We start from the raw sequence: 54,853 nt of genomic DNA on the forward strand, positions 1-54,853 counted from the left end.
ACGATGACGGTGAACCCGTCCATCAGCCCGGCAATCTCTTCGGCCGCGCCATAGACATAGGAGAGGTCGGCATGGCCATCGCCGCGGCGCGAGGGCGTGCCCACCGCGATGAACACCGCATCGGCGCCCTTGATCGCTTCGCGGGCATCGGTCGTGAAGAACAACCGCTCTTCCTTGACATTGCTCGCCACCAGAGCGTCGAGGCCGGGCTCATAGATCGGCATGACGCCCGCCTTCAGCTTCTCGATCTTGCCGGCATCCTTGTCCACACAGGTCACCGTATGCCCGAAATCAGCAAAACAGGCCCCAGACACAAGCCCTACATAGCCCGTACCAATAATCGCAACACGCATGGGATTCCCTCAACACTCTTGAAGCGAGGCAGATGCTGGCGGGGTGCATTTTTTGAGCGGCGGAATCAAGAGGAGATTGCCGTGGGGAAAGACCGGATTGACGGAGCAGGACAAAAGCGCCAAGATCAAAACGTGAACGATCGGAGGGGCCGATGAGTCTTGTTTTCTATACCAATCCCATGTCCCGCGGGCGGATCATCCGCTGGATGCTGGAGGAAACCGGCGCGCCCTATGAAACCCGCTTCCTCCGCTATGGCGACGAGATGAACAGCGCCGCCTATGCCGCCGTTAATCCGATGCGTAAAGTGCCCGCCATTGTCCACAACGGCCAGGCTGTCACCGAATGCGGCGCCATCTGCCTCTATCTGGCAGACGCCTTTCCGGAGGCCGGCCTCGCCCCGCCGCTGGCAGGCCGGGCCAGCTATTACCGCTGGATGATGTTCGCCGCCGGCCCCTGGGAACAGGCCAATGTCAATGCCGCCCTCGGCGTTCAGGTAACGCCGGAGCAATCCCGCATGGCCGGCTATGGCACGTTTGAGCGCGCGCTTGATGTGCTGCTGAGCCTCGTTCCGGAAACCGGCTACATGCTGGGCGGCAAATTCTCCGCGCTCGATGTCTATGCCGGCTCGCATATCGGCTGGGCCACCCAGTTCGGCTCCATCCCGGCTACACCCAGGATTGCCGCCTATCTCGACCGCATCCAGTCGCGCCCGGCAGCCCGGCGCGCCGCAGAACTCGACGACGCCGCCATCCCCGAATACGGCCCGTCAGCCTGACAAATTTCAACGCTCGCTGACGCGGTAGATATCCGCCGGACCATCAGAACCAGCCGGCGTGAGCCAGGGCGGAACGTCCCCCCGCAATATCCCGGCGATGAGGCCCTCCGGCGCGTGCCCGGCAAAAAACTGAATGTCGGCATCGGCGCGGCAGACGAGCAGATAATCCACACGGGCATCGAGCAGGCCGGCATGGGCGTCTTCGGGCGCGGCGGTGAAAATGGTCAGGGCCGTATCGATCCCTGCCGTGTTGCGGTGATAGTGGCCATAGAGAACGCTGTGGCGGGTCTCGAGCAACAGCCCCGGCGCGTCGGACGCAGGCGCCAGGATGCGGCCAGGCGGCAGGGTGTTCAGCCGCGCATAGGTGCCCTCCGGATCACACGCGGTGGCGGCTTCTGCGGCCAGTTCTGCAAGGGGCGGCGCATCGGATGGGCCTAGCAGTTTTCCGGCCACGCCCCAGACCACGGGCAGCGACACCAGCAGCACGCCCAGATAAGCCAGACGCGGCCAGCCGGGGCCTGCCTCACCGGCCTGCACCCGCGCTGCGAGCACCGCCAGCGGCAGCACGGCGAACAATTGGCCGAAGACATAGAAACGGGTCTGGTAAAACGCAAACAGCAGCGAAACCGTCAGCAGAAGGACAAAAAGCAGCCTGGCGCGCCGGTCCCTGCCCTGCCCGACCATCCAGAGCGCGGCGCAGAGCCCTGCGATCTGGGTGCCCATGCGGAACAGCACTTCATCCAGGTGCCCCACCAGAAGGGCCAGCGTCGGGCGCGCCTCATCGACGCGCGCCAGCCAGAGTTCCCGCGCCTGCGCCGACAGGGCGTTCAGGGGATTGCCGAGGCATTCCGGGCCGGCCACCCCCACCAGCACGGCGCAGAGCGCCGCCACCCCGGCAAGGGCCATCAGCCGGGTTCTGAACGTTTTTTCCGAAGCAAGCCGCGCGGCCAGCGCAAATGCGGCCCCGCCGCCGAGACCTGCAAGCAATGTAACGGAAGAATGCGCATCGCAGCGGGCAATCCCGTAATCGAGGGGCGGCACGGTGGCCAGGAATGTGGCCGCCATAACGGCGGCAAAGCTTGCGCCAAATACAACGGCGCCGCGCTGGGCGGGCGCGCCGGCCACCGCCCAGTCCAGCGCCACGAAGGCCGCCAGGGCGGCAACAAAGAGATGTACCTCCACCCCGACTGCGGCAGCGAGGGCAAGACATGCCCCGGAAAGTGCCATCGGCGCCGCAGGCCGCTCCCGCGCCACCAGCGCTGCGGCAGAAATCATCATCAGGCCAAGCTGGACGTTATGATGATCGATGGCGCCCGGCAGGAAACGGAAATGGCGGAAAAGAACAGCAAAGCCCAGCAGGCAGGTGAACAACAGCACGCCGCGCCCGCCAAGCGAACGGGCCCCGAGCACAAGCCCGGATGTAACCATCAGTACACTTGCAAATGGCCAGATCGTGATGGCCACGCTCAGCGCGCCATCGGTTCCCAGAAGCGGCGTCAGAATCAAGGCGATGGCCGCAATCGGCAGATCCACCAGCCGCGACCAGTGCATCAGCGTGCCCCCGTCCGGTCCGAGCCGGCGCTGAGAAAGATCAAACCAGGCTTGCCCTTCAAGCAGATCGCGCACCTCAACCAGGCGCATGACGTCATCGCCGTCCGGGCCGATCCGGCCGAAGCCTCCCGTCAGCAGGCTTACAATCGTCAGGCTCGCGCAGACGGCCAGGAACAGGACCAGGCCCGCCCGGCGTTTAATGGTTGCGGTTTCAAGGGGGCTGGCAGGGCGTGCTGGCGCCGTCATCGGGAAACTGCCCTTCCTGCAAGGCTAACTTAACCTGTGCCGGTCTATAGCTTGAAAACACTCACTAAAGACTGAACGCGATGACCCCGGACACCAGCCGCTACAGCCTCGCCGTACTGCTGCCCTGCTACAATGAGGGTTTGTCGATCGCATCGGTGGTCATCAGCTTCCGCAAGGTGCTGCCCGGCGCGCGCATCTATGTCTATGACAACAACTCCACAGACAACACCGCGCAGGAAGCCGCGCTGGCCGGCGCCACGGTCATCACTTGCCGGCGTCAGGGCAAGGGCAATGTGGTGCGCCAGATGTTCGCCGACATCGAGGCCGACATCTACGTCATGGCAGATGGCGACGGCACATATGATGCGGCTGCTGCGCCCCGCATGATCGACGCACTGATCGCGGACCGTGCCGACATGGTCGTGGGAACCCGCCGAAACATCACGGAAGACGCCGGGCGCAAGGGCCACGCTTTCGGCAACCATCTGTTCAACCGCGTCTATCAGGCCATATTCGGGCGCGAGTTCACGGACATCTTCTCCGGCTACCGTGTATTCACGCGCCGTTTCGCCAAGAGCTTCCCGGCCAATTCGGCGGGCTTTGAAATCGAAACGGAAATGTCCGTACACGCATCTACCTTGCGTCTTCCGGTCACCGAAATCGAATTTGACTATGGCCGCCGCGTTGAGGGATCGGCCAGCAAGCTGTCCACCTTTCGCGATGGCCTGCGCATCCTGTCGATGATGGCGATGCTGATGAAGGAGACGAAACCTTTCGCCTTCTTCGGGTGGATCGCCGCGGCGCTGTTTGCCGCCTGCACGATCCTGATGGTGCCGATCACGCTGGAGTTCTTTGCGACCGGGCTCGTCAATCGCGTGCCAACGGTGATGCTCGCCATGACGCTGATGGTCGGGGCAATGCTGTCGCTCTCCTGCGGCATCATCCTTGATTCTGTCTCACGCGCGCGGATCGAGCAGAAACGCATCTTCTACCTGTCACAGGCGCCCGCCCGCGGCGAGCGCACCTTTCCCGGCGCCCAGCCTATCGACGACCGCGAAATGCCCGCGCCATTCCGGAGCACCGGCTTCTGATGCGCCGCGAAACAACCAACCGTATACGGTATGTGCTTGAGGACATCCTCCCGGCTGCCTTGCGGGATTCCGGCCTGTTTCGCGCCGCCGCCTCCATGGCCTGGGGCCGTCACGTGACCGAACTCGCCCGCTTCCGCGAACGCGCCGCCTTCCTCACGGATGAGGAATACGAAGCGCTCTATCGCAAACACCCGCGCGTCCATGAAGAGACCGATAATTCGGATGCCTGCATCGCCGCCATCACGGCGGACATTGCCGGCGAAAGCGCTGTGGATGTCGGCTGCGGCACGGGCGCGCTGCTGCGCCGTGTGCAGCAGGCGCGGCCCGGCCTGAAGGGGCTGGCGGGCGTGGATTTCGTGATCGACCCTGCGCTGAAGGACGAGGGCATAGAGTATTTCGCCGCCAAGGTCGAAGCCCTCCCCTTCCTCAACAAGGCCTTTGATACAGTCATCTGCACGCATGTGATCGAGCATATCGTCGACTATCGCGCCGCTATCGCCGAGTTGCGGCGGGTGGCGCGCCGCCGCCTCATCATCGTGGTGCCACGCGAGCGCGAGTATCGCTACACCTTCAACCCGCACGTCAACTTCTTTCCGTACACACACAGCTTTCTGCGCGCCATGATGCCGGTTCCCGAGGGCTACCATATCCGCCAGATTGGCCGGGACATCTATTACCGCGAGGATATTGCGCCGTGAAAGCGCTGCCCCTGCATGTCCTGGGCCTGCTGGTGTTGACGCCGCTCCTGATTGGCGTGGGTCAGGTGATGTTCAAGATAACCGGCCAGAAGCTGGCTGCCTATCCGCCGGTTCCGGTGCAGGCGGCAATCCTCAGCCCGGCTTTTCTGGGCGCGCTGACGCTCTACGGGGCCGGAACGCTGATCTGGGTCTATGTGCTGAAGACCGTGCCCCTGTCTTATGCCTATTCCTTCATGGCACTGACCTTCGTGATCGTGCCCGTGCTGGCGCACTTCTGGTTCGGCGAACCACTGAACGCCAGATATTTCATCGGTATGGGGCTGGTGGTTGCCGGCCTGGCAACGCTCTGGTCCTGACACCAGCCACATATGATGAAAAGCCCGCTCGATCCGAGCGGGCTTTTGTCATCTGGCCGGAAAGCGGCGCTCAGATTTCCTGATTATACGCGCCGACTTCGGGATGTTTGCCGAGGCGCGGCTTCACTTCCTTGTGGAAGAGGTCTTTCATGTCCGCCTCGCTGGCCATGGATTCCACCACAACCACCAGCTCCGGCTTGTTGGATGAGGCGCGCACCAGTACCCAGGAGCCATCCTCCAGCGTCACGCGGGCGCCGTTGACGGTGTTCACCTCGACAACCTTCCGCCCAAGGATTTCCTTGCCATCGAGAGATTTGTATTCCTCGACCATACGGTCGACGACCCCATACTTCACCTCGTCGCCGCAATGAGCGGCCATCGTCAGCGAGGTGTAGGCCACGCCCAGCTCTGATTTGAGATCGGCCATCGTGCGGCCGGGATTGCGGTCCAGCATCTCCAGCACCGCCTTGGCGGCAATCAGGCCGTCATCATAGCCAAGCCCGATCGGCGGGCGGAAGAAGAAGTGGCCGGACTTTTCAAAGCCCGCCAGCGCGCCCAGCTCTGTGGTGCGGCGTTTGATGTAGGAATGGCCGGTCTTGTAATAGTCCACAGTCGCGCCATTCGCCTTCAGCACAGGATCGGTCTTGTAGAGACCGGTGGATTTCACATCGACCACGAATTTCGCGTTCGGGTAATGCTTGGAAAGATCGCGCGCCAGCATCAGGCCGATCTTGTCGGCAAAGATCTCTTCGCCGGTATTGTCCACCACGCCGCACCGGTCGCCATCGCCGTCAAAGCCGAGAACGACATCCGCGCCATGTTCCTTGGCTGCCAGCGACATCTCGTGCAGCATTTCATGATCTTCCGGGTTCGGATTATATTTCGGGAAGGTCATGTCGAGATTGCAGTCCATCTCGATCACCTCCGCGCCAATCCCGCGCAGCACGTCGCCCGCAAAGGCGCCGGCCGTGCCATTGCCGCAGGCGGCCACCACCTTCAGCTTCCGCTTCAGCTTCGTGTCACCGATGATCGCCTGAATGTATTTCTCGCGGATGCCGTCGATGCGGCGATGCGTGCCGCCCGCGCGCACCTCGAACTTGCCGCCCATGACGATCTCTTTCAGGCGGCCCATCTCTTCGGGCCCGAAGGTCAGCGGGCGGTTGGCGCCCATCTTCACACCGGTCCAGCCATTCTCGTTATGCGAAGCCGTGACCATGGCGCAGCACGCCGCATCCAGCTCGAACTGGCTCCAGTAAACCATCGGCGAAAGCGCCAGCCCCACATCCAGCACCTCGCAGCCCCCGGCCACCATGCCGAGTGTCAGCGCATTCTTGATCGGCTGGCTGATCGAGCGGAAATCATGCCCGGTCACCACCGTGGGCTTCACGCCCAGCTCATGGAACAGGGTGGCCATACCGAGGCCAAGCGCCTGCACGCCTGTGAGGTTCAGCTCCGGCGCCTTGGCATGACCAATGCCGTTAAACCACCAGCGCGCGTCATACTCCCGGAAGCCCGTCGGTTTCACCAGCGGCAGAATCTCGAATTCCAGCGTGTTGGGGGCAATATCGGCAAGCGGTTTGGGCAACATGATGTCTCTCCGTAAAAATGGTTCTGGCGCGGCGCGCGGCGCCCGCAAATGTCTCGCCTTCTTCCATGCAAAATTCGCGCCCTGGGGGCAAAGGAGAAATGCGCCTTTAATCTGACAAAAGTTCAGGAGTAATATATTGAAGATGAAATATTTTACTCCAGATCCTGCCCACACCCCAGGAGAAAACCCATGAAAATCTGTACTGCGATTGGCCTTTTCGGCGCCCTGTCCGCCACTCTGGGGTCCCCGTGATCCCCCTCGGCACGCCCTTTGGCTGGGAAACCCAATTCGGCACTTTCCGGGCACGCTGACTGTCGAGAACAAGCAGACCGTGCTGAGCATCGGCGCCCGCTACCGTTTCGGCAGCTGATAGGGCATCCCCGCGTCAGCTTCCGGAGGAAGTCTTCAGGAAGCTCACGATCCATTGCGCCAGAAAGCGGCGGTCGCACGCCCCCTCCAGCGACGCGATCGCCGCATCTGCCGTCTCTTCACTCAGCGACACGCCCCGCCGCGCGCTGTAGAGCGCTGCGGAAAACTCAGGATCGAATTCCGGATGGCACTGAAAGCTCAGCCCCGGAAAGCCCTGATAGCTGAGCCCGGCAAATTCGGTGAACGCCGAACAGGCGACAATCTCGGCAGCCTCTGGCTTTACGACCACCTGATCCTGATGGCTGACGGCAATGCTCATGGCGGGCTGCGCCTCGCCTGCCCAACCAGGTGTTCCGGCCACGGTATAAGTATGCCGTCCCACGCCCCAGCCCTTGGCAGATTTCTCGACCTTTCCGCCCAGCGCCTCGGCCATGATCTGATGGCCGAAACAGATGCCCACCTGCGGCAGCTTCGCCTGCGCGCCCGCCCGGATGAAATCCATCAGCGGGCTGATCCACGGCTCATCATCATAAACGCCCGCCGGCGAACCGGTATAGACCACCGCCTCCAGCCCCGCCGGGTCCGGCAGGCCCTGCCCGCGCGCCACAGAGACTGTCTCGCAGGAGAAACCGGCACCGGCCGCCTCAAACATCCGCCGGAACATCTCGGGATAATCCGGAAACCGGTCACGGATCGCCGCAGGCGCCAGGCCCGTTTCCACAATCGTCAGCTTCATTCTGCCGGTTCCGTCACTGCCTCTGTCTCAATCCGTTCGGGCTCCACCAGGAACCCGCCAGACTGGCGGGCCCAAAGCTCCGCATAGAGACCACCCGCGGCGACCAGCTCATCATGCATCCCCTGCTCCACGATCTTCCCCTGATCCAGCACGATCAGCCGGTCCATCTGCGCAATGGTCGACAGCCTGTGGGCAATCGCCAGCACGGTCTTGCCTTCCATCAGGCGGAAGAGATTGTCCTGGATCGCCGCTTCCACTTCGGAATCGAGCGCAGAGGTTGCCTCATCCAGAATGAGGATCGGCGCGTCCTTGAGGAAGATGCGTGCAATCGCGATCCGCTGGCGCTGGCCGCCGGACAGCTTCACGCCGCGCTCGCCCACATGCGCATCAAAGCCGATCCGGCCTTTGGAGTCTTCCAGCGTTTCGATGAAGGCCATCGCTTCTGCCTTCTCGGCGGCGATGCGGATGTCCTCATCGCTCGCCTCGGGACGGCCATAGGAGATGTTCTCGCGGATCGAGCGGTGCAGCAGCGAAGTATCCTGCGTCACCATGCCGATCTGTGCCCGGAGGGAATCCTGCGTAACCCCGGCAATGTCCTGCCCATCGATCAGAATGCGCCCGCTTTCGGCATCATAGAAGCGCAGCAGCAGGCTGGTCAGCGTCGTCTTGCCCGCGCCGGATCGGCCCACCAGGCCGATCTTCTCGCCCGGCCGGATGGCGAGGCTCAAGTCCTCGATCACGCCCGCGCCCTTGCCATAATGGAAGGTAACGCCTTCAAAGGTCACTTCGCCCTTCACACGCGGCAGCGCCGCCGCGCCCGGCCGGTCTTCCACCGCCACAGGTTTCTGCAGCATCGCCATGCCATCATAGACGACGCCGATATTCTCGAAGAGGCTGGCCACTTCCCACATGATCCATTGCGACATGGACTTGATGCGCAGCGTCAGGCCCACAGCCGCGGCCACCGCGCCCGCGCCCACCAGATTGCCCATCCACAGATAGATGCCGCCAGCGGCCACCAGGAACACCAGCAGCGAATTGTTGACATAGACGATGACGTTGAAGCCCGTCACCATCCGCATCTGGCGGTAAACCGTCTGCAGGAACCCGTCCATAGACCCCTTGGCATAGTCTTCCTCACGGCCCGAATGGGCAAACAGCTTCACCGTCTGAATATTCGTGTAGGAATCAACGATCCGGCCCGTCATGATCGAGCGCGCATCGGCCTGCGCTTCGGCGATCTTGCCAAGGCGGGGCACGAACCAGCGCAGGATGAAGCCATAAACCACCGCCCACAGAATGAACGGCGCCATCAGCCAGGGATCGGCCGCCGACACCAGAACCAGCGCCGAAATAAAGTACACAGCCACGAAGACGAAGACATCCAGCACCTTCATCACCACTTCGCGCACGGACAATGCCGTCTGCATCACCTTGGTGGCGACGCGGCCGGCAAACTCGTTGCCGAAAAAGCCCATGGACTGGCCCAGCATCTGGCGGTGCATCCGCCAGCGCGCGCTCATCGGTACGTTGCCCATCAGGCCCTGATAGACGATGAGCCCATGGATCAGCGTCGCCAGCGGCAGGCCGATCAGCAGCACGGCGCCCATGACGGCCAGCGTGCCGCCTTCGCGCTGCAGGAAGCCCTCCCGGTCGGCGGCGGCCAGCCAGTCGACAATCCCGCCCAGAAAGCCAAACAGCGCCACCTCCCCCACCGCGATCAGCGCAGTGAAGAGAGACATCAGGATCAGCCCGGGTGCCGCCGGGCGGATATAATGCCAGAGAAACGGCCAAAGCCCCTTGGGCGGGGGCCCCTGCTGGGTCTCCGGAAACGGATCAATACGGCGTTCAAAGAAGCGAAACATGGCCCGCCCATTTGGAGAGGCAGGCGGGAAAGAACAAGAGTGGCAACGCCGCCCTCGAAGCAAGTTTAATGAGCACAAATTGGATACACTTTGGCACGGAGAACTCTCGAATTTTTAGGTCCAAGAGGAACACTTATATGGCACTGGAAAACAGGAAGGAGACTTAAACCAAAAGTTGCTTATTTTCATTCGCCTGTTATTTGGAGCCGAAGAACAACGTTAAAAGCGCAGATATGAGCGAAGAGCTAGACATTCAATTTGGCACACCTCGAACTCCCGAAAAGGTAGATGATTGGGAGAGGGATCGCCGCCCGAAATCCTTATCAGAACTTAACGCAAATTTGGCGGCAACACTTTGCGACCTAGATAAACTGGCTCAGACGAGCCTGATGCGATGCGCTTTGAGTGCCAAAAGCTATATTTGGGCTATGGATGAGGCTGGAAAAATTGTTGTTGCCGTAGAGGAACTCGCAATAGAAGAGCCTGAGGGAGTTTACTCAGGCTATCCCCGCAGACGAGGCCTTCGGCATCCTTCCGAGGAAAAGAAGCTCGGGCACCCGACACTGTTAAATGAAGGCAGCGCTAGAATTGCTGGCGAGCTAGCATTTGATGAGGTAGAAAATAACGTCGTTACTTGGGTCATAAATGCTAATTCGGGGCGATATTGCAGACAGAAACCTCCCGAAAAACAGCAACTCGATAATGTTGCCGCTCGGTTTAGGGAACTAGGGGTCTCTCTAATCGTTGACTACGAATAGCGTATCTATATGAGGATTATGTGCCCTTAATTGTTGCGCAAGCTTATTGACTAACATTAAGGTAGCAACAAACACCATTGGGAGTTGTCCGTGTCTAAAGACATTGCAATGCTGGTTTCTCGATTGGGCACTTTTCGCCCGAGCGACCGCGCGACTCTTAACCGTTCTTTCGGTGATCCCGCTTCCCGGGATGTTGCCATTGATGCGGTAAAACAATTTGTTTTGCGTTGGGAAAACGCAAATTGGCTTGAGGTGTATTCTATTGAGCGCATCGGCAAATGGATCGCCAAATATCGGCCTGAAATGGTAGACACTTTTAAAGAGTGGTCAGCAAGTGACCCGAGCGACGCGAAAATAGCCCTTGCTAGCGGCATGGAGCAAGGCTGCGTTGAAGCATCCGTGCATTAACATCGTTTCTGATTAGAAACTGTACGGATCGTCTCGATCCTCTTTCTTGGGTTCAACCTAAGGGGCTGCCGGAACATCCCCCGCAGCCTTCGCCGCAATCCAGGCCTTCACCTGCATCTCCAGCGCGTCCATCGGCACAGCGCCCTGCCCCAGCACCACATCATGGAAGGCGCGGATGTCGAAACGCTCGCCCAGCGCCGCTTCCGCCTCGGCCCGCAGCGCGCGGATTTTCAGCTCGCCGATCTTGTAGGCTGTCGCCTGCCCCGGCCAGCCGATGTAGCGCGTCACCTCGGTCTGGATGTTGAGCGGGGCCAGCGCGGTATTTTCCTTGAAGCAGGTCTCCGCCTCTTCCCGGCTCCAGCCATACCAGTGCAGCCCGGTGTCCGAGACCAGCCGGCACGCCCGCCACATCTCCATGGAGAGGGCGCCGAACTGTTCATACGGCGTCTCCATCAGGCCGGCCTCGCTGGCCAGATATTCGGCATAAAGCCCCCAGCCCTCCCCGAAGGCGGTGGCATAATAGTTCTGCCGGAACCAGGGCTGCGCCTGCATCTCCTGCGCCAGCGCAATCTGCAGATGGTGCCCCGGCACGGCTTCATGCGCCGAAAGCGCCGGCAATTCGTAAAGCGGGCGCTGGTCAAGGGCATAGGTATTGACCAGATAGGCCCCCAGCCGCCCCTCGCCCGGATCCCCCGACATATACCGCCCGGACGTGTATCCCGGCGCGATCGAGGCGGGCACCGGCTCGACGGTATAGCCCAGGCGCGGCAGCAGATTGAAATAGTCCGGCAGCATCGCGTCGAGCCGCGCGGCGATATGCTTGGCCGCATGCATCAGCTCTGCCGCGCTCTGCGCATAGAATTGCGGATCGGTGCGCAGGAAGACCAGGAAATCGGCAAAGCTGCCCTCAAAGCCGGTATCGGCAATGATCGCCTCCATCGCCGCCCGGATGCGGGCCACTTCTTCCAGGCCGATGGCGTGGATCTCCTCGGGCGAATAGCCCGCCCCCGCCGTATGGGCCTCCACCAGCGCGGCATAGACCTCGCGCCCGCCGTCCAGCCCGGCAATCCCGGCGCCCTGCCGCGCGGCCGGGGCATAGGTCTCATCTATATAGGCCAGTGTCTCGCGATAGGCGCCGATGGCGCGCGCCGCCGCTGCCAGCCCCTCGGCCTGAAGCCGGGATCTGGACTCTGCATCCACCGAATCACTCATCTCCGCTAGTGGCCGGTAAAGCTCACTGGCGGCCACATCGCCGGTAATCTGCGCTTCGATCTGCGCCCGCGCGGTGTTCAGCGGGTCGGCATGGGCGGTCCAGCCTGTCTCGATCCCGCGCGTCATGTTGGCCCGGTTCTGCGCAAAATAGCGGGGCACATCATTCAGCCGCGCAATCCAGGCTTCGGCCTCGGCCACCGTGCGCACCCGCAGGCGCATCGCGGCAAATACCGGCTCTGCCTGAAAGCCCCAGTCCCCGGTGAAGGGGATGCGGGCCGAATCATAGGTCACTTCGCGGATTTCATCGGCCAGCAGCCGCGTCAGGATCGCCTGATCCAGCGTCCGGCCGGTCTCTGCTGCCTCGATTTCAGCCAGCAGGGCGCTTGCCTTGGCCGCCCGCGCCGCCAGCGCTTCAGGCGAAACATCCCGCCACCGGCTCACCAGCGCGGCGTCTGCATCGGCGGCCTGATCGGGGTCTCCCTGGCGTGTATGCGCTTCATATGCGGTCACCAGCGCGTCCAGCGGGTCTGCGGGCGCCGCAAGGGCAACCGGGGCGAGAGACAGGAGCAAAAGCGCCAGAACAGCCGGTTTCAATTTGTCGCTCCCACGAGTGCCTGCGTTGACACGACCCTAGAGGCTCGTAGAAGCGGATACCAGCTTCCCATTGCACGCGAGGAACACCCCCATGTCCGGACCGCAGCGCGCCGCCACGCGCCCCCTGTCCCCGCACCTGCAGATCTGGCGCTACCACGTCACGATGCTTGCTTCGATCACCCACCGGATCACGGGGGCAGCCCTGTATTTCGGCACCTTCCTGATCGCCGCCTGGCTTGTGGCGCTCGCCATCAGCCCGGATGCCTTCGCCGCTATGCAGGGGATCATCACCTCCATCCCCGGCAAGATCATCCTGTTCCTCTGGGCGGTCGCGGTGATGTTCCACCTCTTCAACGGCATCCGCCATCTGGTCTGGGATGGTCCCGGCATCGGCTTCTCGCCGAAGGTCGCCAGCACCGTGTCCACCATCATCTACTTCCTGGCCATCCTCGGCGCCGTTGCGCTGATGTTTGCCGCCGGCGCGTTCTGAGGAGGCCCCCATGTCACAAGGCCAGTTCCTGACCCCCACCAAGGCCGCCCGCGGTCTCGGCTCTGCCAAATCCGGCACGGCGCACCATATCCGCCTGCGCGTTGCCGCGCTCGCCCTGCTGATCCTGGTGCCCCTCGCCCTCTATGCCATCATCAGCATCTCCAGCGCCGGCTATGACGGCGCCCGGGCCTGGGTCGCCCAGCCCCTGCACGCCACCCTCCTCATCCTCACCGCCGGCGCCGTGTCCTACCACATGCGCCTCGGCATGCAGGTGATCATCGAAGACTACATCGCCAAAACCGGCATGCGCACTACTCTCCTTATCCTGAACACCTTTGCCGCGATCGCGATGTTCGTCGCCGTGGCCATGGCCGTGGTTCAGATCTGGATTGCTGGTTGAGATACGCGAAGAAGAGACAGATAAAATGAGCAGCTATAACTGGATTGATCATACCTATGACGTGGTCGTGGTCGGCGCCGGCGGCTCCGGTCTCCGCGCTGCGCTTGGCGCGGCGCAGGCCGGCCTGCGCACTGCCTGCATCACCAAGGTCTTCCCCACCCGCTCCCACACGGTTGCCGCCCAGGGCGGTATCGCCGCCTCGCTCGGCAACATGTCCGAGGACAGCTGGCAGTGGCACATGTACGACACCGTCAAGGGCTCCGACTGGCTCGGCGACCAGGACGCGATCGAATACCTCGTCCGCAACGCCCCCGCCGCCGTTTACGAGCTGGAGCATTGGGGCATGCCCTTCTCGCGCACCGAGGAAGGCAAGATCTACCAGCGCGCCTTCGGCGGCATGACCCGCAATTTCGGCGAAGGCCCCGTCCAGCGCACCTGCGCAGCGGCTGACCGGACCGGCCACGCCATGCTGCACACCCTCTATGGCCAGTGCGTGCGCGAAGAGACCGAATTCTTCATCGAGTATTTCGCGCTTGATCTCATCATGGATGAAGATGGCGTCTGCCGCGGTGTCACCGCCTGGAAACTGGATGATGGCACGCTCCACCGCTTCCGCGCCCAGAAAACCATCCTGGCGACTGGCGGTTATGGCCGCGCTTATTTTTCCTGCACCTCGGCCCACACCTGCACCGGCGATGGCAATGCCATGGTCCTGCGCGCAGGCCTCCCGCTGCAGGATATGGAGTTCGTCCAGTTCCACCCCACCGGCATCTACGGCTCAGGCTGTCTGATCACAGAAGGCGCGCGCGGCGAAGGCGGCTACGTCACCAACTCCGAAGGCGAACGCTTCATGGAGCGCTATGCCCCGTCCGCCAAAGACCTCGCCTCCCGCGATGTGGTCTCCCGCGCCATGACGATGGAAATCCGCGAAGGGCGCGGCGTTGGTCCGGAGAAGGATCATATCTATCTCCACCTGAACCACCTCTCGCCCGAAACCCTGCATGAGCGTCTGCCCGGCATTTCGGAAACCGCGAAGATCTTCGCCGGTGTGGACGTCACGAAAGAGCCGATCCCGGTCCTCCCGACCGTCCATTATAATATGGGCGGCATCCCCACCAACTTCCACGGCGAAGTCCTCACCAAGAAGGGCGGCGATCCCGATGCCGCCGTTCCCGGCCTGATGGCTGTGGGCGAAGCGGCCTGCGTGTCCGTACACGGCGCAAACCGTCTCGGCTCCAACTCGCTGATCGACCTTGTGGTCTTCGGCCGCGCCGCTGGCCTGCGCTGCGGCGCCACCACCGAGGCCGGCGCCCGCCAGCCGGAACTGCCCAAATCGGCCACCGACGCCCACCTCGCCCGCCTCGACAAGATGCGCAACGCCGCCGGTGACCAGCCGGTCGCCAAGCTCCGCCTCGAGATGCAGCGCGCGATGCAGTCCAACTGCGCCGTGTTTCGCACCGGCTCGGTGCTGAAGGAAGGCGTCGATGCCATCGAAGACGTTTACAAGAAACTGCCGGGCATCGACGTGAAGGATCGCGGCATGATCTGGAACACCGATCTCGTCGAAGCGCTCGAATTTGAAAACCTGATCTGCCAGGCCGCCGTCACGGTGAACTCGGCAGCCAACCGCGAAGAAAGCCGCGGCGCCCACGCCCGCGAGGACTTCTCGAGCCGCGATGACGAGAAATGGATGAAACACACCCTCGCCTGGTGCGACGAGGCCGGCAAGGTCACGCTCGATTACCGCCCGGTGCATGATTACACGCTCTCCAACGAGATCGAGTACATCAAGCCGAAAGCGCGGGTATACTGATAAACTGCAACAGCAATCCGGCGCGGTACGCAGATGAGCCAGTACAAGACTGTCTGGGTTCGCGCCGGAAAGCAGAAGAAGGAAGAGAAGAAACTCCTCGGACGGGGCAAGAAACTGGTCGACGATCCGCATCAGGCGGATCTCGCAGAACTCGCCACCCTGATCGAGACCGCCTGCAACTCACTGCACGAAGAAGGCTACGACATCATTTCCATACTGCCGTCCGTCAGCGGCCATTCGGAAAAGGGTGTCATGAGTCAGGGCGGATACGGTTTCGGATTTAGCATAACAGATGGCGCGGTGATCACAGCGCGCCGCAGGGCAACAGAGTGAGGGAGGTCAAATTGACAATTCGTTGCTCGCTCACACAAAAGTCTGGATCGCCCGTCAAGTCGCACCTCTACCCGCAATCCTTTTATCCCAAAGATGACTCAGACGAACCGATGATCGTAGTAGGGACCAACAAGGGAGAGCGTCTAAGGCGCTCCAGGACGGGACTTTACGACCATAACCTCGTTACGGCTGAGGGCGAGGCGGTGCTGGCTAAGATCGATCAAGCTGCATTCAACGTGTTGAAACCTTTTGAGCCAGTCGCAAAGCTGGTGGAACGGTCTACAGACTTTATCGGGACAAAGTATAACCCGTCCGCCTGCCTACTTTCAAAAGATGATGCCGACACTTGCCTTACATTTGTAGCTTCTTTGCTTTGGCGGTTTCACGCATCCGGCATGCGAGAGGCGAGCGCGACCAATCTAGGTCAAAAGGCGGAAGAGTTTCGTCTCGCGACACTGCATCAGGACAGCACGAAAATTGGCGGATTTTCGGTTTTGATCAACAAACTAAAGGACGACGACTTTGCCGGTGTACTTACGCCTCGCTCATTTCGTGAGGGTGACCTCCGGTTTTATGAGCTGGTGGCTGGTGGCTTTCGCTTTTGGGCTAAAGCCGATAAGCGACCCATCAAAAGCAACCTTCAAGTAGCAATGACTGAAATCGGCAAGCCACCCGTGATCATGATTCGATCATTTACGGACAGTCGCTCCTTTTCCAACTTTGCACGTAAAGCAATACCGGCCATGAAGCATAAAAGATTGCCTTGGAAGCCGGAAACTCGTTTGAAATATAGGATCTGATCATGGTACAGCTGACCCTTCCCCAGAATTCCAAGGTCAAGAAAGGCAAGACCTGGCCGAAGCCCCAGGGCGCGACCAATCTGCGGCCTTTCCGGATCTATCGCTACAGCCCCGAAGAAGGCGGCAATCCGCGCTGGGACACCTATTGGGTGGATATGGACCGCGCCGGCACGATGATCCTCGACGTGCTGATCTACATCAAGAACAACATCGACCCGACCCTCGCCTTCCGCCGCTCCTGCCGCGAAGGCGTGTGCGGCTCCTGCGCGATGAACATCGCCGGGCGCAACACCATCGCCTGCACCAAGGGCTTTGATGAGCTTCCTTCCGGCGAGATCGTCATCGCCCCGCTGCCCAGCCAGCCGGTGGTGAAAGATCTGATCCCGGATCTGACGAATTTCTACGCTCAGCACGCCTATGTGCAGCCCTTCCTGCAGACGGCCACGCCCACCCCGGAGAAGGAATGGCGCCAGTCTGCCGAAGACCGCGCCAAGCTTGATGGTCTCTATGAGTGTATCCTCTGCGCTTCCTGCTCCACCTCCTGCCCGTCCTATTGGTGGAATGGCGACAAGTATCTTGGCCCCGCAGCCCTGCTGCAGGCCTATCGCTGGCTGATCGACAGCCGCGACGAAGCCACCGGCGAGCGCCTCGACGCGCTGGAAGATCCCTTCAAGCTCTATCGCTGCCACACGATCATGAACTGCGCGCAGGTTTGCCCCAAGGGCCTCAACCCCGCCCAGGCCATCGCCAAAATAAAGCATATGATGGTGGAGCGCGTCGCTTAAAGCGGTCGCCTATCCCTCAAAAATTGAGGCTCCGCAGGCCCCTGAACCCAATGGTTTCAGGGGCTTGTCATTTTTTGCAGGCTTTCTTGTCCACCCCCTCGGCGAGTGGGCGTATGCTTGAGGGATGTTCAGCCTCGCCCGCCTCAGAAAGGAACCTGCGCTCGCGCGATATTTCGCGTTCGTGCATCCCTTCTTCTGGCCGGTGCTGATCTGGCAGCTTGCCCGCGCCGTGGACGAAGTCCGCGCCGCCGGGCGCTGCGGCGCGATGCTCCGCGTGATGTGGTGGGGCGGGGTACGCATCGAATATCTCGGCGACGCCGCGCCCAACCCCTCCGCCTACAGACCAGTCGCGCCCACACGCCCGCACTGGAGCGATCCCTGCTGGTCAAGCGCCGTTCCCGCAATCATCAATGCTGATGAGCCGCACCGCCTTTTCTTCCCCCGCATTTGCGGGGGAAGTGGCAGGGCGCAAAGCGCCCTGACGAAGGGGGCCTACGCCCTCTCCACGCACCCCGACACCTCCTAGCGCCCCCCAGCTCCGAACCCAGCCCAAATCCCCCGGCCAGCCCCGCTGCGTCCGGCCCTTCGTGCTGCGTGGAACCTATCCCCGCCCCTTGCGCCGGTTACATGCGGCATGCGCCAGCTGCAAATTCTCCGGCCGGTCCGATCCGCCCCGCGCCTTCGCCAGGATGTGATCGAAACTCGGCCGCTGTTTCTTCCAGAGCGTGGCATGGGCCACCTCAAACCGGTGGCGTGGCATCGGCCGGCCACAAAGAGCGCACAGCCCGCCCTGGCTTTCCCATAGCGTGTTGAACAGCGCCGTCTCCGGCGGGGCGAAAGGCTGGCTCACAGCCCGGCAGGCACGGCCCAGCCGCGCCGCGCGCAGGCGGCCAGCACAGTGTTGCGCAAGAGGCAGGCAATCGTCATTGGCCCCACCCCGCCCGGCACCGGCGTGATGAACCCGGCCACCTCGGCGCAGCTTTCATAATGCGCGTCGCCCACCAGCTTGGTCTTGCCTTCGCCCTTTTCCGGCGCGGGCACGCGGTTGATGCCCACATCGATCACCGCCGCGCCGGGCTTCACCCAGTCGCCGCGCACCATCTCCGGCCGGCCCACCGCCGGCACCAGAATGTCCGCGCCCCGGCACACTCCGGCAAGGTTTGCTGTGCGGCTGTGGGCAATCGTGACGGTGCAATTCTCCGCCAGGAACAGCAGCGCGGCGGGCTTGCCCACCAGGATCGAGCGGCCGATCACAACCACATTCTTCCCCGAAAGGTCCTCACCCAGCGCGCGCTTGGCGAGGATCACCGATCCCACCGGCGTGCACGGCCGCAGGCCCGGCTTGCCCAGGCTGAGCCGCCCGGCAGACACTTCCGTCAGCCCGTCCACATCCTTGTCCGGATCGATCTTTTCGATGGCGGCGTCGGCGTCCAAACCCTTGGGTAGCGGCAGTTGCAGCAGAATGCCGTCCACGTCCGGGTCCGCGTTCAGGCGTTCGATCAGGCTTTCCACTTCGCCCTGCGTCGCATCGGCCGGCAAACGGTGATGGAGGGAGACCATGCCGGCGGCCTGCGTCATCTTCACCTTGTTGCGGACATAGACTTCGCTGGCGGGGTCTTCCCCGACAAGCACCACGGCAAGACAGGGCGCCCCGGGAAGCGTGGAAACGGCTGCGGCCACGGCAGACCGCACATCTGCTGCCACGCCCGTGCCGTCAATCTTTACTGCTGCCATCGCTGCCACCTGCCAGTTCGCTGATCCGGGCCGCGAGCGCTTCTGGCCCTTCGATGTCGAGGCCTTTAAGGCGGTTTTTTCCGCCCGTCACCACTTTGACGGCAGACTTCGGCACGCCGAGCGCTTTTGCCACAAGCGCTTCGACCGCCGCATTCGCTGCGCCTTCCGCCGGAAGGGCGCGGACGCGCAGCTTCAGGAAAGGCCGCCCGGCCTCGTCCGCCGCCCAGCCCTCCAGCCGGTCAGCCGAGGCCTTGGGCTGGACACGTACGGTCAGCCTGTGACGCATCTGGGAGAAATCCGGACAGTTCCGGACAAATCAGAACGGCACCAGGCCATAGGCGTACCGGGCGATCACCTGGCGCAGGAAGAAGATGATCAGCAGCACGATCAGCGGCGTCAGATCCAGCCCCTGCATCGGCGGCAGGAGGTTGCGGATCGGGCGGTAAACCGGCTCGGTCATCCGCTCCAGCCCCGACCAGATGGAGCGGACTGTGGGATTGCTGAGGCTGATGACGTTGAAGGTGATCAGCCAGGACAGGATCGCCTGAATGATGATGATCCAGGTGATGATGTTGAGGATCACCAGAATGACGTCGAGAATGGCGGCCATCGGACCCGTCTCCGTGAGAATGCAGTGCGTCGCCCGAGACTTAGGGGCCCCCGCCCCTCGAAGCAAGCGCAGGGATGCCGCGTGCCTATCCGCCGGGGGTTCCGCAGCAGCATCTATCTGGTAAGCAGTTCAAGATAACTGGGGGTTTCATGCAGCCATCTGATTTCATCCGCAAATGGGAAAAGTCCGAACTGAAGGAAAGTGCCGCGGCGCAATCCCATTTCGTGGACCTCTGCCATCTGCTGGACGTGCCCACCCCCACAGATGCCGACGCGGTGGGCGATACCTATTGCTTCGAGAAGGGCGCCACCAAATCCACCGGTGGCAATGGCTTTGCCGATGTGTGGAAGAAGGGCTGTTTCGGCTGGGAGTATAAGGGGCCCAAGGCCAATCTGGACGCCGCCCATGCCCAGCTTCAGCGCTATGCGGTGGCGCTGGAAAACCCGCCCCTGCTGATCGTTTCCGACACCAAGCGGATCATCATCCGCACCAACTGGACCAATTCGGTCAGCGAGACGCATACCGTTGAGCTGACCGACCTGCTGGACGCGGGCAAGCGCGACCTCTTGCGCCACTGTTTCCTCAGCCCCGAGGCGCTGAAACCGAAGAAGACGCGGGACGACCTGACGCGCGACGCCGCCGACCGGTTCACGGCGCTGGCCCACCGCCTGCGGGCGCGGGGGCATGGGCCGGAAGAGGTGGCGCATTTCGTCAACCGGCTCGTCTTCTGCATGTTTGCCGAGGATGTGGACCTTCTGCCCAACAAGCTGTTCCAGAAGGCGATGGAGCGCTCCCTGCGCGAGCCGGAACGGGCGCAGAAATACCTCTCAGACCTCTTCGCCGCGATGCAGACCGGGGGCGAGTTCGGCCTGGATGACATTCCCTGGTTCAATGGCGGCCTCTTTGATTCCGCCGACGCCCTGCCCCTGGAGCGGGAGGATGTGGAAGCCGCCGTGGCAGCGGCCAATCTCAACTGGGCCGATATTGACCCCTCCATCCTCGGCACGCTGTTCGAGCGGGGGCTCGACCCGTCCAAACGCTCCCAGCTTGGCGCGCATTATACCGACCGGGACAAGATCCTGATGATCGTCCGCCCCGTGATCATCGATCCGCTGGAGGCTGAGTGGGCGCAGGTGAAGGCGAAGATTGCCGAGGAGATGGAAAAGTCCCGCGCGGCAAAATCCCCCGGCGCGCAGACGCAGGCCTATAACCGGGCGGCGAAGGCGCACAGCGATTTCATCGAGATGCTGGCGAATTTCCGCGTGCTGGACCCGGCCTGCGGATCGGGCAACTTTCTCTATCTGTCGCTCAAGGCGCTGAAGGATATTGAACACAAAGCGAATGTGGAGGCTGAGGCGCTGGGCCTGCCGCGCGGCTTTCCGCGCGTGGGGCCCGAAGCGGTGAAGGGCATTGAAATCAATCCGTATGCCGCCGAGCTGGCGCGGGTCTCGATCTGGATCGGCGAAATCCAGTGGATGCGCGCCAATGGCTTTGAAGCCAGCCGCGACCCGATCCTGAAATCGCTGAATAATATTGAGTGCCGGGACGCGGTGCTGAACCCGGACGGCACGCGCGCGGAATGGCCCGAGGCGGACGTTGTGGTGGGTAACCCGCCGTTTCTTGGCGACAAGAAAATGAATGCAGAGCTTGGGGTGGACTATGTATTCAGTCTGAGGAAGGCTTGGGACATGGTGCCCGGCGGTGCTGACCTTGTTACCTATTGGTTCGCAAAAGCGTGGGAAATGATTGCGGCAGGAGAGGTAAGACGCGCTGGTTTTGTCGCGACAAATTCCGTTCGCGGCGGAGCAAGCCGACAAGTCCTGAAGCCGATCGTTGAGCACGGTCGAATTTTTGAAGCATGGAGCGACGAAGATTGGACAGTGGAAGGCGCTGCAGTCAGGGTCTCAATCGTGTGCTTTGATAACGAAGAAGAGTTGCTTTCACGATTAAACGGTCAAACGGCATCTGTTGTCTATTCTGATCTAACTGCCAGTGACAGCGGTACAGATTTGACCAAAGCAACGGCGCTTGTGCAAAATGCGGGTATAGCCGTTCAAGGACCGACAAAGGGAGGAAGCTTTGAAGTTTCCGGAGAGATCGCTCGCCAATGGCTGACAGCGCCCCTCAATCCCAATGGGAAGACAAACTCATATGTCCTTAAGCGTTGGTACAATGGGCAGGCAATAACTGATCGGTGGAAAGATCTATGGATAATAGATTTCGGACTTCAGCCTTTCTCAGAGGCGTGTTTATTTGAACAGCCGTTTCAGCACCTTCAAAGAGTAGTGCTTCCATCACGCCAGAAAACGCTAAGGCAACGTCGCAGAGAGTATTGGTGGCAGTTTAACGAACCCGCGCCTGGACTTCGCGAGAAAACAAAGCATCTCAAAAGAGTGCTTGTGACTCCAGAAGTCTCAAAGCACAGAATATTTCAGTTCATCGATTCAAGCTCTCTGCCTGACAAAAACCTAATCGCAATTACACGAGATGACGAAACAACTTTTGGAATTTTGCAAAGCTCCGTCCACGAAATTTGGTCACTTAGGATGGGAACTTCCTTAGAAGATCGGCCTAGGTATACTAGCTCGACGACCTTTCGCACCTTCCCCTTCCCCGAAGGTCTCACGCCCAATATTCCGGCGGCGGACTATGCGGATGATCCGCGCGCGCAGGCGATTGCGGCGGCGGCCGAGCGGCTGAACACCCTGCGCGAGAACTGGCTGAACCCGGCGGACCTTGTGACGCGCGTGCCCGAAGTGGTGCCCGGATACCCTGACCGTATCCTGCCCGTGGACGAGCGGGCCGCAGACCTCCTCAAGAAGCGCACGCTGACCAACCTCTATAATGAGCGCCCGGCCTGGCTGGATCATGCCCACCGCGATCTCGACCGGGCGGTGGCCGCCGCCTATGGCTGGGCGGCCGATTTCGAGGCGGGCCTCCTCACTGATGAGGAAATTCTCAAACGCCTGTTTGAGTTGAACCAGGCGCGGGCAGGCGCGCAGGGATAAGCCGGGCAGCGCACTTTCCCGGATGACAGGGACGAACGGCCAGCCTAGTTTGGTATATCTTTTGACCGGATATATCTGATGACCGCTTCCGAAACGCCGCTGCATCCGCTGACCGCTTTCCAGAGGGCCATGCTGATGCTGGGCACGATTGCCGTGGGCGCGGGCATGAGCATCAATTTCGTGGTGGTGACGCCGCTAACCCGCAAGGCGGGCCTGACAGAGATGGAAGTGGCGGCGGTGATGACCCTCTCCACCGTCCTCTTCGCAGTGACGATCCCGCTCTGGGGCCGGATTGCCGATCTTGCCGGGCGCAAGCGGGTGATGATCTTCTCCCTGTTTGCCACCGCGCTGACCAATATGGCCTTCCTCTTCGCGCTGGAGGCAGGGCTGGCCGGGATGATCACCGGCACCACGCTTTTCCTGACGCTGACATTCGTGCGGGCCTGGTTTGGCGTGCTGGCGCCCGGCCTTCAGCCTGCCGCAATGGCCGCAATGACGGACGCCACCACAACGGCAAACCGCGCGGCGGGCCTGGGCATGATCGGTGCGGCGATGGCCATCGGCTCCATCGTCGGTCCGGCCGGGGCTGCCGTGCTTGCGCCTTTCGGGGCGCTGGCCCCGCTCTGGGGCACGATCGTGTTCTGCGTGATCATTGGCATACTGATCAGCTTCACCCTGCCGAAGACGGTAAAGCGGCCCCGCAATGCGCCCCGCCCGCAGCCCCTGTCGCTGACCGACCGGCGGATGCGCCCGCATCTCATCTTCCTGCTGACCTATTTCGTGGCCATCGGCATCATGCAGCAGACCCTCGCCTGGTTCATCGAGGACCGCTACCGGCTGACTGAAACCATGGGCGAGGCCGCCGGGCAGGCCGCCGTGCTGTATACCGGCATCACCTTTGCCTGCTACGCGGTTGCCTCGCTGATCGTGCAGTTCGGCTATATCAACCGGGTGAGGCCCGACCCGCGCAAGGTGTTGCCGCTGGGGCTGGCGATGGTCTCTGCCGGCTATTTCGGGGCAGATGCCTTCCGGGAGCTTTATGTGGTCTATGCCTGTTTCCTGCTGGTGGGAACGGGCGCGGCGCTGGCCATTCCCTCCGCCAACGCGCTGGGCAGCCTCTCGGTCAGCCGTGAGGAACAGGGCGCCGCCGCCGCGCTGCTGGCGATTGCCCCGCCGGGCGGGTTCATCTTCGGGCCGATGATCGGCGCCTGGCTTTACGGCATTCACTATGCCCTGCCCCTGCTGGCGGCGGGAGGGCTGGTGGGCGCGCTGGCGATCTATGCGGCGCTGGTCACGGCGCGAAAGCCCCTCTCGCCAGGCTGATACCTGCCGCCGGGACAAGCGCGGCGGAAAAGGGTTTGGCAACCACCGGGCAGCGACATAGCCTGTGCCAGAAGAAGGCGGGGGAAAACCACAACATGGCAGATACCGAAACGCCGCTGCATCCGCTGACGGCCTTCCAGAGGGGCATGCTGATGCTGGCGACCATTGCCATGGGCGCGGGCATGAGCATCAATTTCGTGGTGGTGGCCCCGCTGACACGCAAGGCGGGCCTGGGTGAAGTGGAGGTGGCAGCCATCCTCACCCTCTCCACCCTCCTCTATGCCGTGATGATCCCGCGCTGGGGCCGCATTGCAGACAGGGTGGGCCGCAAGCGGGTGATGGTGTTCTCCCTCATCGCCATGGGCGTCACCAACATGGCCTTCCTGTTCACGCTGGAAGCGGGCCTCGCCGGCGTGATCACCGGCACATCCCTGATGCTGACGCTGATCTTCGTGCGCCTCTGGTTTGGCCTGCTGACGCCGGGCCTGCAGCCAGCCTCCATGGCGGCGATGACGGACGCGACCACGCCCCTGAACCGCGCGGCGGGCCTCGGCATGCTGGGCGCGGGCATGAGCATCGGCTCGATCCTCGGGCCTGCGGGCGCCGCCGCGCTGGCCCCCTTCGGCGCGCTTGCCCCGCTCTGGGGCACAATCGTGTTCTGTATCCTGATCGGTATCGTTCTGGGCTTCTCCCTGCCCCGCACGGTGAAGCGGCCCCGGAATGCGGCTCGCCCCAAACCGCTGTCGATGATGGATGCGCGCGTGCGCCCGCACCTTCTGTTCCTGCTATCCTATTTCATCGGTGTCGGGATGGTTCAACAGACGCTCGGCTGGTTCATCGAGGACCGCTATGCCCTCGCCGGAGACGATCCGGCGGCGGTGGGACAGACAGCGGTGCTTTATACCGGGATCGTGTTTTCCTGCATGGCGGTGGCCACGATTGGGGTTCAGTTCGGCTATATCTCACGGCGCAGGCCCGATCCGCGCAAGGTGCTGTGGGTTGGCCTTGCCCTGGTGGCGGTGGGCTATATCGCAGCGGATGTGTTCCACGCCTTCCCTGTTCTCTGTGCGGCGTTTCTGCTGATCGGGGCAGGCTCGGCCCTCGCCATCCCGTCGGCCAATGCGCTGGGCAGCCTGTCGGTCAGCCGGGAGGAACAGGGCGCGGCCGCCGCGCTGATGTCCGCCGCGCCGCCGGCAGGGTTCATCTTCGGGCCGCTGATCGGCGCGGGGCTTTATCAGCTCAACCACGCCCTGCCGCTGATTGCGTCTGCCGTGCTGGTCGGCTCACTGGCGGTTTATGCGATGCTGGTCACGGCGCGCCGCCCGCTGGCGCAGGATTAGCGCGCGAACGGCGCCGCGCAGGCACTGCCCCGCGCCGGAGAACCAAAGACCGCCGGAGACAGCTTCAGCGCGTCGCTATCCAGCTCCACCTTGCCCGAGAAGCTGGCGTCTGACGGAATGTGATTGCCACCATCGGGCGTGAGCGTCAGCGTGCCGTCTTCGAAGGTGTAGGTGCCCCAGTAATCCTTGTAGACCTCAAAGGGGGTCCAGGTGAGCGCGAAGGTGCCGTCCGGATGGAAGATCAGTTCCCTGACGGGCTCTGCGCCTGCCTGCGCGCAGGCTTCTTCGGACTGCGCCCACTTGCCCACCAGCGGCTGGGCCTCTGCCAGATAGACGAGGATGCGGCCCGAAAGACGCGCCTGCCCCACCTTGCCTTCCACCTGCACGGCGGCGCCGGGGGCGGCGTCCGCGTTGATCTTCACGGTGCGCCCATCCGCCTCCAGCGTGGCGGGGCCGGCAATGGCCACCCCTTCCAGACAGGTTGCTGGAACAGGCTCCATCACGCCGGGCTGCGGCGTGAACCAGGGTCTCAGCACAAGGCTGGCGCCGGGCGGCAGGGCGGGCGGTTCCATCCAGAAGAGGAAGCCGCCAAAGCTGGCTGGGGGCTCGCACGAAACCGTCTCGGCTGCGGGCAGCTTTCCGGTGACGGCATCGGGCAACGGCCCACGCTCCTCCGGCGGGTTAGCGCAGGCGGCCAGAAACAGAACGGTGAGACAGAGACCAGATTTCTTCATGGAACCCCTCGTGGAACGACCAACGCGCAATCAGGTGTAAGGGTTCCTTCGGGTGATTTGCCCGAGGCTGTCTATAACGGCGTGAGGATTTGCGGCGGGATATTTGAGAAATGCGCCCGGATCAGCCTCGCAGGCCGGTCCGGGCTGATGGAACGATCACATCGCGCTGATGCCGCCATCGACTTTCAGTTCCGCGCCGGTAACCAGCTTGGACTCGTCAGAAGCCAGATAGAGCACGGCATAGGCGATGTCGTCAGGCTCCCCCACCTTGCCGAGCGGCACCTGGCGGGCGAGCTTTTCAAGCCCCTTCTCCTCGCCGAACATCTCCTTGATGCCATCCAGGATCGGCGTGTTGATGAATACGGGGTGCACGGAGTTGCAGCGGATCTGGCCGCCGGTCTTGGCCAGGTGCAGCGCGATGGATTTGGAGATGTGGCGCACCGCCGCCTTGGCCGTGTTGTAGGACACGTAATTGGCGCTGGCGATGATGCCGGCGATGGACGAGATGTTGACGATGGAGCCAAGCCCGTGGGCGCGCATCAGCGGGATGGAGTATTTGCAGCCCAGGAAAATGGAATCCACGTCCACCGCCTGCACCTTCTTGAAGCGCTCATAGGTCTCGTCCTCGACCGAGCCGAGCCCGCCGATGCCGGCATTGTTGACGAGGATGTTGAGGCCGCCCATCGCGTCATGCGCTTTCTGGGCGATGTCTTTCCACTGTTCCTCGCTGGTCACGTCATGCTGGAAGGCAAAGGCCGTGCCCGCGCCATGGGCTTCGTTGATCGAGGCGGCAACCCTGGCGGCGCCCTCGCCGTTGATGTCGGTCACCGTCACCTTGGCGCCCTCGCGGGCGAACATGCGCGCGGTTGCCTCGCCGAGGCCCTGCGCCCCGCCGGTGATGAGTGCCATTTTTCCTGCAACGCGGCCCATGGAAATTCCTCCTGATTTTTGCTGGTTCCAGCCCTAGCAGCCCGCTTCCCCGCTCGCCAAGCCCGGCCTTTGCCAGATCGGTGAAATTTCAAACGATCCGTTCAGCGGGGGCTTACCTTACCCATGATAAGCAGGCCCAATGCCACGGCGCCTCATTTCCCTTCTGCTGACCGCGCTCGCCATCGCCTTTGCGTTCGGCGCGATGACGGCGGTACGCTGGCCCTCCATCGTGATGGTGATGGGCTGGATCGTGACCGATGATGTCGCCGGCGGCCTCAATGCCGTCGACTGGCGCAAGCTGGGGATCGCCCATGGCGGGGCGTATCTCTTGGCCGCTGTCTGCTATTATGCCGCTGCCGCCACGATTGCCGCGCGCAAGCCGGGCGCCGTGCTCTGGTACATCATGGGCATGGCCGCCTCTATCCCGACGATCTTTCTGGTGCATTTCGATCCCGAATGGTGGCTGAACCCCAGCGCGGGCGAAGGCGCGATGGCGGGTCTGGCGGCTGCGGCTGCGCTGCTGCTGATCGCGGTGTGGGAGCTGCGCTATCGTTCGCCGGAAGAACTTGCCGAGGAGCGTGAGATGCTGGAAGCAGCGCCTGCGCCGGTGGTTTATCAGGCCGCGCCAGTGGTGGCCGCGCCCCCGCGCAAACGCCCGCCGGTGTTCGTCGCCGATGTGGTCGTGCAGCGCCAGCGGGCGATGTTCATCGCCCAGGCCCGCCGCAAGAAACTCCGCCGCGCCGAAGCCATCGCCCGGCGCCGGGGCCAGCTCGACCTTGACGAGGAAGACGAGGGCTAGACGCCGGCGGCGCCGGGATGCCCGTTGCAGTTCCGCCCGCTTCGCCCTACCCTCGCCGGTAATGATATGCCGGTGGGGAGGCAAGACATGCTGACAATTCGCCGTATTGCGGGCCTCGGGCTGGCGGCTGTTTCCGGCTGGCTGCTGTGGCAGGGGCTGGAGGGGGTGCTGATGATGACCTCGCGCGGCAGCCCACTGGCCCAGGCGATTGACCTCCTCAATGGCTGGCGCTTCGTGGCCGCGGGCATCGCCATCCTCGGCGGCCTGCTGGCGGCGGCAAATGTGCGCTTCGGCGCGGTGGTCGCGCTGATCGGCACCGTGCTGTTTACCGCCCTTGCGGCCGCCTTTGTGCTGGCCGGGGCAGATGCCAGCATCTGGCTGGATGAAGTTCTTGGCGCGGCCGCAATGATCGTGCTGACGGGCATTCTTCTGTTTATACGCAGAAGCTAGGTCCAGTTTTCGGCCTTTGCAGATTGATTTCGGGACGAGAATGCATAGGTTGGCGCCAGATTCGGACCAGCCTTCTCAAAGGAATATTTTCCCATGGCAGAGACCTATGACGTCGTCATCATCGGTGGCGGACCTGGCGGCTACAATTGCGCCATCCGCGCCGGCCAGCTTGGCCTCAAGGTCGCCTGCATCGAGATGCGCGGCACCCTTGGCGGCACCTGCCTGAATGTCGGCTGCATTCCGTCCAAGGCGCTGCTGCACGCCTCCCACCTTTTCAGCGCGGCGCAGAACGAGTTTGCCAGCCTCGGCATCAAGACCGGCAAGGTCGAACTCGACCTGACGCAGATGATGGCGCAGAAATCCGACGCTGTGGACGGCCTGACCAAAGGCATCGAATTCCTGTTCAAGAAAAACAAGGTCGATTACGTCAAGGGCAAGGGCAAGATCCTCAGCAAAGGCAAGGTCGAGGTGACCGATGCCGATGGCAAGAAACAGGTTCTCGAAACAAAGAACATCGTCATCGCGACCGGCTCTGAGCCCGCCACCCTGCCCGGCATCGAGATCGACGAAGAGCGCGTTGTTTCCAACACCGGCGCGCTGAGCCTCAAGGCCGTGCCGAAGAAACTCGTGCTGATCGGCGCGGGCGTGATTGGCCTCGAAATGGGCTCTGTCTGGGCGCGGCTCGGCTCGGAAGTGACCGTGGTGGAGTATCTCGACCGCATCCTGCCGCCCGCTGACGCCGAAGTCGCCAAGGAAGCCGAGCGCACCTTCAAGAAGCAGGGCCTCTCCTTCAAGCTGGGCACCAAGGTGACCGGCATCGAGAAGACCAAGACCAAGCTGAAAGTGGCCGTGGAGCCCGCCAAGGGCGGCGCAGGCGAAACGCTGGACGCTGACATCGTGATCGTTGCCATCGGCCGCAAGCCGTACACGGAAGGCCTCGGCCTTGAGAATGTCGGCGGCAAGACCGACAAGCGCGGCGTGATCGAAGTGACCGATCATTTCAAGGTGGCCGATGGCGTGTGGGCAGTGGGCGACTGTATCCCCGGCCCGATGCTGGCCCACAAGGCCGAGGATGATGGCACCGCCGTGGCCGAGTTGATCGCGGGCAAGGCCGGCCATGTGAACTATGATCTCGTGCCGAGCGTCGTCTATACGAGCCCGGAAATCGCCTGGGTCGGCAAGAATGAGGAAGAACTCAAAGCCGCCGGCATCGACTACAAGAAGGGCAAGTTCCCCTTCATGGCAAACTCCCGTGCCCGGACAAACCATGAGACCGTTGGTTTTGTGAAGATTCTTGCCGAAAAAGGCACCGACCGCATCCTCGGCGCGCACATGATTGGTGTGGGCGTGGGCGAGATGATTGCCGAGATTTGCGTGGCAATGGAGTTCGGCGCAGCCTCTGAAGACATTGCCCGCACCAGCCACGCCCACCCGACGCTGTCGGAAGCTGTCCGCCAGGCGGCAATGGGCGTCGAAGGCTGGACGATGCAGATGTAACCTGCCCTTGCCCCGGCGGCAGGGGCGCGTCCCGGCCGCCGGAGCAGCGCATGGCAGATGTGCGCAGCTGTGTTTTACCGCGCTTGCCGCTGGACGCAGCGTGTCCAGCCTCTTACTTTGGCGGCCATGTATACTCACTTCGGAGCCGGATGGATGATCAGGCCGCTGGAAACAGCGGACATCCCCGAATGCCGTGACATCTTCACGGATTGCCTGACGGATATGCCTTGGCGGGAGCGCCACCGGGGGCAGCATCTGGCGTTGCGCCGGGCGCTGGAAACCCAGCCAGCCTGGGTAGCCGAGGAGCCCAATGCGGGTGTGATCGGCTTTCTGACACTGCAGGTGCCGACAGATTATGTGGACCATTTGTTCGTGGACCGCGACTGGCGCTTTTGCGGGGTGGCCCGCGGCCTCCTGGAAGTGGCACGGATCGAGGCGACCGGCGCGCTGAGCCTGGACGTGGATTCTGAAAACATGACCGCCCGCCGCGCCTATGAGGCGCTTGGCTGGCAGGTTGTGGCGAGCACCGGCGGAGCCGGACGGGCGCGCCAGATGCGCCTTGTCGGCCCCTGAGGGGATGACACCCACCACCCCGGATACGGTCTATGCCGCGCCTGCCGAATGGGTAGCGCGGGGGGCAGGCGCGCAGGGCAACCTGTTCCTCACCGGCCGCGCAGGCACCGGCAAGACCACCCTCCTGCGCAAATTCCTGGCCGAAGCAGGCGACAAGGCTGTCGTATTGGCGCCCACAGGCGTCGCCGCGATGAATGCCGGCGGGCAGACGATCCATTCCTTCTTCAAGCTGCCCCCCCGCCTTGTGGAGCCGCAGGATGTACGGCGCCTGCCGAATGCCCGCGTGGTGCGCGCGGTGGACACGGTGGTGATCGACGAAATCTCGATGGTGCGGGCCGATATGTTGGACGCCATCGACCGCAGCCTGAAGCTCAATCGCGGATCGAAACGGCCCTTTGGCGGGGCACGGATGATCCTGTCAGGCGACCTGCATCAGTTGCCCCCGGTTGTTTCCGCCGATGAAGGACCGATCCTGGCAGACCGGTTTGGCGGCTCATATTTCTTCAACGCCCCCGCCTTTCGTGAGGCAGAGTTTTCACTGCTGGCGCTGAAACATGTGTTCCGGCAGGCCGAGCCGCGCTTTCTGGCGCTGCTGGGCGCGTTGCGGACGGGGCGCGTGACGCCGGCCGATGAGGCGGTGCTGCAGCGGCTCGTCTCCGGACGCAGCGCCGCCGAAGCGTCTGATACGCATGTTGTTCTGACCCCGAACAATGCCAATGCCTTCCGCATCAATCAGAGCCGCCTGGCGAGCCTGAAGGGCGAACGCAAGGTGTTCCCCGCCACCGTACAGGGCCAGTTTGACGAGAAGAGCTATCCCACCGAACTCGATCTGGAACTGCGCGTGGGCGCGCGGGTGATGATGATCCGCAACGATCCCGAAGGGCGCTGGGTGAACGGCACGCTGGCCTATGTGGCAGGGTTTGGCTCGCGCTCCGTCATCGTGGAGATCGACGGGCGGGCCTATGAGATCGACCCTGTGGCGTGGGAGAAATACCGCTACGATTTCGAGATGGACACCAAGAAGGTGAAGCGGGAAGTTGTCGGCACGTTCAAGCAGATGCCGCTGCGGCTCGCCTATGCCGTGACCATCCACAAGGCGCAGGGCCTCACCCTGGACAAGGTGTTCATCGACTTTGATTCCGGAATGTTCGCCCACGGACAGGCCTATGTGGCCTTCTCCCGCGCGCGCACGCTGGAAGGGCTGGAAATTTCCCGGCCGCTGCGCCCGTGTGACCTGGTGCTGGACCGGGAAGCCTTTGCCTTCGGCGAACTCGACAAGATCGACGAGACCCCCGCCTATCTCCTGGCAAAGTTCCGCAAGGATGAAGGCGCGCTGCTGTAAGCCCGGCCCGCCTCAGGCGAGGCGGCGGATCTCTTCGGAAAGCTGGCGTTCCTGATCGGTGACGATCTTTTCCAGAACGCGCACCCGGTCTTTCAGCTTATCGACATCGGCGCGCATGGCAGCGAGTTCGGACTGGCTTGCCATATCTGCCGGCGCATGGGCGCGGGCCTTGATCCAGGTGTTCAGGATACCGGCGCCGACGCTGATCGCGACGATGGCAACAACCATGCTAAACGGGTCCATAGGGCGCCTCCTCTATGCGCAGATTGGGTAGGTATAACGTGGGACGGACGCCCCGGCCAGTCTCGGCGCCGGGATCAATCCGGGGATCAGCCCAGGCCATCAATGTCCCGGCGCAGGCGCCAGTCCCGATCGGTGATGATCTGCTCCAGCGTGCGGACGCGGGCGTTGAGCCGCTCAATGTCTCCCTCGCGCGGGTCGGGACGGGTCTGCGCCGCGCGCCGGGCGCCGGAGCGAAACGCCAGCCAGAAAACCAGCGCGCCGATGAAGAAGTAAAAAGCAGCAGCCATGAGCACTCCCTCCTTATTGATATTCAATATGTGGGGAGGATGACCCGCCGTTCAAGAAAAATTGATCGCGGCGAGCCGGTTTTTTTGATCAGGAATTTTTGCCGCGCTTCAGCGCCCGGTAGAGCCGAAGCCGCCTGCCCCGCGCGCGGTCTCGCCGAGCTGATCCACCTGCGACCAGGCAAGGCGCGTGACCGGGGCCAGCACGAGTTGGGCAATGCGTTCGCCGCGCTGGATGGTGAAGGGCTCGGCGCCGAGATTGATCAGGATCACCTTGATCTCGCCGCGATAGTCGGAGTCGATCGTGCCGGGCGTGTTGAGGCAGGTGAGGCCATGCTTGGCAGCCAAGCCCGAGCGCGGGCGGACCTGGATCTCATAGCCTTCGGGGATCGCCACCGAGAGCCCTGTGGGCACCATGGCGCGCTGGCCGGGGGCGAGCACCACCGGCTCACGGTCCGGCACGGCGGCGCGCACATCCATCCCGGCAGAGCCCGCCGTCTCGTAAGCAGGAAGATCAAGCCCGGCAAAATGGGGCAGCGGCAAAACTTGAACGGTCACATCAGTCATGGCCCGAGGCGTGGGGAGACTCTGGCGAGGAGTCAAGATCACCGCCACCACACGAAATTAGATACAGCTATTAAAAATCGCGCAGCTAGCGACAATGCCAAATATGATTCCTGGTCCGATCAGTGTTGGACAGGTTAGAAGACAAATGGCGACGGCTTTCAAAGGAAAACGGGCGAAGCAACCAGCCAGGCTAAGCAGCCAAATCACGCCCAAGGGCCCTGCTACGATCACAACAAATTCAGTCGGCAGACGCGTAAGTCCAAGCCACCATTGCAATTGTAGTCCGCCAGAAATCAGGCCGCTAAGCAAAGCAACGAGTAGCCACACAGCCCTTAAGTTTGTGATTGATCGGTCACTCATAAAAAAGAAAGTACCAGTTCTTCGGGCCAGGGGGAAGGGTCTACTCCTTCGCCAGACTCAGGCCGTCTCTATCCCTACCCAAGGCCTCAGAGACCTTTTGAGCAAGGCGCGCGCTGACCTCTTCCTTGGCCATGCGGGGCCAGCGGTCGATGCCGTCTTTTGTGATCAGGGCGATCTCGTTTTCGAGGCCGCCCATGACATCGCCGGAGACATCATTGGCCACGATCCAGTCGCAGCCCTTGCGGGCGAGCTTTTCCCGGGCATGGTCCTCAACCTCATGCGTCTCGGCAGCAAAGCCGATGACGAGGGCGGGGCGTTTCTTCTTCTTGTGGCTGATCGTGCGCAGGATGTCCGGGTTTTCGGCAAGCTCGATGGTGGGGGTCTTGCCCTCCCCTTTGAGCTTCAGCTTCTTGTCTGCCGCTTTGACCGGGCGCCAGTCCGCCACGGCGGCGACGGAGACGAAGATGTCCGCCGGCAGAGCATCCTCGCAGGCTTTCAGCATCTCGCGGGCTGTTTCGACCTTGACGAGGGTGACGCCCTCAGGCGCGGGAAGCGAGACCGGGCCAGAGACAAGCGTGACGCGGGCGCCTTCAGCGGCGAGCGCGGCGGCGATGGCATAGCCCTGCTTGCCGGAGGAATGGTTGGAAATGTAGCGCACGGGGTCCAGCGGCTCCCGCGTCGGGCCGGCAGTGACGAGGGCATGGCGGCCCGCGAGACGTTTTGACCGGGGGCGGAGCATCGCTTCGATTTCTGCAACAATGCGGGGAACATCCGGCAGGCGGCCAGGGCCGAACTCGCCGCAGGCCATCGGGCCGACATCGGGCTCCATCACGGTGACGCCATCGGCGCGCAACTGGGCGATGTTGCGCTGGGTGGCGCCATGCTGCCACATGCGCACATTCATGGCGGGCACCATCAGCACGGGCTTGTCAGTCGCCAGCAGCGCGGTGGAGGCAAGGTCGTTTGCGTGGCCGTGAACAGCCTTGGCCATCAGATCGGCTGTCGCCGGGCAGACGACGAGCAGGTCTGCCGAGCGGGAAAGCTCGATATGGCCCATTTCGGTTTCGTCGGTGAGGCTGAAGAGTTCGGTGTAGACCTTTTCACCGGAGAGGGCGGCCACGGAAAGCGGCGTGACAAACTCTGTGCCCGCCTTCGTCAGGATCACGCGCGCACCAATGCCGCGCCGCCCAAGCTCGCGGATCAGCTCAAGGCTTTTATAGGCGGCAATGCCGCCGCCGATGACGAGAAGGATGCGTTTGGCGCTCATATGTCCGCTATATCGGGTGTGGCCTGCACTATTCCTAGCGCAAAAACCTTGCCGGGCCCCCATCAAATCCCTGCGAATGCGCGGCCCGTCTCAACTTTCCGGCAAGGTTTGGCCCCGGCTCAGGGGACGCGGATGATGCGGGCCTGGCTCGATCCGGAGAAGCCGCTGCGGTCCGCCACCTTGATGACGGCGCTCTGCTGAGCCGAGGCCCCTTCCCGGCGTCGGATCACCACCGTGGTGGCCATCGGCTCTCCGGGGCGAGCGACATGGATGACTTCACGCGCGGGGCCGGCCTCGGCGCAGGGGCCGGTAATGATGATCACGCCCCCTTTGGTCATCTCTGACAAGTCCAGTTGGACTGCCTTGCTGCAATTGCCGCCGGCGAGCGGCTGGGAAAGCGCTGGCAGAGCCAGGGCGCAGGCAGCGGCGAGAAGAATTGCGAGCTTCATGGGTCCGGCTCCCTTCTGGTGGCGGAACCGGAAAGGTAACCGAAGTCTTAACAGCGCGAAGCGGTTACCCCTGAGGCGGGAACCTCATGAGGGCCGTGGCGCCGCAGCCGCGAGAAATTCGCCTGACCTCAAGCCTGCCGCGGTTTCATCTGGGCGAGGAAAGCCAGCGCCTCGGCAGAATGCCCTTCCCCAGTCGCCTTCTTCGGCAGGTTTTCGCAGAACTCCACAAAGGGAAGTTTCGATTCGATGCCAAACTGTTCTTCGAGCACAGCCGCTTCGGGATGGTCGAGGCTGCCGATGGTGACATATTGGGAGGCGCCTTCCCAATCATAGAGGAAACCCAGAGGGGTGCCGCAGTCCGGGCAGAAGGCGCGGGCGGCGAGATTGGAACTCCAGAACACCGGCGGCGGCGCGCCGATCCAGCGGAACTGGTCTTTCGGTGCTCCGACCAAGGCGGCGAAGAGGCCGCCCGTGGCGCGCTGGCACATGCGACAATGGCAGACATGCCCTCCCCTCAGCACATCCATCTCGTAACGGTGTTTTCCGCACTGACAGCCGCCGGTGTAAGCCATGGCCTGATCCTCCTCGGGCAGAAGAATGCGCGACGGATACCCCGCAGACAAGAGGCGTTAGCTGACCCGCTGGATGACCCAGGCGACAATACCCGAGAGGCCGAGGATCAGCCCGAACCAGCCCCACCAGGGGGCAAAGCGCTCGCGCGGGGGCGGGGCGGCGGGCTCCGCGTCAAGGCTTCTCTCGAACCGGTCCATCACCTCGGGCAGGCGTTTGAGGCGGTTTGTCACCTCACGGACATTTTCCGAAATGAGGCGGGCAGCGCCTTCCGGTCCGAAATTCCGGCGCATCCAGGCCTCGATCACGGGCTCGGACGCATTCCAGATATTGTGGGAAGGATCAATCGTGCGCGCGACGCCTTCGACCTGAACCATGGTTTTCTGCAGGAGAACCAGTTCTGGGCGAAGGGCCATGCCGAATGTGTGGGTATAGTCGAACAACTGGAGCAGCACGCGGCCCATCGAGACCTCCTCGGCGGGGCGGCCGAAGAGCGGCTCTCCGATCGAGCGCAGGGCCTGGGCAAAGTCGCCGACAGACTGGTTTGGCGGCACATAGCCGGCCTCGAAATGCACCTCTGCGATGCGTACATAATCCCGCTTCAGGAAGCCCCATAGAATCTCGGCAAGGAACCGGCGCTCGATCGTCCCGATACGGCCGATGATGCCGAAATCGACAAGCGCAATCTTCCCATCGGGCGTGAGGATCGCGTTGCCTTCATGCATGTCGGCATGGAAGACGCCGTAATTGATGGCACTGGCGAGGAAGCCCTGGGTGATGTCATTGGCGAGTTTTCTGCGGTCAATGCCGGGCTGATCGAGCACGCCGGGCGTCGTCAGCGGGGTGCCCTCAATCCATTCAGCGGTCATCACACGCTTGCCGGTCCGCTCCCAGTCCACCTTCGGCACACGGAAGAAACCGGTCTTGCTGTAGACCTCCCGCATCTCGTCGGCGCCGCCCGCTTCCAGGCGCAAATCGGTCTCGCGCAGCATGGCGCTGGCGATGGTCTCGGTGAAGGCAACCGGCTTGAGGCGGCGGCTTTCGCTGGAGACGCCCTCAAGGGTGCGCGCGGCGCGGCGCATGGCAGAAAGCTCCAGCATAAGCTGGCGCTCTATCCCTGGACGGAGGATTTTTACCGCGCGGTCTCCATCCGGCATTGGCATCCGGTGGACCTGCGCCAGCGAGGCGGCCGCGACAGGCTCTGAAAGATTAGGGAAAAGGCGCAGGGCTTCTTCGGCGCCAAATTCGGCGGCCAGCGCCGCGCGAGCCTGTTTCATGGAGAATGGTGGCAGCTTGTCCTTCAGACGGGCGAGATCTCCGGCCACTTCGGAGCCGAACACATCCGGCCGTGTGGCAAGGAACTGGCCGAGTTTGATATAGGCCGGACCCAGACGTTCCAGCGCATAGGCAAGGCGCTCGCCCGGCCGCCCCTTGGCGCCGCCGCCGATGATACGCAGGAAGCCACCGGCAATGCGCGCAGGCAGCGGCAGGCGGGACTGATACTCACCGGGAAGCACCACATCATGGCGCGCCAGCGATGTGCCCGCACGGATCAGCCGGCGATAATCGGAAAACATGCCCATCAGAGAGCGCCCTGCCCTTTGGAACCAATCGCGCGGCGTGTGCGTTGTTGGCTTGCCTGCATCTTCAGGAGACGGAGAAAAAGCATGTCTGCATCCCCCTCATCCAACAAGTTTCTGTATTTTATTGTCGGCCTTCTGGTGGCCGGCGCCATTGGCTTCGGCATCTACTATTTCACCGAAGGCCCCGGCGGCGAAGACAAGCTGGAAATCTCCATCGGAGAGGATGGGATCGATATTGACGGCAACTGATACTGCCTGACCAGACGCCGGCCGCATCAGACCGCCCAGCCAAAATGCAGGGCGGCGATGCCGCCGGAATAATTCGTGACGGACACCTGGCCAAACCCTGCGCCTTCGATCTCTGACCTGAATGTCTGCTGATCTGGGAATTTGCGGATAGATTCGATCAGATACTGATAGCTGTCGCGGTCTCCCGCCACGAGTTCGCCCAGGCGCGGGATGACGGCAAAACTGTAACGATCATACGCTTCCTGAAGGATCGGCGCGGTCATGTGGCTGAATTCCAGAACCGCGAGGCGCCCGCCCGTTTTCAGTACACGGCGGAATTCCCGCAATCCTGCCACCCTGTCTGCAAAATTGCGGATGCCGAAAGAGACAGTGACGGCATCGAAGGTCTTGTCCGGATAAGGCAGGTTCTGGCCATCCGCGCAGACCCAGCTTAGCCGATCGCCCCAATGGGCATTGTCAGCGCGCGCCTTGCCCGCTTCGAGCATCGCATCATTGATATCGGAAACGATGGCGGTAGCCGGCCTTGTATCGCCGCGCCGCTTGCCGGCCTTGTCGGCCAGGGCGAGGAAGGCGCGGGCAAGCTCGCCGGTGCCGCCGGCAACATCCAGATGACGCTCGCCGGGCTGCGGGTTGAGGCGGTTCATCGCGTCATGCTTCCAGAGGCGGTGGACCCCGGCGCTCATCAGATCGTTCATCAGGTCATAGCGGGACGCGACCGAGCGGAAGACCCCCTTCACGCGGGCGACCTTCTCGGTTTCCGTCACATCTTCGAAGCCGAAGGAGACGATGCGTTCTTTGCTGTCCTGGCCGGTCATGGGAACCTATCTTACCTGCGAATGCCTTAGCGTATATGCGATAAAGATGCCTGAATTACCTGAAGTCGAGACAGTTCGCCGCGGATTGGCCCCCGTCATGGAGGGCCGGCGTATCCTGAAGCTGGAGCAGAGGCGGGCAGACCTGCGTTTTCCCCTGCCCGAACGCTTCGTCGAAAGGGTGGCCGGGGCGCGGATCGACCGGCTCGCCCGGCAGGCGAAGTTTCTGGCGGCGCACCTCTCCAATGGCGAGGTGCTGGTGATGCATCTGGGCATGACGGGGCGGTTTACCATTGGCGGCCAGATGCCGGGCGAGTTCCACCACGCCGCCGGCGGGATCAGCGCGCATGACCATGTTGTCTTCCATATGGAGGGGGGCGAGACGGTTACCTATAACGACCCGCGCCGGTTTGGCTTCATGGAACTCTGGCCAGCCGCAACTTTCCCGGCATACCCACGGTTAATGGCGATGGGCCCCGAGCCGCTCTCCAACCGCTTTTCCCCCGCCTATCTGGACGAGGCGCTGCGCGGCAAGGCCGCGCCGATCAAGGCCGCGCTGCTGGACCAGAAGGTGATTGCGGGCCTGGGCAATATCTATGTCTGCGAGGCCCTGTTCCGGGCGGGCATCTCACCCAAGCGCCTGTCGAAGACCATTCCCGGCCAGCGGGCCGCGCGGCTGGCCCCGGCGATCAATGCGGTGATTGCCGAGGCGATCGAGGCGGGGGGATCGTCGATTTCCGACTTTGCCGCCACCGATGGCGCGCTCGGCTATTTCCAGCACCGGTTTGATGTCTATGACCGCGAGGGCCAGCCGTGCAAAACCTGCGGCAGCGAGATCAAACGGATCGTTCAGTCGGGGCGGTCCACCTTCTATTGCCCGAGCTGTCAGCGGTAGGGCGCCAGCCCCATCTTCTTCAGCGGCGCGCCAAAGCCGCCTGCAACCAGCCCGGCCAGCACAGAGGGCGCAGGCCAAAGACGCAGCAGCGGCGCGGCCAGGCGGTCGCGCAGCCAGGGCGTCACCATGCCATCTGACTGATAGACCGGGGTGAACGCCCAGGTCATCAGTTGGTAGAGCCGGACATGGCCAGCGCGGATTTTCAGGAACCGGCGCAGAGCGGCGGCGATACGCGCCTCTCCGTGCAGCGCATGAGCGAGACCATAAGCGTCCAGCAGCGCCATGTTGGCCCCCTGCCCCAGCTGCGGGCTGGCGGCGTGCCAGGCGTCGCCGATATGTACGAGCCGGCCTTCCACCGGCGCGCGGTGGGTGCGGTGGCGATAGCGGGCGAAGGTGAGCTGCTCATGATCCGTAATCTGATGGAGCAGCGCCTCGGTTTCCGGCCATAAATGGCAGGCGGCGTCTTTCCAATGGCTGAGCGGGGCGGCGCGGAAAGCGTCATATTGATCGGCGCGGATCGACCAGAAATAGGTTAGGCTCTCAGGGGCATCGGGGGAGCCCCGGCCAGAGGGCATCACGCCGGCCATCTTGCGGGCGGCTTCATAACGCTGCTCCAGCGCGGCCCGGTCAAAAGGGCCGCCCTCTGGCCAGGGCAGGGTTGCCCAGAGGGCGCCATAGGCGAGTTCCTTCCGGGGCGCAGCAGAAAGCGGGGAACGCACCCCCAGCGCGTCAATCACCAGATCATATGGCCCGTGCCGGCCTCCGGCCGCGTCCGTGAGCGTCCCCTCCGCCCGGCCGGCAGACAGGATGCGCGTTCCCGGCACAAGACGCGCGCCCGCAGCATGGGCCGCTTCCTGCAGGAGGCTGAACAGCACAGCGCGCTGGATGCCAAGGCCGCAAAGCCCCACGCGCAGAGCGGGGTAGCGCACATCCAGCACGGCCCGGCCTGTATCCACCGAAATGCCATGCAGGCGCGCAATCGGGCTGCCCAGAGCCTCAGCCCTCTCCCGAAGGCCCAGGGCGCCCAGCACGGCAAGCCCGGTCTCCTGCAGCATCAGGCCCGAGCCGACCGGCCCGGCCGCCTCGAACTGATCAAACAGGGTAACCCTGTGCCCTTCCCGCGCCAGTAAGGCCGCCGCCGCCAAACCGCCAATCCCGGCGCCCGCAATACCTATGCTGAACTGCTGCGCCATCATCAGGCCAGACGCCCCCTCTGCCAGACTTGAGCTTCTGTTGACGCCGCGCACGGCGCATTGGCAAGAGGCGGCAAGGCCCTAACGGGGCAAGCGCGTATCCCTGGCATAGAATTCCATGAGTATCGGCTGGCCTTCATTTGCCCCCGTCAGCAGCAGCACATTGCGCTTGCGGTCAATCTGCATACGGAATTGGGAGAGATAGTCTATGCCAAGCAGCATCAAGGGTTCCTGCTGCAACCCCAGATCCTCGAAAAGCGCGGGATCTGCAACGATCACGTCCATCTTGCGGAAGGTATAATACCCCACCGAAATCTGGCGTGCGGTGGCCACATGCGCCAGGAGTTTTCCGCCAGTGGCGCCTTGCAGAAGCTGGGTCTTCTCTTCATTGCGCGGAACGCCAGCAGCGCGCGCAAAGGCCGAATTCATGAGGCTGACGGGGGATCCGGTATCGACCAGTGCCTTGCCCTTGACGCCGTTGATCCTGATCTCGGCGAAATAGAGACCATCAACTTCCGTCAGCGCACTGCGCGCCGGAGCCACCGTGCCGACACGCTTTGGCCTTCCGTTATAGGCCGAGAACCGGCCTGCCGGAAAATCGAACTCAATCACATCCCCGCCAAAGGCAGTCGCAGGTATGACAAGCGGCCCGCCGGGCATCGCCTCCCGGTCATTATAGGCGGCGGTTACCTGTTGCAGGCTGACAGAACCGGCACGCACCTGCGGGATCTTGACCTGACCATACTCCCGCGCGCCCAGAAGCCCGAACACCGAGACGCGATCCGCATCGTCAGATGGCCCCAAAATGCCCGCAGCCGCCGCGGCCCGGCTATCGATCATCGCCATGGTCGCGGCCGTGTCTATGACCACCGGCACGAGCGGGCTGGAATTTATGCTGGCCTGGACAACAAAATAGCCTTGAGTGTTGAACAGGAGGGGGAAGCTCACCCGCTCCACCGCGGCGAATGCCGACACGGCTGACAGAAGCGCCAGCGTCATTGCGGCGCCCATCCATTTCCGCGCGGCTCCTGACACCAAGCTGCGCATCGGCAGATCCTCCCATGTTCCGGCCATTTCCTGGCGCTTTGACCCAGAATGCCACAGAAGCCGGGCGGCGGCCAGAAGACTTCAGACCATCCCGGCATCGGTTGGCAGGCCGAAGAGGATGCGCCCGGTCAGCTCCAGCGTGGAAGGCGCAGTGACGATATGCTGGGTGATGGCGTGGGCGTCCCGGAAACGGCGCTGCAGGTCGCTTGTCTCGAAGAGGGCCGCGCCCCCGCCCAGATCATACAGTGTGCGGCAGATATCCGCCCCGGTGCGGGTCATGTGGGTACAGGCCAGGCGCAGGTCAGCGCGCGCTTCCATGGGAATATCCCCCTCCCCCTGCGCGATGGACCAGACACGGTCAATCTCGGCAAAGAGATAGGCCCGCGCCGCGCGCCATTCAGCCTCGCAGCGCGCAAAACCGGCCTGCATGGTCTGGCGCTCGCTGAGCGTCTTGGACGAGCCCTGGCTTTTCTTGACGGTGGCAAGGGCATGGAAGGCGTCCAGCGCGCCGCGCGCATTGCCGAGCGCGACGGCAGAAACGCCCAGCGCCAGCAGACCGAAGGCTGGAAACTTGAACAATGCGCCCGCTTCGCGCGGCCTGTCCGCCACCAGGGACACCGACCGGCCGCGCGGCACGAGGATGTCCCTCACCTCAATATCGCCCGAGCCTGTGCCTTTCAGGCCCATGACATGCCAGGTATCGTGCAGGATGGCCTCCGCGGCAGGAAACACCATCATCCGCGTATCGGGCGCGCCAGACGGCAGGCGTTTCATCTCGCCATTTTCCCAGACCGTGCAGCCCCCGCACAGCCACGTGCAGTTGGCCGAGCCAGAGCCCCACTGCCAGCGGCCGCTGACGCGGTAATTCTCCCCTTCCACCATCGCCCGGCCCATCGGCGCGAACACGCCGCCAGTAATCGTCAGCGGATCGGCATAGACCTCGCGCGCATGCTCGGGCGCCATATAGGCGGCGTTAAGCGCCGTGGTGGCCGCGATCATAACGCACCAGCCGGCGCTGGCATTGGCGCGGGCGGCCGCCTCTGTCACCTCGACAATCTCGCGCGGGCTGAGCTCCAGCCCGCCAAAGGCTTTCGGGGTCACCATCCGGAAGGCCCCGGTGGCGGCAAGCTTTGCAGCAAGGTCGGCCGGCAAGCGGCGGGCCTCCTCCATTTCGGCGGCGCGGGAGGCCAGTTCGGGCAGCAGCGGCGTTAGCTGGTCAAGCGGCGTCGGCATGGATCAGTTCTCCTGGCGGGCAGCGGTAGGAGGAAAGGCAGTATGCCCGCAGCCGCGCGGCCCAAAACCCTGAAGCCAGCGCTGGATGGCATGGCGGTCTCCCCCGGATTACATCTTCTTTTCCCGAAGCATCAGCCAATCCGGCCAGGGTTGGCAAGCCTGCCTCTCTGGGCGCGCCTATTTTCCGGGGAGCAGCGCGTGCAGCTTTACCGGCGCAGCATGGCACCAGGACATGACGAGGGCTGAGCGCAGGGTGGCGAGATCGCAGGCGGCCAGGCGGATGGACGTCGCCCCCTTCTCCCCCCATTTGTTGGGCACCGGGAAAAAGATGTCCGGCTCTGCTGCGCAGAGCATCCGCTGCTCGTCCGGCGTGAGAAATACATTCGAGAATTCATGATGGGGCGGCAGGGTCGCGAAGATCTTGCCCTTGGGGGCATCCACCCGGAAACTCGCCCAGTCAAAATGCGGGCGCTCGATGGCATGGGGAAGCCTCAGCGCCTCCGCCCGGAGCTTCTCCGGCTTGATCATATGGACAGCGCGCCCAAGACTAGCGCGACCAGCAGCGTCGACATCAGAATGAAGAAATAGATACTGTCCAGCGTCAGCACACGGAGCATTGAGGTAAAGCGCCCGCGCCCATAGACCACCCGGTTCAACCGGTAGAGATACCAATTGGAATAGACGAGGAGAGCGAGCGTAACCCAGCCCGGGCCGGCCAGATAGGAGGCCAGCATGCCGAGCGCCATGGCGAGGAAAAGCGCCGAATGGAAATGCAGCGACACGATAAGGTGATCGAAGAACAGGAACTGCCGGCGCCAGAAATAAACCAGCGCCAGAAGCAGCGCATAGACTGGCAGCATCACGAACATCAGGCGCGGAATCCATTCCCGCGTCTGCTCCTCAAGCCGGCCGGGATTATCCATCACTTCGGCAAAGCGGGCAGCTTCCGCGTCCCCGCTGGCCCCAGCTTCCCGGACAGCGTCCAGCGCCTCCTTCGGCATGAAACCGGCCCATTCAGTATCTTCCGGGGGCTCGGCGGGCGCAGCATCTTCCGCGCCCGAGGCCGCTGGAGCCTCCGGGACAAAAATGCCCGGTCCGCTGCTCCAGATGTTCTCGGCTTGGGATATGCCCTGCAGCGCGGCCTGATATTCCTCTTCGGTCATCTCCCCGGCGGCATAGGCGCTTTCGATCTGGGTGCGGGCTTCGTCGAAATTCTGGTTGCCGCCCGGCACCAGCGACAGGCCCTGCCCCGTCACCAGCGGCAGGACGACGAAGAAAACCAGCGAAGCGAGCACATAAAGCCGGAAAGGCGGAATGAAGCGGGCGCGCTGGCCATCCAGATAGGCGCGGGTGACCTTGCCAGGCTGCAACAGCAATCCCGGCAGCGTGCGCGCCGCGCGGCTATCGAGCGAGAACAACGTCTCGACGCTCTCCGCCAGCAGCGCCCAGAAGGGCTGGCGCAGGCTCTGCGCGCTCTGGCCGCACTGATGGCAGAAATCTCCGGCCAGCGGCGCGCCGCAGTTCAGGCAATGGGTTCCGGCGGGCTTCCCCTTGGCCGCGCCGAGGCCGGCGGCGGCATCCGCGCCCGCATGTTCCATGGCTGTGTCGGCGGCTTCGCCAAAGCTATCGCTCATCTCTACCCCTCCGGTCAGCGGAACACGCGCGGCTTCTTCGCCATGAAGCGGGCCGTTGCCGCATGGTATCGCAAAGCGCGCCCCTCCGGCGCAAGCCCATAGGTTCGCTCGCGCAGGAACTCCATCAAATCGCGCCTTTTCCCGGCCGCCTCCAGCATCGCGGGGCTCAATGTTTCACCAATCCCGACCGTCAGCGTCCTGCCCATCCGCCGCCGGACCTCCCGGAAAACGAGTGCCAGGCGCAATTCCAGCGACAGATGCGAGGCGATCTGGAAGAGGCGCGAATTCTGCCCCTCGAAGAAAACCGGCGTCACGGCGGCGCGGCCATGGGTGATCAGCTTGGCGGTAAACGGCTTCCAGTCATCATCCACCGCGAGCGGATCGAACGGGCCTGGCGTGGTGGAGACCCCGCCCGCCGGGAACACAATCACGCAGCCCCCGGCCTTCACATGGGCCAGCGCCGCGCGCCGCATGGCGATGTTGGCGGCCACCGCCTCGCGCGTTCCGGCAAAGTCCACCGGCAGCAGATACGGCTTGGCCTCTGGCACGGCATCAAGCACTGAATTGGTCAGCACCCGGAAATCCTGCCGCCGCCGGCCTACCAGCCAGCTGATCACCAGCCCATCCAGCACGCCGAAGGGATGGTTGGCCACGATCACCAGCGGCCCCTCGGCCGGCAGGGCAGCAAGGCGGGCCTCATCGAACCGTATCGTCAGATCCAGAAGGCGGATGGCCGCTTCGAAAAATCCGGTCTCGCCCAGTTCACCGGCGCGGTAGCGCTCATAGAGGCGCGCCAGCTTTGGCTGCCCCGTCGCCCGCTCCACGGCGCGCACCAGCGCCCGCTTCAGCGGGTCGTGGAAATACGCCGCATAGGAAAGTTCCGGCGCGGCGGCAGTGTCCATCAAAGCCGCCACATACGCGCAAGGTTGTTTTTCTGCATATCGGATGATCCGCCCACGATCGGCATGCCCAGAAGGTCGCGCAGGTTGCGCTCGATGTCATAGGCGTCCGACAGGCCATAGGCCCCGATCACCTGCTGGCAGGCGAGGCCAATCTCGACGCCGGTATCAGCCACATAGAGCTTTGCCATGGCTGTCTCTGCCGAGCAGGGCTGGCCGGTGCCCGCCAGCCAGGCGGCGTGATAAAGCATGTGGCGGCAGGCAGCGAGCTTGGTGCGCGCCGCCACCAGCTTGTGCGCAATCGCCTGATGCTGGCCGATGCGCTTGCCGAATTGTTCGCGCTCCCCGGCATAGCGCCAGGCCTCCTCCAGCGCCGCGCGAGCGAGCCCGAAGGCCACCGCCGTGATCTCGATCTTCTCCACGTCCAGCGCCCGGCCGGCGAGGGCCTCCCAGCCCCGGTTCCATTTTTCAGGGCCGCCAACAATGGCGCTTTCCGGCAGGCGCACATCATCCAGGAACACATCCATCGAATGGGTGTAGCGCAAATTTGTATGTTCGAGCGGCGCCATGGTGACGCCCTTTGATTTTGTTGGGACAAGGACGAAAGTGAGATTGCCATGCCGCGCGCCCGGCTCACCCGAGCGGCAGAGGCAGTAGATATAATCCGCCCAATCCGCCCCGGTGCACCAGCGCTTGGCGCCCTTGATGACGATCTCACCCCCCTGGCGCTCCACCCGCGTCTCGACGCTGGGCAAGTCGCCGCCGACATTCGGCTCCGACAGGCCATAGGCGAGGAATATCTCCCCGCGCGCCAGTTTTGGCAGCAACTCTTCCTTCTGAGCCTTCGATCCGTTCTCGGAAATATTGAGCCCGCCATAGAAGGCCGCATGGATATAGGGCCCGGCCATGCTGGGCCCGCCCTGGCAGAGTTCCTCGATCACGGCGGCGGCGGCGTAGATGTCCTCCCCCTGCCCGCCATATTCTTCCGGAATGGTGAGGCCGATCAGGCCCATCTCCGCGATTTCACGGAAGAGGGCCCGGTCCCAGGTCGCTTCCCGGTCCCACTGCCGGCGCTTCTCGCGCGGCATTTTTTCGGCCACCCAGCGGGAAAGCTGGCGGCGGATTTCGGTCACATGGTCAGGTTCTGCGGCAAAATAGGTCATGCCGCACTTCTCCGCTAACCGCCGATTTCGTCAAGGCTGAACGGCGTGGACTGGTAGGTCTGGTTGATCCAGTTACCGAACAGCAGATGGGCATGGCTGCGCCAGCGGTTGAGCGGCTGGCGGGTGGGGTCGTCGCCGGGGAAGTAGCCATACGGCACCTGGATCTGCTTGCCCGCTTCCCGGTCCCGCTCGAACTCTTCCTTCAGGGAGAAGGAATCATATTCCACGTGATTAAACATATAGAGGCTGCGCCGCGCGCGGTCTTCCAGAAGGCAAGGCCCGGTATCATCACTGTCGATCAGCAGGCGGAGTGCAGGCCGCTCCAGAACCTCGTTGCGGCGCACCTCCGTCCAGCGCGAAACTGGAATGGAGAAATCATCCGAAAAGCCGGAAAGATAGGGTGAGGCCGGATCAAGATTGCGGTGGCGGAACACGCCGAAGGCCTTCGCCTCCAACAGATGTTTCGGCAAGCCGTGAAAATGATAGGCCGCCGCCATCGCGCCCCAGCAGATATAGAGCGGGGAATGCACATGGCGCCCGGTCCAGTCGAAGATCTGGGTCAACTCATCCCAATAGTTGACCTCTTCAAACGGCAGCGTTTCCACCGGCGCGCCAGTCACGATGAAGCCGTCAAACTTCCGCTCCCGGATTTCTTCCCAGGTCTGGTAGAAGCTGATCAGGTGTTCCTGCGAGGTATTCTTCGGCGTATGCCCGCCCACGCGCACCAGCGTCAGCTCCACCTGCAGCGGCGAGGCGCCGATCAGGCGCGCGATCTGCGTCTCGGTGCGGATCTTGTTGGGCATCAGGTTCAGAAGGCCGATCTGCAGCGGGCGGATGTCCTGCCGGATGGCATCGGTCTCGCGCATCACCGCCACGCCTTCTTTCAGAAGGGTTTCACGCGCGGGCAGTGTATCAGGAATGCGGATCGGCATGGCTCAACGTCCTTTTCGGCCCGCTTCAGGTCCAATAAACATAGCCGCAATCAGGGGGGAAAGGCAGTCCGGAACGCCGGAGTGGTCTGCATCTCGGCCCTTTAGCGACTTGTTTAACGTGGCTGCAAGCCGGCCGGCCAAATCACCACAGAAGGGGATTTAGTACGGGCAAGACGCCGCGTCAAATCCCGCCGCCCCCCGCAAGGCGCCCTGGCTGCGCCCGCCGCCATGCACGGGTTGTCTTTTCGCCGCAAGATTGCCATTGATTCTCAAGAAGCAAAACTTTCTGCCCCCGAGAGGAGACCGATCCGTGCGCCAGAACTTTCTCTCGATGATGCTGACCGGACTTGCCTGCTGGCTGGCTGCCGGTACGGCGTCTGCTGATATCCCCAGCCTCTACGGCCAAGCCGACAATGTCTGGGACGCGCGGATATCTCCCACCGGCCGCTATGTGGCATTGGGGTGCAGCCCCACAGGCTGGCCGTCCATCTGTGTGTACGACATGCAATCGCCAGGAGAGCCACGCCTGCTGCAGGGATCGGAGGAAACACGCCTCCTGAATTTCTACTGGGCCAGTGACAAACACATCATCAGCAATTCCGCGACCTTTACGTCCCTGAAAGCCCTGGAAAGACCAGTGGAATACGAATTCCGCCGGGCCCTCTCCTTCGACGTGACGACGGGCGAACTTGCGATGTTGCTGACAAATGTCGGGCTTTATCTCGACACCACAAATGTTGTGTCCACCTGCTCTGCCAAACCGGACAAAATCATGATGCAATTGTCCGTCCGGGCTGAGGAGGACGCGCCTACCGGCAGCAAGATCCGCGCGGTCAAATCCGGAATCCGCAGCCAGCAATACGAGGTTGACCTGGCCTCAGGGCGCGGCAAGGCGCTGAAATTTCGAAATGCCTCGATTGCAGGTACTCTCGTCGACAAGAATTGCGATCCCCTCGTGAACATCATCTACAATGATCAACGGGGGGAATTTGCGCTGGAAACGGCAAAGGATAACCGCCGTTTCTTTGAACTCAAGAATGCGCCGGTTTGGCCCATGGATGTGATCGGCATGTCCGATGACAGCAAGAGCGTCATCGTGCGGGCAGACTATGGCGATCTTTATGGCCTTCACACCATTCGCATAAGCGATGGCGAAATCGCCCCCATCGTGATCGAGGGGGAGGAGATCGGCAATCTCGGCATCATGAGAGACGAGGATCGTGGCACCATTTACGGCTTTGCCTATGAAGACGATCTGGTGGGCCATATGTACACCGACCCGGCCCTGGTTTCCCTTCAGAGGGAGTTGGAGGAGATTTTCCAGAAAGAGGTCCGTATCCGTTCGATGTCGAGAGACCGCTCGATGATGACGATCTCTGCAGAGAGCCCGGGCAAGCCGATCGAGTATTTTCTTTTTGACGCCGCCAGTTCCGAGATTTCGCCGCTGGGAAGCATCGCGCCTCACCTCCCCGAGGACGCGACCAGCAGCGTCTCACCCTTTGTCTACAAGGCGCGTGATGGGCTTGAAATACCAGCATATCTCACCCTGCCCCCAGGAAAAACCAAATCGGACGGCCCATTCCCGGTGATCGTGATGCCACATGGGGGCCCTGAGTCACGCGACAATGCGGCTTTTGACTGGTGGCCACAGGCATACGCCAAGGCCGGATATGCGGTTATCCAGCCAAACTTCCGCGGCTCCTCAGGATACGGACCAAATTTCCGGGATGCTGGATTCGGAGAGTTCGGCGGCAAGATGATTGATGATATCATCGACGCCGCCAGCTGGGCTAAGTCTGAAGGGCTCTCCAAAGAAGGCGGCGCGTGTGTTGTCGGCGCCAGCTATGGTGGCTACGCCGCCCTCATGAGCGGCCTCAATTCATCCGGAGAGGTATCTTGCGTCATTGCGGTTTCGCCGGTGACCGACATATTTGAACATATGGCAAGTTACGAAACGGGCTCGTCAAGTTACCAATACTGGGCCCGCTATGTGGGCGGCGACAAATTTTCCGCTCCCAACATGCGCAGGAGCGTTACCCCCGCCGCACGGACGAGCGAATACTCCGTCCCCGTTATGATCTTTCACGGGAAAAGCGATTCGGTTGTCCAGGTCTCGCAGTCCAGGAATTTTGTCAGAGCGTGGGGAACGCGCGCCGGCCTGACTTTCATTGAGATGAACGGCGAGGATCACTACCTGCGCAGCACCCAGGCCCGGAAAGACATCCTCTCCGAATCCCTGAACTTCCTGGAGGCAAACCACCCCGGACGCCGCTGAGAGGGCGGCCTACTCCCCGGTCAGCTTCGGCGCGCGGCGCTCCTTGAACGCCGCCACCGCCTCGCGCCGGTCGCCCAGATAATTGGACACGCTTTCCCAGCCAATGGAGGCATCCATCAGCTGCGCAGCCAGCGCCCGCAGGGGAATGTTGGCAGTGGTCTTGGTCCAGCGCACGGCCCATTTCGGATTGGCCATGATCTTGCCCGCAATCTCGTCCACCTTGGCGTCGAGCTCTGCTGCGGGCACGGCATAGTTGATGAGGCCGAGGCGCTGGGCCTCCCTGGCGTCCAGCAGGTCGCCGGTCATCAGCAATTCCTTGGCCTTGGCGAAGCCGATCAGCTGCGGCCAGATCAGCGCGCCGCCATCTCCGGCGACGAGGCCGACCTTCACATGCGGGTCACCAATCTTGGCCGTTTCGTCAGCAATGATCACATCACACAGCAGCGCAATCGTGGCGCCAAGGCCAGCGGCGGCGCCATTCATCCGGCAGAGGACCGGCTTTTCCATCTGCAGCAGGGTCACCACAATCTGCTTGGCGTCCCAGCCAATGGCGCGGAAGCGTTCGGGATGGGCGATCTGTTCCTCGAACCAGTCAAAGTCTCCGCCGGCGCAGAAGGCGCGGCCCTTGGAGGTAAGAATGATGAGATCGCTTTCGCTGTCCCGCTGCAGGCAGTTGAAGACGAGGGCGAGTTCAGTGTGCATCTGCTCGTCCACCCCGTTCACCGGATGATCGGAGGTGATATAGGCCGTCAGCACACGCCCCTTCCGCTCGAAGGTGAAACGCTGCCATTTGTCCTGCGTGATATCGTATGCTGCGCTCATCGCTTCCTCCGGCCAGTTTTGCCGCCACCCTAATTTCCACCGGCCGCCCGGCAAGCCATAAAACCTCGCCTTTCCGTTCCGGCCGCCCTTATTTCCCCCAATTGCGGCCTTATCTCCCGGAGCGAGACGATAGGAGCGCATGTGAGCACGCCGGCAATACAGGACTTTCAGGACACAAATGACCCGCTCCATGTAACCCTGGAACGTACGCTGGCGGCTATCGACACGCCCACCATCACCCTGCGCCATCTGCTAGAGCTGATCGGCGAACAGGGGTTGCTTTTCCTGTGTGCGCTGCTGGCCATTCCCTTCCTGCTGCCGGTCTCCATTCCGGGGGTCAGCGGGGTGTTCGGGCCCGCGATCATTCTGATCGCCGCCGGGATCACAGCCAACCGGATGCCCTGGATCCCCCGGCGGCTCGCCCGCAAGGAATTCAATTCCGAAAAGCTCAAAGGCACGCTGGAGCGTGGGATACATATCGTTGCGCGGATTGAGCGCGTGGTGCGCCCGCGCCTGCGCGGCATCACCGCCGCCGGCCTGCCCGCGCGCCTCAATGGCACCGCGATCATCTTTGCTGCGGTGCTGATGATGGCGCCTTTCGGCCTCATCCCCTTTACCAACACTCTGCCTGCCTTCGCGATCCTGCTGCTGTCCATCGGCATGTCACAGCGGGACGGGCTGGTAGTCATCGGCGGCTATCTGTTTATCCTCGCCACGCTGATCTATTTCGGCGTGCTGCTCTGGCTCACCCTGCAAGCGGGACAAGGCCTTTTCGGCTTCTTCAGCAGCTGAGCAGGCTTGCCAACCCGCCGCTCCGGTGGCACCTTTCCCCAGCGGAAATGAACGTGCAGACCCGGCCCGCATGATCGGCCGGGCGGCGTCAGGACTGCGGAGATGAGCGCCGGAAATGGCGAGCGTTCCCAAGGACGCAGGAAAGCACAGGACAGGTCGGCGCGGGGCTTTCAAGCGGCCAAGCCGGAAAAGGGCTTTCCTCACACCTCCTTCTCCAACCCCGTCTGCGTTCCCCTGCGGCGCGCAGCAAACCTGTCCCTGAAGGAGACTTACGCTATGTCCATCCAATCCCTTATCGGCGCCGCCCCCCGCCCTCTGCTCTCCTGTCTTCCCGGAGACTTGCTGACCACCGCCGTCAGCCGCCTTGTCGGCGAAGCTTCCAACGCGATTGCCGTCACAGGCCCTGTTGGCCAACTCGTCGGTATCCTGACGGACCACGACATCGTGCGGGCGATCAATGCGGGTCAGGGCAGCCTCGGCAAGGCGCGGGTGGAAGACTGGATGACGCGGCCTGTGGTCACCGTCACCCCCGACACCAGCCTGTCGACGGCGCTCAACATGATGGCCCACCATCATATCCGCCATGTCATCGTCACCGACGAGAACGGCAAACCGCTGGCGATTGCGGGCGTGCGCGCCATCCTCGCCAAGCTGCAGGAAATCCGTGAAATGGAGATCCATGTCCTGCGCGACATGGCCGTCGCCAGACGCTAGGAAAAACGCTAGGAGCGGGCGGAAACAAAGGAGTTTCCGCCCATGCCCAGAGATACGCTATTCCTCCTCCCGCCAGGCTTCGAGGCCAATGGGCGGCGCGAGTTTTGCCCGGAATGCGCAGAAATCTGGGGCCTGCTCGCCTGGTATCCGGCGCTGAGAGAAACACTGGATGTCGTCTATGTCGGCATTGAGCATCCGCGCGGGCCGATTGCCGATCTGCTAGGTCCGGGCAAACACAACGCGCCGACCCTCGTGCTCGCCGAAGGCTCCCCCCGCACGCCGGATGTCACCTACAATCAAGCCGGCGGCCACGACTTCCTCCCCTCCGCCCGCCTGATCGCGCGGCATTTCGCCGGGCTTTACGGAACGGCCATGCCGCGCGGTGGCTGATCACTGCCCCCTTGCCTCCCGCCGCGTCAGCGGCCTCACTCATCCAACACATACAAAGAACTAATCTGGAGGAACCCCGCCCATGGCCGCCAAACCCGTCAAGACCCGCATCACCGAAATGCTCGGTATCGAGAAACCGATCATCCAGGCCGCGATGGGCTGGATCGCCCGTTCGCAGCTTTCCTCGGCGGTGTCCAATGCCGGCGGTATGGGCATCATCGAAACCTCTTCCGGCGAACTCGACGCCATCCGCGAGGAGATCCGGAAGATGAAAACCCTGACGGACAAGCCCTTCGGCGTGAACGTCGCCCAGGCCTTCGTCCGGGATCCGGATATCATCCCCTTCATCATCGATCAGGGCATCAAATTCGTCACCACCTCGGCCGGCGATCCGATGAAATACACCGCCACGCTGAAGGAAGCCGGGCTCACGGTCTTCCATGTCGTCCCTTCCCTCGCCGGGGCGATGCGCGCCATCGAGGCGGGGGTCGATGGGCTGATCGTGGAAGGCGGCGAAGGGGGCGGCTTCAAGAACGCGAAGGAGGTCGCCTCGATGGTGCTGATCCCGCAGGTCTGCGAGGCGGTGGACGTGCCGGTTGTCGCCGCCGGCGGCATCACGGACGGGCGCAGCATGGCAGCCGCCTTTGCCCTCGGGGCCGAAGGTGTGCTGATGGGCACGCGCATCCTCTCCAGCGCCGAAAGCCCGGTCCACCCCAACTGGAAGGATGCCATCGTGGGCGCCGACGCCACCGACACGGTCTTCCTCAACCGCCAGGGCCCCGGCCCCGCCCTGCGCGCCCTGCGCACGCAGCGCACCAGCCGGATCGAAAAGGAAGGCAGCCCCAACATCTTCGGCGAGTTCGCAAAGACCCAGGACGTCTATTTCGGCGGCGATCTGGAAGCGGGCATTGCGCTCACCGGCCAGGTGGCAGGGCGTATCAGGGAGGTTAAGCCCGTGGCCCAGATCTTCGAGGAAACCCTGGAAGAATACCACCGCATTGTCTCTGCGCTGCCCCGCTGAGCCGAAACTTACGCCATTCGGGTCAATCTCGGGGGTAATTCGTCCCTTTCTGACCGTTTGACTGGAAATCTGCGCCTCCGGCGGCTAAACCCCGTGCAATCTTCATTGCCAGAGGAAGCATGATGAAAATGTCCGAAATGCTGAAGGGCGGCGCCGCTGCTCTTGTTCTTGCTGCCACCGCCGCCTGCGGCGCGCCTGACGCGGCCAAACCCGAAGCCGAGATCACCAGCCAGATCGAGCTGCCCGAAATCGAGATCAGCGATGCCGAGCTGGAAGGAAACCCCTTCCGCGCCGAGTGGACCGGCCCGTTTGGCGTGCCGCCCTTCGCCGAGATCAAGGACGAGCATTACATGCCGGCGGTCAAGAAGGGCATCGTCGAGATGCGCGCCGAGATCGACGCCATCGTCAACAATCCCGACGAACCGACCTTCGAGAACACGATTCTGGCGCTGGAAAAGTCCGGCCAGTCGCTCGACAAGGTGGTCCGCGTCTTCGGCAATGTCACCAACACCGACACCAACGACACCCTCAACGCCCTCGAAGGTGAAATCTATCCGATGCTCACCCGCGAGCAGGATGCGGTCACCTTCAACCCGAAACTCTTCGCGCGCGTCAAAGCCGTCTATGACCAGCGCGACCGCCTCGGCCTCGACGAGCAGGAAGCCCGCCTGCTTGAGCTGACCCATCGCAATTTCGTGCGTGCTGGCGCGGACCTTCCCCCGGCCACCCAGGCCGAAATCGCCAAGCTCAACGCCGAAATATCCGGCCTGACGACCACCTATGGCCAGAACCTGCTGAACGCCACCAACGCCTTCAAGCTGGAAATCACCGACCCGGCCCGCCTCGGCGGCCTGACGAATGACTTCAAGAACGCCGTGAAGGTGGAAGGCGAAGACAAATGGGCCGTCGGCCTCAGCCGCTCCTTCTTCGAAGGCTTCATGTCGAGCGCCGAAGACCGCGAGCTGCGCAGCCAGCTGTTTGACGGCTATCGCAACGTGGCCTCCTCCGGCGACTATGATAACGGCCCGCTGGCCATCAAACTCGCCCAGCTTCGCGCCAAGCGCGCCGAGCTGATGGGCTATAAGAGCCACGCCCATTATGTTCTGGAACAGCGGATGGCGCACACGCCGGAAGCGGCGCTGGAATTCCTGCAGAAGGTTCTGGAACCCGGCCTCAAACGCGCCGCCGAAGAACAGGCGGACATGGAGCAGATCGCCGGCCATGAAATCCTCGGCCATGACTGGTGGTTCTATTCGGAGAAAGTCCGTCAGGACAAATACGCCTTCGACGAAAACCAGCTGCGCCCCTACTTCCAGCTCGACGCCACCTTTGATGGCGCATTTGAAGTTGCCTCGCGCCTCTTCAATATTTCCATCGAAGAAGTCAGCGTGCCGGGCTGGAATCCGGCCGTGAAGTCCTATGAAGTCAAGGATGCTGCCACCGGCGAGCATCTTGGCCTCTTCATGGTGGACATGTATGCCCGGTCTTCCAAGCGCGGCGGCGCCTGGATGAGCTCCTACCGGTCTTCCTCGGACATGGACGGCGAGCGCATCCGCCCGATCATCACCAACAACATGAACCTGGTGACCCCGGCCGCCGGCCAGCCCACCCTGCTCTCGCCGACCGAGGTGGAAACCCTCTTCCACGAATTCGGCCATGGCCTGCACGGCCTGCTGACGCAGATCCGCTATCCGAGCTTCTCGGGCGTCTATGGCGGGCCTGACTATGTGGAGTTCCCCTCCCAGGTGATGGAACACTGGTGGAGCGAGCCGCAGGTGCTGGCGATGTATGCGCGCCATCACCAGACTGGCCAAGTGATCCCGATGGAACTCGTCGACAAGATGAACAATGCCTCGACCTTCAATCAGGGCTTCAAGACCACCGAGTTCATCGCCGC

Annotated in this window: 58 protein-coding genes and 1 riboswitch (1 of these 59 cut by a window edge); of the genes, 29 read left to right on the top strand and 29 right to left on the bottom strand. The window is 62.8% G+C overall.

Features of this window, described 5'->3' with window-relative positions; all coding sequences use genetic code 11:
* Positions 1 to 353 (bottom strand): 3-hydroxyacyl-CoA dehydrogenase NAD-binding domain-containing protein (locus ACQKI2_RS10990; protein WP_427379720.1); only part of this gene is annotated, 353 nt, incomplete at its 3' end.
* A gap of 152 nt (positions 354 to 505) precedes the next feature.
* Between ACQKI2_RS10990 and ACQKI2_RS10995 the strand changes: the two genes are divergently transcribed.
* Positions 506 to 1,129, top strand: a complete 624-nt coding sequence (locus ACQKI2_RS10995) for a glutathione S-transferase family protein (RefSeq protein WP_427379721.1) — start codon at positions 506 to 508, stop codon at positions 1,127 to 1,129.
* Between the two features lie 6 nt (positions 1,130 to 1,135).
* On the opposite strand, the gene ACQKI2_RS11000 is transcribed toward ACQKI2_RS10995, so the two are convergent.
* Positions 1,136 to 2,926: a hypothetical protein gene (locus ACQKI2_RS11000; protein ID WP_427379722.1), complete on the bottom strand. Its 1,791-nt coding sequence runs from the start codon at positions 2,924 to 2,926 to the stop codon at positions 1,136 to 1,138.
* A gap of 80 nt (positions 2,927 to 3,006) precedes the next feature.
* Between ACQKI2_RS11000 and ACQKI2_RS11005 the strand changes: the two genes are divergently transcribed.
* From ACQKI2_RS11005 to ACQKI2_RS11015, 3 genes are read left to right on the top strand one after another with little or no spacing between them, the layout of a single operon-like run.
* On the top strand, positions 3,007 to 4,017 hold the full coding sequence (locus tag ACQKI2_RS11005) for a glycosyltransferase (RefSeq protein WP_427379723.1): 1,011 nt from the start codon (positions 3,007 to 3,009) through the stop codon (positions 4,015 to 4,017).
* Positions 4,017 to 4,715, top strand: coding sequence for a class I SAM-dependent methyltransferase (locus ACQKI2_RS11010; RefSeq protein WP_427379724.1), 699 nt, complete (start codon positions 4,017 to 4,019; stop codon positions 4,713 to 4,715). The genes ACQKI2_RS11005 and ACQKI2_RS11010 overlap by 1 nt, the downstream gene beginning before the upstream one ends.
* Complete coding sequence (locus ACQKI2_RS11015; RefSeq protein WP_427379725.1) at positions 4,712 to 5,071, top strand: EamA family transporter; 360 nt, start codon at positions 4,712 to 4,714, stop codon at positions 5,069 to 5,071. Before ACQKI2_RS11010 ends, ACQKI2_RS11015 begins: the two co-directional genes overlap by 4 nt.
* Before the next feature lie 70 nt (positions 5,072 to 5,141).
* Here ACQKI2_RS11015 and ACQKI2_RS11020 read toward each other — a convergent pair whose 3' ends face one another.
* The 3 genes from ACQKI2_RS11020 to ACQKI2_RS11030 form a co-directional block, all read right to left on the bottom strand.
* Positions 5,142 to 6,659 carry a phosphomannomutase/phosphoglucomutase gene (locus tag ACQKI2_RS11020; protein WP_427379726.1) on the bottom strand — a complete coding sequence of 506 codons (1,518 nt, stop codon included), beginning with the start codon at positions 6,657 to 6,659 and terminating at the stop codon, positions 5,142 to 5,144.
* Between the two features lie 385 nt (positions 6,660 to 7,044).
* Complete coding sequence (locus ACQKI2_RS11025; RefSeq protein ID WP_427379727.1) at positions 7,045 to 7,764, bottom strand: glutamine amidotransferase-related protein; 720 nt, start codon at positions 7,762 to 7,764, stop codon at positions 7,045 to 7,047.
* Positions 7,761 to 9,629 (bottom strand): ABC transporter ATP-binding protein, encoded by a 1,869-nt coding sequence (locus ACQKI2_RS11030; RefSeq protein ID WP_427379728.1) that lies wholly within the window; start codon positions 9,627 to 9,629, stop codon positions 7,761 to 7,763. The genes ACQKI2_RS11025 and ACQKI2_RS11030 overlap by 4 nt, the downstream gene beginning before the upstream one ends.
* A 233-nt stretch (positions 9,630 to 9,862) precedes the next feature.
* On the opposite strand from ACQKI2_RS11030, the gene ACQKI2_RS11035 reads away from it, so the two are divergent.
* Both ACQKI2_RS11035 and ACQKI2_RS11040 read left to right on the top strand, forming a co-directional pair.
* The gene (locus ACQKI2_RS11035) at positions 9,863 to 10,387 is read left to right on the top strand and encodes a hypothetical protein (RefSeq protein ID WP_427379729.1); all 525 of its coding nucleotides are present in this window, start codon (positions 9,863 to 9,865) and stop codon (positions 10,385 to 10,387) included.
* Positions 10,388 to 10,477: 90 nt separating this feature from the next.
* Positions 10,478 to 10,795, top strand: a complete 318-nt coding sequence (locus ACQKI2_RS11040; RefSeq protein ID WP_427379730.1) for a hypothetical protein — start codon at positions 10,478 to 10,480, stop codon at positions 10,793 to 10,795.
* A gap of 57 nt (positions 10,796 to 10,852) precedes the next feature.
* On the opposite strand, the gene ACQKI2_RS11045 is transcribed toward ACQKI2_RS11040, so the two are convergent.
* Positions 10,853 to 12,601, bottom strand: a complete 1,749-nt coding sequence (locus ACQKI2_RS11045) for a DUF885 domain-containing protein (RefSeq protein ID WP_427379731.1) — start codon at positions 12,599 to 12,601, stop codon at positions 10,853 to 10,855.
* 91 nt (positions 12,602 to 12,692) lie between these two features.
* On the opposite strand from ACQKI2_RS11045, the gene sdhC reads away from it, so the two are divergent.
* The 7 genes from sdhC (at position 12,693) to ACQKI2_RS11080 (ending at position 17,748) form a co-directional block, all read left to right on the top strand.
* Positions 12,693 to 13,091 (top strand): succinate dehydrogenase, cytochrome b556 subunit, encoded by a 399-nt coding sequence (sdhC, locus tag ACQKI2_RS11050; protein ID WP_035602712.1) that lies wholly within the window; start codon positions 12,693 to 12,695, stop codon positions 13,089 to 13,091.
* A 10-nt stretch (positions 13,092 to 13,101) separates the two neighbouring features.
* A complete protein-coding gene (sdhD, locus tag ACQKI2_RS11055; protein WP_051612848.1) occupies positions 13,102 to 13,491 on the top strand; it encodes a succinate dehydrogenase, hydrophobic membrane anchor protein in 390 nt (129 codons plus the stop codon).
* A gap of 25 nt (positions 13,492 to 13,516) precedes the next feature.
* Positions 13,517 to 15,304 (top strand): succinate dehydrogenase flavoprotein subunit, encoded by a 1,788-nt coding sequence (gene sdhA, locus ACQKI2_RS11060; RefSeq protein WP_427379732.1) that lies wholly within the window; start codon positions 13,517 to 13,519, stop codon positions 15,302 to 15,304.
* A gap of 33 nt (positions 15,305 to 15,337) precedes the next feature.
* Entirely contained in the window at positions 15,338 to 15,637 is a 300-nt protein-coding gene (locus ACQKI2_RS11065) for a hypothetical protein (RefSeq protein WP_427379733.1), read from the top strand.
* A gap of 11 nt (positions 15,638 to 15,648) precedes the next feature.
* Complete coding sequence (locus tag ACQKI2_RS11070) at positions 15,649 to 16,437, top strand: hypothetical protein (RefSeq protein ID WP_427379734.1); 789 nt, start codon at positions 15,649 to 15,651, stop codon at positions 16,435 to 16,437.
* A 2-nt stretch (positions 16,438 to 16,439) separates the two neighbouring features.
* Positions 16,440 to 17,222 (top strand): succinate dehydrogenase iron-sulfur subunit, encoded by a 783-nt coding sequence (locus ACQKI2_RS11075; protein ID WP_291054546.1) that lies wholly within the window; start codon positions 16,440 to 16,442, stop codon positions 17,220 to 17,222.
* Positions 17,223 to 17,346: 124 nt separating this feature from the next.
* Positions 17,347 to 17,748, top strand: a complete 402-nt coding sequence (locus ACQKI2_RS11080) for a hypothetical protein (protein ID WP_427379735.1) — start codon at positions 17,347 to 17,349, stop codon at positions 17,746 to 17,748.
* Between the two features lie 75 nt (positions 17,749 to 17,823).
* On the opposite strand, the gene ACQKI2_RS11085 is transcribed toward ACQKI2_RS11080, so the two are convergent.
* Genes ACQKI2_RS11085 through ACQKI2_RS11100 form a run of 4 tightly spaced genes read right to left on the bottom strand, consistent with a single transcriptional unit; the run spans position 17,824 to position 19,566 of the window.
* Positions 17,824 to 18,072 (bottom strand): HNH endonuclease, encoded by a 249-nt coding sequence (locus ACQKI2_RS11085; protein WP_427379736.1) that lies wholly within the window; start codon positions 18,070 to 18,072, stop codon positions 17,824 to 17,826.
* Positions 18,069 to 18,956, bottom strand: a complete 888-nt coding sequence (folD, locus tag ACQKI2_RS11090; RefSeq protein ID WP_427379737.1) for a bifunctional methylenetetrahydrofolate dehydrogenase/methenyltetrahydrofolate cyclohydrolase FolD — start codon at positions 18,954 to 18,956, stop codon at positions 18,069 to 18,071. The genes ACQKI2_RS11085 and folD overlap by 4 nt, the downstream gene beginning before the upstream one ends.
* A complete protein-coding gene (locus tag ACQKI2_RS11095) occupies positions 18,937 to 19,242 on the bottom strand; it encodes a DUF167 family protein (RefSeq protein WP_427379738.1) in 306 nt (101 codons plus the stop codon). The genes folD and ACQKI2_RS11095 overlap by 20 nt, the downstream gene beginning before the upstream one ends.
* 30 nt (positions 19,243 to 19,272) lie before the next feature.
* On the bottom strand, positions 19,273 to 19,566 hold the full coding sequence (locus ACQKI2_RS11100; RefSeq protein WP_035602827.1) for a YggT family protein: 294 nt from the start codon (positions 19,564 to 19,566) through the stop codon (positions 19,273 to 19,275).
* 149 nt (positions 19,567 to 19,715) lie between these two features.
* Between ACQKI2_RS11100 and ACQKI2_RS11105 the strand changes: the two genes are divergently transcribed.
* The 3 genes from ACQKI2_RS11105 to ACQKI2_RS11115 all read left to right on the top strand — a co-directional run bounded on the left by ACQKI2_RS11105 (position 19,716) and on the right by ACQKI2_RS11115 (position 25,237).
* Complete coding sequence (locus ACQKI2_RS11105) at positions 19,716 to 22,574, top strand: class I SAM-dependent DNA methyltransferase (RefSeq protein ID WP_427379739.1); 2,859 nt, start codon at positions 19,716 to 19,718, stop codon at positions 22,572 to 22,574.
* Between the two features lie 78 nt (positions 22,575 to 22,652).
* Positions 22,653 to 23,897 (top strand): MFS transporter, encoded by a 1,245-nt coding sequence (locus tag ACQKI2_RS11110; protein ID WP_427379740.1) that lies wholly within the window; start codon positions 22,653 to 22,655, stop codon positions 23,895 to 23,897.
* 95 nt (positions 23,898 to 23,992) lie between these two features.
* Entirely contained in the window at positions 23,993 to 25,237 is a 1,245-nt protein-coding gene (locus ACQKI2_RS11115; protein WP_427379741.1) for an MFS transporter, read from the top strand.
* Here the strand turns inward: ACQKI2_RS11115 and ACQKI2_RS11120 are convergent.
* A complete protein-coding gene (locus ACQKI2_RS11120; protein WP_427379742.1) occupies positions 25,234 to 25,971 on the bottom strand; it encodes a hypothetical protein in 738 nt (245 codons plus the stop codon). The two genes, ACQKI2_RS11115 and ACQKI2_RS11120, sit on opposite strands and share 4 nt — an antisense overlap.
* 156 nt (positions 25,972 to 26,127) lie before the next feature.
* Complete coding sequence (locus tag ACQKI2_RS11125) at positions 26,128 to 26,901, bottom strand: SDR family oxidoreductase (RefSeq protein WP_427379743.1); 774 nt, start codon at positions 26,899 to 26,901, stop codon at positions 26,128 to 26,130.
* Between the two features lie 139 nt (positions 26,902 to 27,040).
* Between ACQKI2_RS11125 and ACQKI2_RS11130 the strand changes: the two genes are divergently transcribed.
* The 5 genes from ACQKI2_RS11130 to ACQKI2_RS11150 all read left to right on the top strand — a co-directional run bounded on the left by ACQKI2_RS11130 (position 27,041) and on the right by ACQKI2_RS11150 (position 31,562).
* Positions 27,041 to 27,700 carry a hypothetical protein gene (locus tag ACQKI2_RS11130; RefSeq protein WP_427379744.1) on the top strand — a complete coding sequence of 220 codons (660 nt, stop codon included), beginning with the start codon at positions 27,041 to 27,043 and terminating at the stop codon, positions 27,698 to 27,700.
* Between the two features lie 87 nt (positions 27,701 to 27,787).
* A complete protein-coding gene (locus ACQKI2_RS11135) occupies positions 27,788 to 28,150 on the top strand; it encodes a hypothetical protein (protein ID WP_427379745.1) in 363 nt (120 codons plus the stop codon).
* 93 nt (positions 28,151 to 28,243) lie between these two features.
* A complete protein-coding gene (gene lpdA, locus ACQKI2_RS11140; protein WP_427379746.1) occupies positions 28,244 to 29,647 on the top strand; it encodes a dihydrolipoyl dehydrogenase in 1,404 nt (467 codons plus the stop codon).
* Between the two features lie 153 nt (positions 29,648 to 29,800).
* Positions 29,801 to 30,220, top strand: coding sequence for a GNAT family N-acetyltransferase (locus ACQKI2_RS11145; protein ID WP_035600463.1), 420 nt, complete (start codon positions 29,801 to 29,803; stop codon positions 30,218 to 30,220).
* A gap of 4 nt (positions 30,221 to 30,224) precedes the next feature.
* Positions 30,225 to 31,562: an ATP-dependent DNA helicase gene (locus ACQKI2_RS11150; RefSeq protein ID WP_427379747.1), complete on the top strand. Its 1,338-nt coding sequence runs from the start codon at positions 30,225 to 30,227 to the stop codon at positions 31,560 to 31,562.
* Between the two features lie 12 nt (positions 31,563 to 31,574).
* On the opposite strand, the gene ACQKI2_RS11155 is transcribed toward ACQKI2_RS11150, so the two are convergent.
* The 7 genes from ACQKI2_RS11155 to ACQKI2_RS11185 form a co-directional block, all read right to left on the bottom strand.
* A complete protein-coding gene (locus tag ACQKI2_RS11155; RefSeq protein WP_035600457.1) occupies positions 31,575 to 31,805 on the bottom strand; it encodes a hypothetical protein in 231 nt (76 codons plus the stop codon).
* Positions 31,806 to 31,891: 86 nt separating this feature from the next.
* Complete coding sequence (locus ACQKI2_RS11160) at positions 31,892 to 32,092, bottom strand: hypothetical protein (protein WP_427379748.1); 201 nt, start codon at positions 32,090 to 32,092, stop codon at positions 31,892 to 31,894.
* Positions 32,093 to 32,200: 108 nt separating this feature from the next.
* On the bottom strand, positions 32,201 to 32,656 hold the full coding sequence (gene dut / locus ACQKI2_RS11165; protein ID WP_427379749.1) for a dUTP diphosphatase: 456 nt from the start codon (positions 32,654 to 32,656) through the stop codon (positions 32,201 to 32,203).
* Between the two features lie 400 nt (positions 32,657 to 33,056).
* Positions 33,057 to 34,283, bottom strand: a complete 1,227-nt coding sequence (coaBC, locus tag ACQKI2_RS11170) for a bifunctional phosphopantothenoylcysteine decarboxylase/phosphopantothenate--cysteine ligase CoaBC (RefSeq protein ID WP_427379750.1) — start codon at positions 34,281 to 34,283, stop codon at positions 33,057 to 33,059.
* Positions 34,284 to 34,402: 119 nt separating this feature from the next.
* On the bottom strand, positions 34,403 to 34,732 hold the full coding sequence (locus ACQKI2_RS11175) for a hypothetical protein (RefSeq protein WP_427379751.1): 330 nt from the start codon (positions 34,730 to 34,732) through the stop codon (positions 34,403 to 34,405).
* Positions 34,733 to 34,860: 128 nt separating this feature from the next.
* The gene (locus ACQKI2_RS11180) at positions 34,861 to 35,304 is read right to left on the bottom strand and encodes a GFA family protein (protein WP_427379752.1); all 444 of its coding nucleotides are present in this window, start codon (positions 35,302 to 35,304) and stop codon (positions 34,861 to 34,863) included.
* Positions 35,305 to 35,361: 57 nt separating this feature from the next.
* Positions 35,362 to 36,885, bottom strand: coding sequence for an AarF/UbiB family protein (locus ACQKI2_RS11185; protein ID WP_427379753.1), 1,524 nt, complete (start codon positions 36,883 to 36,885; stop codon positions 35,362 to 35,364).
* An 84-nt stretch (positions 36,886 to 36,969) separates the two neighbouring features.
* Between ACQKI2_RS11185 and ACQKI2_RS11190 the strand changes: the two genes are divergently transcribed.
* Positions 36,970 to 37,134 (top strand): hypothetical protein, encoded by a 165-nt coding sequence (locus ACQKI2_RS11190; protein ID WP_427379754.1) that lies wholly within the window; start codon positions 36,970 to 36,972, stop codon positions 37,132 to 37,134.
* Positions 37,135 to 37,160: 26 nt separating this feature from the next.
* On the opposite strand, the gene ACQKI2_RS11195 is transcribed toward ACQKI2_RS11190, so the two are convergent.
* Positions 37,161 to 37,949: a class I SAM-dependent methyltransferase gene (locus ACQKI2_RS11195; protein ID WP_427379755.1), complete on the bottom strand. Its 789-nt coding sequence runs from the start codon at positions 37,947 to 37,949 to the stop codon at positions 37,161 to 37,163.
* A gap of 46 nt (positions 37,950 to 37,995) precedes the next feature.
* Between ACQKI2_RS11195 and mutM the strand changes: the two genes are divergently transcribed.
* Positions 37,996 to 38,841, top strand: a complete 846-nt coding sequence (gene mutM, locus ACQKI2_RS11200) for a bifunctional DNA-formamidopyrimidine glycosylase/DNA-(apurinic or apyrimidinic site) lyase (protein ID WP_427379756.1) — start codon at positions 37,996 to 37,998, stop codon at positions 38,839 to 38,841.
* Here the strand turns inward: mutM and ACQKI2_RS11205 are convergent.
* From ACQKI2_RS11205 to metA, 8 genes are all read right to left on the bottom strand, one after another.
* Positions 38,832 to 40,037: an FAD-dependent oxidoreductase gene (locus ACQKI2_RS11205; RefSeq protein ID WP_427379757.1), complete on the bottom strand. Its 1,206-nt coding sequence runs from the start codon at positions 40,035 to 40,037 to the stop codon at positions 38,832 to 38,834. The genes mutM and ACQKI2_RS11205 overlap by 10 nt on opposite strands.
* Before the next feature lie 78 nt (positions 40,038 to 40,115).
* Complete coding sequence (locus ACQKI2_RS11210) at positions 40,116 to 41,108, bottom strand: aspartyl protease family protein (protein ID WP_427379758.1); 993 nt, start codon at positions 41,106 to 41,108, stop codon at positions 40,116 to 40,118.
* A gap of 54 nt (positions 41,109 to 41,162) precedes the next feature.
* Positions 41,163 to 42,314 (bottom strand): acyl-CoA dehydrogenase family protein, encoded by a 1,152-nt coding sequence (locus tag ACQKI2_RS11215; protein ID WP_427379759.1) that lies wholly within the window; start codon positions 42,312 to 42,314, stop codon positions 41,163 to 41,165.
* A gap of 177 nt (positions 42,315 to 42,491) precedes the next feature.
* Positions 42,492 to 42,842, bottom strand: a complete 351-nt coding sequence (locus ACQKI2_RS11220; RefSeq protein WP_427379760.1) for an MmcQ/YjbR family DNA-binding protein — start codon at positions 42,840 to 42,842, stop codon at positions 42,492 to 42,494.
* The gene (locus tag ACQKI2_RS11225) at positions 42,839 to 43,948 is read right to left on the bottom strand and encodes a DUF3667 domain-containing protein (RefSeq protein ID WP_427379761.1); all 1,110 of its coding nucleotides are present in this window, start codon (positions 43,946 to 43,948) and stop codon (positions 42,839 to 42,841) included. Before ACQKI2_RS11225 ends, ACQKI2_RS11220 begins: the two co-directional genes overlap by 4 nt.
* Positions 43,949 to 43,962: 14 nt before the next feature.
* Complete coding sequence (locus ACQKI2_RS11230) at positions 43,963 to 44,850, bottom strand: lysophospholipid acyltransferase family protein (RefSeq protein WP_427379762.1); 888 nt, start codon at positions 44,848 to 44,850, stop codon at positions 43,963 to 43,965.
* Positions 44,850 to 46,010, bottom strand: a complete 1,161-nt coding sequence (locus ACQKI2_RS11235) for an acyl-CoA dehydrogenase family protein (RefSeq protein ID WP_427379763.1) — start codon at positions 46,008 to 46,010, stop codon at positions 44,850 to 44,852. Before ACQKI2_RS11235 ends, ACQKI2_RS11230 begins: the two co-directional genes overlap by 1 nt.
* Before the next feature lie 14 nt (positions 46,011 to 46,024).
* Positions 46,025 to 46,942, bottom strand: coding sequence for a homoserine O-acetyltransferase MetA (gene metA / locus ACQKI2_RS11240; RefSeq protein ID WP_427379764.1), 918 nt, complete (start codon positions 46,940 to 46,942; stop codon positions 46,025 to 46,027).
* Positions 46,943 to 47,023: 81 nt separating this feature from the next.
* A riboswitch (SAM riboswitch) is annotated at positions 47,024 to 47,101 on the bottom strand.
* A 151-nt stretch (positions 47,102 to 47,252) separates the two neighbouring features.
* On the opposite strand from metA, the gene ACQKI2_RS11245 reads away from it, so the two are divergent.
* Positions 47,253 to 49,217, top strand: a complete 1,965-nt coding sequence (locus tag ACQKI2_RS11245) for an alpha/beta hydrolase family protein (RefSeq protein WP_427379765.1) — start codon at positions 47,253 to 47,255, stop codon at positions 49,215 to 49,217.
* 9 nt (positions 49,218 to 49,226) lie between these two features.
* Here ACQKI2_RS11245 and ACQKI2_RS11250 read toward each other — a convergent pair whose 3' ends face one another.
* On the bottom strand, positions 49,227 to 50,039 hold the full coding sequence (locus ACQKI2_RS11250) for an enoyl-CoA hydratase/isomerase family protein (RefSeq protein WP_427379766.1): 813 nt from the start codon (positions 50,037 to 50,039) through the stop codon (positions 49,227 to 49,229).
* A 141-nt stretch (positions 50,040 to 50,180) separates the two neighbouring features.
* Here ACQKI2_RS11250 and ACQKI2_RS11255 point away from each other — a divergent pair, with 141 nt between their 5' ends.
* From ACQKI2_RS11255 to ACQKI2_RS11275, 5 genes are all read left to right on the top strand, one after another.
* Positions 50,181 to 50,831, top strand: a complete 651-nt coding sequence (locus ACQKI2_RS11255; RefSeq protein ID WP_427379767.1) for an exopolysaccharide biosynthesis protein — start codon at positions 50,181 to 50,183, stop codon at positions 50,829 to 50,831.
* A 276-nt stretch (positions 50,832 to 51,107) separates the two neighbouring features.
* Positions 51,108 to 51,545 (top strand): CBS domain-containing protein, encoded by a 438-nt coding sequence (locus ACQKI2_RS11260; protein WP_427379768.1) that lies wholly within the window; start codon positions 51,108 to 51,110, stop codon positions 51,543 to 51,545.
* A 42-nt stretch (positions 51,546 to 51,587) separates the two neighbouring features.
* On the top strand, positions 51,588 to 51,935 hold the full coding sequence (locus ACQKI2_RS11265) for a DUF3088 family protein (RefSeq protein ID WP_427379769.1): 348 nt from the start codon (positions 51,588 to 51,590) through the stop codon (positions 51,933 to 51,935).
* A gap of 82 nt (positions 51,936 to 52,017) precedes the next feature.
* Positions 52,018 to 52,956, top strand: coding sequence for an NAD(P)H-dependent flavin oxidoreductase (locus tag ACQKI2_RS11270; protein WP_427379770.1), 939 nt, complete (start codon positions 52,018 to 52,020; stop codon positions 52,954 to 52,956).
* Between the two features lie 128 nt (positions 52,957 to 53,084).
* A protein-coding gene (locus ACQKI2_RS11275; protein ID WP_427379771.1) for a M3 family metallopeptidase crosses the window boundary here: on the top strand, positions 53,085 to 54,853 show its 5' portion. The gene runs 409 nt beyond the window's last position; only the first 1,769 of its 2,178 coding nucleotides appear in the window; it begins with the start codon at positions 53,085 to 53,087; its stop codon lies beyond the right edge, outside the window.

The sequence above is a fragment of the Hyphomonas sp. NPDC076881 genome (genome assembly GCF_050269995.1).
Taxonomy (GTDB): Bacteria; Pseudomonadota; Alphaproteobacteria; order Caulobacterales; family Hyphomonadaceae; genus Hyphomonas.

Bases quoted from the DNA above. Each gene is read 5' to 3' on its own strand.
- ACQKI2_RS11210 (WP_427379758.1), bottom strand. From the start codon at position 41,108: ATGGCCGGAACATGGGAGGATCTGCCGATGCGCAGCTTGGTGTCAGGA.
- ACQKI2_RS11120 (WP_427379742.1), bottom strand. From the start codon at position 25,971: ATGAAGAAATCTGGTCTCTGTCTCACCGTTCTGTTTCTGGCCGCCTGC.
- ACQKI2_RS11135 (WP_427379745.1), top strand. From the start codon at position 27,788: ATGCTGACAATTCGCCGTATTGCGGGCCTCGGGCTGGCGGCTGTTTCC.
- sdhA (WP_427379732.1), top strand. From the start codon at position 13,517: ATGAGCAGCTATAACTGGATTGATCATACCTATGACGTGGTCGTGGTC.
- ACQKI2_RS11185 (WP_427379753.1), bottom strand. From the start codon at position 36,885: ATGGGCATGTTTTCCGATTATCGCCGGCTGATCCGTGCGGGCACATCG.
- mutM (WP_427379756.1), top strand. From the start codon at position 37,996: ATGCCTGAATTACCTGAAGTCGAGACAGTTCGCCGCGGATTGGCCCCC.
- ACQKI2_RS11125 (WP_427379743.1), bottom strand. From the start codon at position 26,901: ATGGGCCGCGTTGCAGGAAAAATGGCACTCATCACCGGCGGGGCGCAG.
- ACQKI2_RS11150 (WP_427379747.1), top strand. From the start codon at position 30,225: ATGACACCCACCACCCCGGATACGGTCTATGCCGCGCCTGCCGAATGG.
- ACQKI2_RS11260 (WP_427379768.1), top strand. From the start codon at position 51,108: ATGTCCATCCAATCCCTTATCGGCGCCGCCCCCCGCCCTCTGCTCTCC.
- ACQKI2_RS11115 (WP_427379741.1), top strand. From the start codon at position 23,993: ATGGCAGATACCGAAACGCCGCTGCATCCGCTGACGGCCTTCCAGAGG.
- ACQKI2_RS11175 (WP_427379751.1), bottom strand. From the start codon at position 34,732: ATGAAGCTCGCAATTCTTCTCGCCGCTGCCTGCGCCCTGGCTCTGCCA.
- dut (WP_427379749.1), bottom strand. From the start codon at position 32,656: ATGACTGATGTGACCGTTCAAGTTTTGCCGCTGCCCCATTTTGCCGGG.
- ACQKI2_RS11190 (WP_427379754.1), top strand. From the start codon at position 36,970: ATGTCTGCATCCCCCTCATCCAACAAGTTTCTGTATTTTATTGTCGGC.
- ACQKI2_RS11270 (WP_427379770.1), top strand. From the start codon at position 52,018: ATGGCCGCCAAACCCGTCAAGACCCGCATCACCGAAATGCTCGGTATC.
- ACQKI2_RS11105 (WP_427379739.1), top strand. From the start codon at position 19,716: ATGCAGCCATCTGATTTCATCCGCAAATGGGAAAAGTCCGAACTGAAG.
- folD (WP_427379737.1), bottom strand. From the start codon at position 18,956: ATGGCAGCAGTAAAGATTGACGGCACGGGCGTGGCAGCAGATGTGCGG.
- ACQKI2_RS11215 (WP_427379759.1), bottom strand. From the start codon at position 42,314: ATGCCGACGCCGCTTGACCAGCTAACGCCGCTGCTGCCCGAACTGGCC.
- coaBC (WP_427379750.1), bottom strand. From the start codon at position 34,283: ATGAGCGCCAAACGCATCCTTCTCGTCATCGGCGGCGGCATTGCCGCC.
- ACQKI2_RS11025 (WP_427379727.1), bottom strand. From the start codon at position 7,764: ATGAAGCTGACGATTGTGGAAACGGGCCTGGCGCCTGCGGCGATCCGT.
- sdhC (WP_035602712.1), top strand. From the start codon at position 12,693: ATGTCCGGACCGCAGCGCGCCGCCACGCGCCCCCTGTCCCCGCACCTG.
- ACQKI2_RS11250 (WP_427379766.1), bottom strand. From the start codon at position 50,039: ATGAGCGCAGCATACGATATCACGCAGGACAAATGGCAGCGTTTCACC.
- ACQKI2_RS11110 (WP_427379740.1), top strand. From the start codon at position 22,653: ATGACCGCTTCCGAAACGCCGCTGCATCCGCTGACCGCTTTCCAGAGG.
- ACQKI2_RS11145 (WP_035600463.1), top strand. From the start codon at position 29,801: ATGATCAGGCCGCTGGAAACAGCGGACATCCCCGAATGCCGTGACATC.
- ACQKI2_RS11020 (WP_427379726.1), bottom strand. From the start codon at position 6,659: ATGTTGCCCAAACCGCTTGCCGATATTGCCCCCAACACGCTGGAATTC.
- ACQKI2_RS11095 (WP_427379738.1), bottom strand. From the start codon at position 19,242: ATGCGTCACAGGCTGACCGTACGTGTCCAGCCCAAGGCCTCGGCTGAC.
- ACQKI2_RS11005 (WP_427379723.1), top strand. From the start codon at position 3,007: ATGACCCCGGACACCAGCCGCTACAGCCTCGCCGTACTGCTGCCCTGC.
- ACQKI2_RS11000 (WP_427379722.1), bottom strand. From the start codon at position 2,926: ATGACGGCGCCAGCACGCCCTGCCAGCCCCCTTGAAACCGCAACCATT.
- sdhD (WP_051612848.1), top strand. From the start codon at position 13,102: ATGTCACAAGGCCAGTTCCTGACCCCCACCAAGGCCGCCCGCGGTCTC.
- ACQKI2_RS11080 (WP_427379735.1), top strand. From the start codon at position 17,347: ATGTTCAGCCTCGCCCGCCTCAGAAAGGAACCTGCGCTCGCGCGATAT.
- ACQKI2_RS11075 (WP_291054546.1), top strand. From the start codon at position 16,440: ATGGTACAGCTGACCCTTCCCCAGAATTCCAAGGTCAAGAAAGGCAAG.
- ACQKI2_RS11220 (WP_427379760.1), bottom strand. From the start codon at position 42,842: ATGATCAAGCCGGAGAAGCTCCGGGCGGAGGCGCTGAGGCTTCCCCAT.
- ACQKI2_RS10995 (WP_427379721.1), top strand. From the start codon at position 506: ATGAGTCTTGTTTTCTATACCAATCCCATGTCCCGCGGGCGGATCATC.
- ACQKI2_RS11205 (WP_427379757.1), bottom strand. From the start codon at position 40,037: ATGATGGCGCAGCAGTTCAGCATAGGTATTGCGGGCGCCGGGATTGGC.
- ACQKI2_RS11265 (WP_427379769.1), top strand. From the start codon at position 51,588: ATGCCCAGAGATACGCTATTCCTCCTCCCGCCAGGCTTCGAGGCCAAT.
- ACQKI2_RS11235 (WP_427379763.1), bottom strand. From the start codon at position 46,010: ATGACCTATTTTGCCGCAGAACCTGACCATGTGACCGAAATCCGCCGC.
- ACQKI2_RS11100 (WP_035602827.1), bottom strand. From the start codon at position 19,566: ATGGCCGCCATTCTCGACGTCATTCTGGTGATCCTCAACATCATCACC.
- ACQKI2_RS11225 (WP_427379761.1), bottom strand. From the start codon at position 43,948: ATGAGCGATAGCTTTGGCGAAGCCGCCGACACAGCCATGGAACATGCG.
- ACQKI2_RS11155 (WP_035600457.1), bottom strand. From the start codon at position 31,805: ATGGACCCGTTTAGCATGGTTGTTGCCATCGTCGCGATCAGCGTCGGC.
- ACQKI2_RS11130 (WP_427379744.1), top strand. From the start codon at position 27,041: ATGCCACGGCGCCTCATTTCCCTTCTGCTGACCGCGCTCGCCATCGCC.
- ACQKI2_RS11195 (WP_427379755.1), bottom strand. From the start codon at position 37,949: ATGACCGGCCAGGACAGCAAAGAACGCATCGTCTCCTTCGGCTTCGAA.
- ACQKI2_RS11160 (WP_427379748.1), bottom strand. From the start codon at position 32,092: ATGGCTGCTGCTTTTTACTTCTTCATCGGCGCGCTGGTTTTCTGGCTG.
- ACQKI2_RS11030 (WP_427379728.1), bottom strand. From the start codon at position 9,629: ATGTTTCGCTTCTTTGAACGCCGTATTGATCCGTTTCCGGAGACCCAG.
- ACQKI2_RS11180 (WP_427379752.1), bottom strand. From the start codon at position 35,304: ATGGCTTACACCGGCGGCTGTCAGTGCGGAAAACACCGTTACGAGATG.
- ACQKI2_RS11035 (WP_427379729.1), top strand. From the start codon at position 9,863: ATGAGCGAAGAGCTAGACATTCAATTTGGCACACCTCGAACTCCCGAA.
- ACQKI2_RS11010 (WP_427379724.1), top strand. From the start codon at position 4,017: ATGCGCCGCGAAACAACCAACCGTATACGGTATGTGCTTGAGGACATC.
- ACQKI2_RS11065 (WP_427379733.1), top strand. From the start codon at position 15,338: ATGAGCCAGTACAAGACTGTCTGGGTTCGCGCCGGAAAGCAGAAGAAG.
- metA (WP_427379764.1), bottom strand. From the start codon at position 46,942: ATGCCGATCCGCATTCCTGATACACTGCCCGCGCGTGAAACCCTTCTG.
- ACQKI2_RS11230 (WP_427379762.1), bottom strand. From the start codon at position 44,850: ATGGACACTGCCGCCGCGCCGGAACTTTCCTATGCGGCGTATTTCCAC.
- lpdA (WP_427379746.1), top strand. From the start codon at position 28,244: ATGGCAGAGACCTATGACGTCGTCATCATCGGTGGCGGACCTGGCGGC.